Consider the following 57671-nt stretch of genomic DNA (forward strand, 5'->3'; position numbering starts at 1 on the left):
TTTGAAGTTAACTATACTGTTGAAGAAAAAAACGGAAAAATAGTTGTTGTTTGAAAAGCTACATATTTATTTGGACCTAAAAAAAGAAAAGTTGTAAACATTGTAACTTCTAAAATGGAAACTGAAGATGGTTTAATAGTTAAACATGTAGATAGTTTTAATTTTAAAAGATGAGCAAAACAAGCAGTTGGTTTCTCAGGTGCATTATTTGGTAATGCAACTTGATTTAGAAAAAAAGTAAAAGATGGAGCCAAAGGCAAACTAAAAATGTTTATGGATCACGTTAAAAGTCAACAAAACAGATAAAACCTTTATTTAAAGGTTTTTTTATTTTTAAATATTGGCCTGACACCTTTATATTTGGGCTTAATCATTGTATAATCATTAAGATTTTTGACTTAATAAAGAAGGAGTAGTTTTTAATGGCAAGAGATAAAGCGATAATTAAAAAACACGGTAAAACAGCCGATGAAATTATCTCACTAGAATCAGTGTATGAAAAATTAAGTGATTCAGAACTATCAAACAAAACACAAGAATTTAAAGAAAGATTAGAAAAAGGCGAAACTTTAGATGATCTTTTAGTTGAAGCGTTTGCGGTGGTTAGAGAAGCTGCCTATAGAGTTCTTAAAATGAGAGCTTATAGAGTTCAACTTATTGGAGCAATTATTTTACATGAAGGTGATATAGCAGAAATGAGAACTGGTGAAGGTAAAACCTTAACAGGTCTTTTTCCTGCATACTTAAATGCCTTATCTGGTCTTGGTGTTCATGTTGTTACAGTTAACGAATATCTTTCACAAAGGGATAGCGAAATAAACGGACAAGTTTATAATATGCTAGGTTTAACGGTTGGTTTAAATGGTAGAGATCTTTCAAAAGATCAAAAGAGAAATGCATATGCACAAGATATAACATATACAACAAACTCTGAATTAGGTTTTGACTACCTAAGAGATAATATGGTATATCGTTTAGAACAAAAAGTGCAAAGAAAACTTAACTTTGCAATTATCGATGAGGCCGACTCAATTCTTATCGATGAGGCAAGAACTCCACTTATAATTTCTGGAGGAAGCCAAAACAGAATTAATTTATACAAAGCTGCAGATGGTTTTGCAAAAACACTAGATCAAAACACTGATATTGAAATGGATTTAGAATCAAAACAAGTCTATCTTACTGATTCAGGAATTAAAAAAGCTCACTCATTTTTTAGTATAGAAAACTTATTTGATTTTAGAAACACAGAGTTATTTCACTTAATTATGAATGCCTTAAAAGCTTTATTCACATTTAAATTAGAAGTTGAATATACAGTTCAAGATAATGAAATAATTTTAATTGATCAATTTACTGGTAGAACAATGCCTGGTAGAGCTTATAGTGATGGTTTACAACAAGCTTTACAAGCAAAAGAAGGTGTAGAAATAGAAGAAGAAACTACAACTTTAGCTACTATTACTTACCAAAATTTCTACAGACTTTATAATAAACTTTCTGGTATGACAGGAACTGCAAAAACAGAAGAAGAAGAATTCTTGAAAATTTATAATACAAGAGTTATAGTTTGTCCTACAAACAAACCAATTATAAGAGTTGATGAACCGGATTTAACATTTGGAACTACAAATGCCAAACTAAAACATTTAGTTAGAGATTTAGAAGAAGTAATTCAATCTGGAAGACCTGTTCTTATTGGTACAACATCAGTTGAATCATCAGAGCAAGTTTCAAGATATCTTGAAAAAGCTGGTATGAAGTTTGAAATGATTAATGCTAAGAATCACCATAGAGAAGCAGAGATAGTTGAAAAAGCTGGACAAGTTGGATCAATAACATTGGCTACAAACATGGCTGGTCGTGGAACTGACATTAAATTATCACAAGAAGCAAAAGACAATGGTGGATTATTTGTTATGGGTATAGAACGTAACGAAGCAAGACGTATTGATAACCAATTACGTGGTAGAGCTGGAAGACAAGGTGACCCAGGAAGTTCAAGATTTTATATTTCTATGGATGATGAACTTATGGTGCGTTTCTCATCTCCAAAACTAAGACAAATGTTTTTAAAACTTGGAGATGATCACATTAAATCTAAAATGTTTACTAGAGCAATTACTAATGCTCAAAAAAAATTAGAAGGTTTAAACTTTGATCAACGTAAAAATGTTCTTGACTATGACAACATTCTATCTCAACAACGTGAAGCTATTTATGCACAAAGGGATTCTATATTAGAACAAGAAACTTTAAAGGTTGTTCTATCAAGATTCCAATACACAATAGCATACGAAATGGTGGAAAGAAATTCTGAACTTGTTAGAGGTGAAAGAACAATAAATATAAATTCACTTATACAAGAAATTGATGGTAAATTTGTTTTAGAAAATTCTCTTACAGAAAAAGATTTTGTTGGTCTTGAAAAACAAGACATAGCAAAAAAAATATCTGAAAAAATGATGGAACTTTATATTGCTAAAACTAGCGCTGTCCCTCAAGAAGTTATTTCAGAAATGGAAAGAAGAACTATTCTTCAAAGTTTAGATCATCATTGACAAAAACATATTAACTTAACTCAAAAATTAAGAAGTGGTATTTATTTACAACAATACGCACAAAACAATCCACTTCATGAATATGTAGAGGAATCAGCTAAATTATTTAATAAGATGAAAATTATGATTGCTGAAGAAACAATTGTAAAATTAAATGGTTCATTTGTAAGTGAAATGAATTCTAACAAAGAAGAAATTCAATTTACACAACCAGAACCTAAAACAGTTAACATAAGTGATAAAGATATAGATCAAATCTTAGAGGAATGAAAAATACCTAAAGAAAAATTTGCAAGAGTTAATGTTGAAAAAAGATTCAAAGAACTTAAAGATGAGTTCAAAGATAACAAACAAGAAATTGAAAAACTTGATTTCCAATTTGCTGTTCTTGATGGATTAATGAAAAAATTAGATGAAATGTTTGCTCAACAAAGTAAACAAGCATCTGAGTTATCTTTTGAAGCTATTGAAAAAATAGTTTCAAAATTCAAACTTGAAAAAATATTCAATAGAGAACAAGTTAAAGAAGGTTTTGATAACCTTATGAAAGCAGCTAAAAGCGAAGAAGAAAAAACAACTTTATTAATTGAAACTCAAATACTTATGGCATTGGCAACTCAATTTGAAGCTAAACAAAAAGAATTCGCAGTTACTGATGAAGATGGAAATGTAAAAAAAGTTTTCAAAACTAATCCCGATGGTTCTATTTCAGAAGATGATATAGAAGATACAGAACAAGTACAAACAAAGACAAAATTAGGATAGTAAAAATATTTTCTAATTTTAATTAAAAACAAAGAACAAGAATTAATTCTTGTTTTTTTTATAGAACTATGTAAAATATTGCTAGTACATAACATCTCTAGGGGCAAAGTCCTAGATTTTTTAAGTATTATAGTGGAGGTGTTGTATGGAAAATAAAAATATGAAATTCGACTTGGTCACTGAATATAAACCAGGCGGTGATCAGCCACAAGCAATTAACAAATTAATTGATGGTTTAAAAAATGATGTTAAACACCAAGTGCTTATGGGTGCCACAGGAACTGGTAAAACTTTTACTATGGCAAATGTTATAAAAGAAATTAATAAACCAACTTTGGTTTTAGCGCACAACAAAACTCTTGCGATGCAACTTTATATAGAGTTAAAGGAATTATTCCCGAACAATAGAGTTGAATATTATGTTTCAAACTTTGATTTCTATCAACCAGAAGCATATATTCCTTCAAGGGATTTATATATAGATAAAGACGCTAAAAGAAATAATGATTTAGAAATGATGAGATTAAGTGCAATGAATGCACTTATGATAAGAAAAGATACAATAGTTGTTGCTTCTGTTGCTTGTATTTATGCAACTCAAGATCCAAAAGAATATGGAGATGTATTTTTTGAACTACAAGTAGGACAAGTATTGTCAAAAAAAGACTTACTAACTTTTTTAGTTCAAACAGGTTATACAAGAGACGAAACTGATTTGGCTATGGGTTACTTTAGTGCAAAAGGTGATGTAATAAGAATTGCACCAAGTTGAACTGATAAGTATCACATAAGAATATCTATGTTTGGAGATGAAATAGAATCAATTGAAATGATTGATATATTAAACAATACAGTTTTAGAAAAACTAAGAATGTTTACAGTTTATCCAGCAGCAGCTTATGTAACTAACTTTGATAAAATGAAATTAGTTGTCGAAAATATTGGAAAAGAATTAGAGCAAAGAGTTCAATGATTCCAAGATCAAAAAAAATTTATTGAAGCAGACAGACTTTTAAAAAGAACAAAATATGATATGGAAACAATGAGTGAATTTGGAATATGTAGTGGTATAGAAAACTATTCTCCTCATTTAGACTTTAGAGCTCCAGGAATTCCTCCATTTACTTTGATAGATTATTTTGGAGATGACTTTTTAACTATTATAGATGAGTCTCACATGATGATACCTCAACTTAATGCTATGTATAATACTGACAGAAGTAGAAAAGAAACTTTGATTGAACATGGTTTTAGATTACCAAGTGCTATTGATAATAGACCATTGAAGTTTGAAGAGTTTGCAGGCAAATTAAAAAATGTAATTTATACTTCTGCAACACCAGGACCTTACGAATTAGAGTTAACAGATAATAAGGTTGTTGAACAAATTATTAGACCAACAGGTCTTGTTGATCCACAAATTGAAATTCGCTCTACTGTAAATCAAATGAATGACATAGTTGATGAAATAAATAAAGTTGTTGAAAAAGGACAAAAAGTTTTTATCACTGCTATCACAATAAGAATATCAGAAGACATAACAACATATTTACAATCAAGAAATTTAAAAGTAGCATACCTTCACTCTGAATTAAAAACTTTAGAGAGAAATCAAGTGCTAACAGATTTAAGAAGAGGAGTTTATGATGTTATAGTTGGAGTTAACTTGTTAAGAGAAGGTTTAGATATTCCTGAAGTGAGTTTGGTTTGTATCTTAGATGCTGACAAACAAGGTTTCTTAAGAAACACTAGAAGTTTAATACAAACAATAGGTAGAGCTGCAAGAAACTCTGAAGGTAGAGTTATATTTTATGCAGACTCAACTTCTCAAGCAATGAAAGAAGCCATTGAAGAAACTGATAGAAGAAGAAATATACAAGAAGAATACAATAGGGTTCATGGAATAACTCCAAAAACTATTATTAAAAAAATTACTGATGTTATTTCTGATTATAATATTAGAAATAAAGTTGAAGAATTAAAATCATTAAAGAAAAAAGAAAAAGAAAAGAAAAAAGAAGACTTGATTTCTGATTTAAGAAAGCAAATGTTAACTGCAGCCAAAGAACAAAATTATGAGAAGGCAGCTGAACTTAGAGATCTTATTTTAGAATTGCAAGCAGAAAGTTAGAAGGTATTATTATGAATAAAAAAATAATTGTTAAAGGTGCTAGAGAACATAATTTAAAAAATATTGATATTGAAATTCCTAAAGAAAAACTTGTAGTTTTCACTGGACTTTCTGGAAGTGGTAAATCTTCTTTGGCTTTTAATACAATCTATGCAGAAGGAGAGAGAAGATATATAGAATCTCTTTCTTCTTTTTCTAGACAATTTTTAAAATCAGTAGAGAAACCTGATGTAGATGAAATCGAAGGTCTTAGTCCTGCAATTTCTATTGATCAAAAAACAACAAGTCACAATCCAAGATCAACAGTTGGAACTACAACAGAAATACATGATCACCTAAGATTATTATTTGCAAATATTGGAACTCCATTTTGTATAAATGGTCACGGTCCAATTAAAACTTCTTCACTAAAAGAAATAATTGAAACTATAAAAAAAGAAACAAAAGAAGAAGATCAAATATTTATTTTAGCTCCTGTTGTTAGAGATAAAAAAGGAACACACAAAGATTTATTATCTAAATTAAAAAAAGAAAACTTTTTAAGAGTACAAATTAATGGAGAAGTAAAAAGTCTAGAAGAAGAAATTGAATTAGAACAAAACAAAAGACATAATATTGATATAGTTGTTGATAGACTTATTTATAAATTAGAGGATGAAGATTTACAATCAAGAATTTATTCTGCTATTGAAGTTGGTCTTGGTTATTCAAATGGTCTAATAAAAATTCATTATCCAAAAAGAAATGATGAAACAAAATTATTCTCAACCAAATACTCATGTAGTGAATGTGGTTTTTCAATACCAAATCTAGAAGCTAATCTATTTTCATTTAACAAAAAAAATGGAGCATGTGAAACTTGTTCAGGGCTTGGAGTTAACTTAGAAGCTGACCCTGGACTTATAATCCCAGACTCAACACTTTCAATAAGAGAAGGTGGTATTTTATATTATAAAAATATTGTAGACACTACAAATATAGAATGACAAAGATTTAAATTATTATGTGATTATTATTTAATAGACTTAAATGTGCAAATAAATAAATTAAGTGAAAAACAAATTAATGTAATTCTTTATGGGAGTGAAGAACCAATCGAAACTAAAATTACAACTGTTAGTGGAAATGTTTTAAGAGCTTTTGATTATATAGAAGGTATAGCAACCTTGATTGAAAGAAAATATATTGAAACAAAATCTGAAGAGAACAGAAAGTATTACGGAAAATACATGATGTCAAAAGTATGTAAGACTTGTGATGGAAAAAGATTAAATGATATTGCACTTAGTGTAAAAATAAATGGATTATCAATTGCAGACTTTGTAGAAATGACAATTAAAGAAGAATTAACTTTCTTACTAAATTTAAATTTAACAGAGCAACAAGAAAAAATTGCAAGCTTAGTTTTAAATCAATTACTTTCAAGAATAAGTTTTTTAAATGAAGTTGGTTTAAATTATCTAACTCTTTCAAGAAGTGCAACAACTCTTTCTGGAGGAGAAGCACAAAGAATTAGATTGGCAAAACAATTAGGTTCAAAACTTTCTGGAGTGCTTTATGTTTTAGATGAACCTTCAATTGGTTTACATCAAAGAGATAACGACAAACTGATTTCTACTTTAAAAAAATTAAGAGACTTAGGAAATACTTTAATAGTTGTTGAACATGATGAAGATACAATGAAAGCTTCAGATTGAATTGTTGATATTGGTCCTGGTGCTGGAGTTGATGGTGGAAATATTACAGCCCAAGGTACTTACGAAGAAATTTGTAAAAACCCAAACTCACTAACTGGTAAATATTTATCAAAACAATTATCTATACCAACTCCAAAAAAACGTAGAGGTGGTAATGGTTTAAAAATAGAAATCAAAGGCGCTACAGAAAATAATTTAAAAAATATTGATGTAACACTTCCTTTGGGTAAATTTATTTCTGTTACTGGAGTTAGTGGTAGTGGTAAATCAACTTTAGTTGAAGAAGTTATTTATAAAGGTTTAAGAAAAGAATTAAACAAAGAATTAATTCGTCCAGGTAAATATAAATCTATGAAGGGTTGAGAAAATGTAGATAAAATTATTTATGTTTCTCAAGATCCTATTGGAAAAACACCAAGATCAAATCCTGCTACATATACTTCTGTATTTGATGACATAAGAGATCTTTATACTGAAATACCAGAATCAAAAATAAGAGGATACAAAAAAGGAAGATTTAGTTTTAATGTTCCTGGTGGAAGATGTGATGCTTGTTGAGGTGATGGTGTAGTAAGAGTTGATATGCAATTTTTAGGTTATGTAGAAGTTGTTTGTGAAATTTGTGATGGTAAAAGATATAATGAAGAAACTCTACAAATAAAATATAGAGGAAAAAATATTTGAGATGTATTAAGCATGACTGTCCAAGAAGCTCATGATTTCTTTGAAAACATTCCTAAGATAAGAGAAAAACTAGAAACTATTTTAGCTGTAGGTCTTGGTTACATTAAGTTGGGTCAAAATGCTACAACTCTTTCTGGAGGAGAAGCGCAGAGAGTTAAACTTTCAACATTTTTACTAAAAAAACAAACAGGTAAAACTTTATTCTTATTAGATGAACCAACAACCGGTTTACACATTGATGATGTTAAAAGATTAATTGATGTGTTAAACATTTTAGTAGATCAAGGTAATACTGTTTTAACAATTGAACATAATTTAGATTTTATAAAAGTTTCAGATTATGTAATAGACTTAGGTCCTGAAGGTGGAAGTGGAGGAGGAACAATCCTAGCTACTGGTACACCAGAACAAATAATTGAAAACAAAGATAGCTTCACAGCGAAATATTTAAAGGAGTACTTGAATGATTAGTGTAGAGGAAAATTTAATACCGTCTGAAATAATCTTCAAAAAAAATTATAATCTTCAAAAACTATTAAAGGATTTGGGTAATCCACAAAATAAGTTTAAGGTAATAAATGTCGTTGGAACAAACGGTAAGGGTTCAACTTCACAATTTATTTATAGTGGATTAAAAACAAAATTCTCACGAGTAGGATTATTTACATCTCCAGCATTTTTAAATCAAAATGAAAGAATACAATTTAACAACAATGTTATTTCAGATGAAGATTTAAAGAGATTGCTTTCAGAAAATAATGAAGTCATTAAAAAATATCAATTAACATTTTTCGAAATTTGAACACTTTTATCTATACTTTATTTTAATAAGCAAAATGTTGAAGTTGCAGTTATTGAAGCTGGTATAGGTGGGGTTAAAGATTCTACTAATGTTTTTGAAAATCAACTTGCAGTTTGTGTTACATCTTTAGGTTTAGATCACCAAGAAGTTTTAGGATTAAGCATAGAGGAAATAATATTTCAAAAAATTTCTATAGCTAAAAAAGACGTGAGAATATTTATTAGTGCAGACAATTTAAAATATAATAAAACAATAAAAAGAGTTAATAAAAATGAAAAAGTTTATACAAGAATAATTGAAGACCCAGTGTATTATCAAACTTTTAACAAAGGTTTGGCACAAGAAGTTTTGGAATATCTTGGAATACCATTTTATGATTTTCATATATCACCACTAGGGCGATATAGTGTTTTAAGAAAAGAACCTTTATTTATTTTAGATGGTTGTCATAACTATGATGGTGCTTTAAAACTTTGTAAACAAATTAAAAATGAAAAGGAATTAATAATACTATTTGGTTCAAGTGAAGGAAAAGATCAATTGAAAATGCTTCATCTTTTTAAAAAAATGAAAAGAAAAGTATTCATTACAGAGTTTGATCACAAAAAATCTTGAACTATAGATAATGAAAAGTTTTCTGAATTTGAAATAGTAAAAGATTGAAAAGTGTTTTTAGAAAATAATAAAGAAAAAAATATACTGGTGTGTGGAAGTTTATATTTTGTTCCACTTGTATACCAATGATTTAAAGGAGAATAACATGAACTTTTATTTATATACAAATATTGGAGCAGCTATTTTGTTGCTAGGTATTTTATTTGTTGCTTTGGCTCTTGAAAATTTTACATTTAAAAAAATTAGTCTAAAGCACATAACTGTAATTTCATTATTTGCAGCCTGCAGTGCTGTTTTGACTGGTTTGTCATATCAAATACCACCAATATTTGGTAATGTAAGACTTGCTTTTGGGGATTGAATTTTATTCTTGTTAGGTTTATTATTCGGTCCTTTGTGTGGAATAATATCTGCAATATGTACAGATACTTTGATGACATTAACTATGCCTCCAAGTGGAGCATATCATTGTGGTTATATGTTTGGTAAATGTGTTTTAGCATTTTCTGGTTCTCTTGTTTTTCTTGTTAGATCAGAAAAAAGAGTTTTATTAAGGGTTATAATACTTTACACTTTTGCATATGTGTTACAAAGTTTAGTATTAAACCAAATATGAATGATGTCTTGAGCAGGAACCGCTGCATGATTGGATTTTGTAGTAAAATTAATCAAACTTCCAGTTGCTTTACCAATTTATATAGCATTTACATTTATTTCTTATGTGCCAATTAGAAAACTTCTTTCTAATTGAAATAACGAGTTTGTGTGATGCTTTAAAACAGAATACATAGAAAAAAGTCTAGATTATTAAATCTAGTTTTTTTATACCAATATTAGTTATAATAACTAGTGAGGTAAAAAAATATGAGTAAACTTTATGCAAAAAAACTAATAGAAGCTTTCAAATTAGAGATCGTTTCAGGTAAAGATAAATTAGATAACAGAATTGAAGCTTATGGAATAAATAGGGCTGGACTTGAATTAACTGGATATTTTGAAGAGGGAGAAAAGTCTCACAGAATAATAGTTATGTCTACAAAAGAATATTCATACATCATGAATTTTGAAGAAAATGAAAGACGTATAAGATATGAAAAACTATTTTCAAGAAATATCCCTATGATTATACTTACTGATAAATTTGAAGATCAAGTAGCAATAGATGTTGCAATAAAAATGGATTCATTATTGGTTAGAACAAATACTGAATCAACAAGTGACTTTACTCAAAGTGTACTTGAATTTATGGATGATTATTTTGCACCTCTTACAGAAGTTCATGCTTCATGTGTAAATATTTTTGGTAAAGGAGTTCTTCTTATTGGAGAATCTGGAATCGGTAAATCAGAGATAACACTAGACTTAGTAAAAACAAATCACTTGTTTGTGGGTGACGATAGAATTGTTATTACAAAAAAATCAAATGAGCTTTATGGTAAAAGTCATGAGATTTTAAAAAACTTAGTTGAAGTTAGAGGGATTGGTATTGTTGACGTTTCGCAAACAAATGGTTATCAAGTTATTTTAGAAAAAACTAAAATTGATTTAGTTATAGAATTAACTCAATTTAAGAAAAATGGAATAGATGATTCAGAAAGATTAGGACATACATTTGCTGTTTATGACATTCTTGGTGTAGATGTTCCTTATATTAAAATTCCTGTTTCATCAGGAAGAAACATCCCAAACATTATTGAAGCTGCTGTTGCTAAATTAAAAATTAAACAAAGTGGTTTATACCAAGATGAAAGTCAATTATTAAGTGAAAGAGCTTTAAATTTCAACAATGATTAGTCAATTTTTTGATGACAATATATGACAAAACGGTAAAGACATACCTGATTGATTTCAACATGGTAACAGTGAATGATATGATTCTTTAAAAATAATGTACCCAATACTAGTTGGTATAGGTGTTTTTTTGGTTATAGGTTTATCTGCTTTAAAAATTTGAAAAAGACAAATACCTCTTAAGGAATTTGTTAATGCTATATACATATGTTTACCAATTGGTATTATTGGTGCAAGTATATTTGGTAAGCTAGGTTCTTATGGAGATCAATATAAAATATATATGTTATTTTTCTTTTGAAATCCTGGTTTAAGTTTCTTTGGTGGAATGCTTTGTGGTGCAACTGCAGCATTCATTTGATTTTGGTATAAAAGTAAAACTACGAGAGTTTCAATTTATGTTTACGCTGATTGTATAGTACCCAATATTCTATTGGGTCAATCAATTGGTAGATGAGGTAATCTTTTTAATCACGAAATTCTTGGAAGAGAAGTTGATAATGCAAGTATGTGAAAAATCACTTGATTGCCAGATTTTATTTGACATAGATTGTTTTATTTCTATGAACCAGGTACTGCAATTGAAAATCAAGATCCGTTAAAACTACAATTTCATGAACCTTTATTTTTATACGAGTCATTTGCTACCTTGGTATTATTTTTATTAATAACTTTTGTATTTGCAAACATTGGAAAATGAACAAGCAAAAAACCTTGAAAAATTGATCCTATAAATTTCCCATGCAAGTTTAACAAACAATACAAATCAATTGATCAAAATCAATTACCAGATTATAATACTCAAATTCCTGTTAAATATTTAACAGACAAAAACGGCAAGATATATCTTTCTGAAAGTTGGGCATGAAAAAAAGCCTACACTCTATATGAACCAAGTAGAACTTTGGTTGAAGCAGAACAAACTAAAATAAATAATCAAAAAACTCTTGCTTTAAAAGCGAGAGAAAAATATAATAGTTTAGTTGTTAAAGTTAATCAAGAAATTGAATTACAAAAAGTTAAATTAAATAAAGGCAAAATAACAAAGCAAGAATTTAAGTTAGCTAAAAAAGATATTAAAAATAATTACAAAGTAGATTTAAATAAATTAAAAATTGAAAAAAACTCATTAATTTCTTTTTGAAAAAGAGATTCAAAAGGTTTATACGAATTAAATAATCCTAATAATTATAGGGTTGTTCATTGTGGTGTTTTAACTGGAGTTTATATGTGTGGATATACTATAATAAGGTTTATATTAGATCCATTAAGAAATCCATATGAATTAACAATAAAAGAAGCTTCAATTTTAAATTACCTATTTTTATTTGGATTCTTATTGTTAGGTGTTGCAACTTTAGTTTGTGCACAATTTATAGCTCCTAAAAAATGAAGAGAAGAGGGTTGATTATATGAAAAATCATATTAATACAGATTTTGATTTAATTATAGCTGGTGCTGGACCTGCTGGTCTTAGTGCAGCTATTTATGCTGGAAGAGCAGGACTTAGTGTTTTATTGTTAGAAAAAGAAGCTCCCGGTGGGAAAGTAATTAAAACAGGAGAAATTGAAAACTATCCTGGTTTTACAATGATTCAAGGACCAGAACTTGCAATGCATTTTTTTGAACAAGCAACAGCAATGGGTGCTCAATTTGAATATTCAGGTCTTAAAGATTTTGATAAAACAGATATTTTCACAGTGGAATTAGAAAATGGTAAAACTCTTACATCAAAAGCACTAATAATTGCTACAGGAACAAAAGAAAATCTTTTAGGTGTTCCTGGAGAAATAGAGTTATATGGAAAAGGTGTTTCTTATTGTGCCGTATGTGATGGTAGTTTTTATAAAGAAATGCCTGTTGCAGTTGTTGGTGGAGGATATAGTGCAATTGAAGAATCAATCTTTTTAACAAGATTTGTTTCTAAAGTTTACTTAATCCATAGAAGCCAAAAATTTAGAGTTGATCAGAAGACTTTAGAAAAAGCTAGATCAAATGAAAAAATTGAATTTATATTAGATTCAGTTGTTGAAAGTATTCAAGGAGAAGATAAAGTATCTTCTGTTAAAATAAAAAATACTTTAGAGAACTCAGAAAGAGAAATACCTGTAAACGCTGTTTTCCCATTTATCGGATTCTATCCAGTTACAAACTTTGTTAAACAAATTCAAATATTGGATGAAGAAAAACATGTTGTTGGAGATGAAAGAATGAGAACTAAAATTGAAGGTTTATTTGTAGCGGGAGATGTTAGAAATACACCATTTAGACAAATCGCAACAGCAACAGCTGACGGAGCATTAGCCGGACAAAATGCAGTTAATTATATTGAAAGCCTTGATTAAAATATCAAGGTTTTTTACTGCTTGCTATGTTAAAATAAACAAAGTTAAAAAGGTGTTGATTAAAAATGTTACTTAGTTGAGAACAAGGTAATAAGTGAGGCGACCCAGGTCAAGGCTTGTGAAATATTAAGTCTGACTACGGCTTTTTTCATGTATATGCATTTACAATGACGATGGGTGTTATTTTAGCAATTGCTATTTCCGCTTGAAGATTATATAGAAGAGGAATCTCTTTAAATGAACTTTGAATTGCAGCTGCAATAATAGTTCCAGTAGGACTTTTAGGTGCTAGTTTCTTTGGTAAATTAAATGCTGCTGGCCCTGGAGAAAATGCAAACGGAGTTGGGTTCTTTGGTTTATTTGCTTTTTGAGAAGGTGGAATGGCAATTCACGGAGGAGTTTACGCAGGTACCTTAGCTGGAATAGTTATATTCTATTTTTTAGGAAAGAAAACTAAAGTCTCTTTATGGGTATATGCAGATTGCATAATTCCAAACGTACTAATAGGTCAAGGTGTTGGTAGATGGGGTAACTTCTTTAATCATGAAATATTTGGTCAACCTATAGCTGCTTGAAATGATGGTCAAACATCAGCTTTATCTTGATTGCCGTACTTCATAAGAAGAAATATGGTTTTTCAATATAACAACAAAGGTGCTGGAGAAGAATGGATAGATGGACAACTATATCTAATGTCTCCAATATTCCTATATGAATCAATTAGTTTAATAGCGGCTTGAGCGATAATAACGTTTGTGATACCAAATATTGGTAAGTGAATAGGTAAGAAACCTTGAAAAGTAAATCCTAATAAATTCGAATCTAATATGTCTAAATTTAAAATTTGAAGAACAGAAGTTTTTGCAAATCATGATTATAAAGAAATAGAATTATATAAAAGTGAATACAAAAAAATAGATGACAAAAATTATTTAAAAAGAAAATGAAAGCAAGGACAGTTGTTATCTAAATGTAACAACCCCCAAGGTTATACCTTGGTAAGAGCAGGTGTACAAGCTGGTTTATATTTCTTTTTTTGGAACTTAGTTAGATTTATACTTGAAACAGGCAGACCTATTGATCATTTATTCATAATGTATCAAAGAACTTTATCTCTGGTTATCATCGGACTGTCGATGGTAGCCGGATTAATTGTTGCTATATCGGCTCAATGAGTCATACCTTATTTATTTAGAAAAACCGGTTTAATTTATGAACAAGAATATTTCTATCTTAGTGAAGAAGAAATACAAACCATAAAACCTTTTATAAAAAATGAGCCAAGAGAAGATAAAAATAAAATAAAAACAAATCAAAAAATACAAAAAAACAAAATTAAAGAACAAAAAATAAAAGAGAAACTTGAAAAAAAACTAGAAAAGAAATAGGGTGATAGCATGTCTTTTGCAATGGAAGTTAAAGAAGAAATTTTAAACCATACATTTACAGAAGAACAAAAGATAATGCTATTGTCTGGTTTTATAAAATATAATGGGGAGTTAATTTATACTAATAATGGTGCTGCTTTAAGATTAACAAGCAACAGTAATAACGTCATTAGGAATATATTCTCCATTCTAAAAACTATATATGAGGGTAATATAGAAATATCAATTATACAAATTCAAAAACTTAGAAAAAATAAAATATATCAATTAATGTTAACTGATAAGGTAATTGAATTTTTAGAACAACATAATATTTTTGATACGAAAACAAGTAACAAAATAATTGAAATTGACCTAGAAAAGTACGAAAAGAAAATAAGGCAGGAGCTTACAAGAGCTTATGTTTCTGGAATGTTCATAGCTGTTGGGAGTGTTAATTCTCCCGAAACAACTAACTATCATTTAGAATTACAATTTAAAGAAAAAGAATCTGCAATCTATATAACTAAGATTCTTAAAAAATATCATTTTAACTTTAAAACTACAAGCAAAGGAAATAAAACGGTTTGCTATATTAAAAAATCAATTGCCGTTTCAGATTTTTTAAAGTTCATTGATGCATCTATTTCTGTAATGAAATTTGAGAACACCAGAATAAACAGAGATGTAAGTAATAATATAAATAGAATGATTAATATAGATATTTATAATCAACAAAAATCTTCTGCTACAGGATTAAAACAAATTGAAGAAATTAATTTGATCTTAAAGAACAATCTTATTTCGGAACTATCGCCTAAAGCGCAAATGTTATCTGAAATAAGACTTGAAAATCCAGATGCTTCATTCTCTGAATTAGAATATTTAATGAATGAAAAAAACGTAGCAATTACAAAATCTGGAATAAGCAACTTATTTAAAATTATAAGTAAGTTAGCAAATACAATTGGAGACTAAAAAAATGCAAAAAGATATAATTAAAACATTTAGTAAAAACATGAAAAGAATAAGGGTAAATGCACAACTAACACAAGAAGAACTAAGTTTTAGTTCTGAACTTCATAGAAATTATATTTCAGATGCCGAAAGAGGTAAAAGAAATATATCTCTAAAGTCTGTGGAAAAAATAGCAAAGGCTTTAAATGTTGAACCAATTGAATTTTTTAGGGAAATAGAAGAAGATTAAAAAAAACAGAACTGCAAAGTTCTATTTTTTTTAATATAAAACAACTTTAGTTAATTTATCAAAGTCAGGATTGTTTCTGATATTTTTATAACCATCATATAGAATATAAACTTTAAATCCTTTTACTTTTAAACTTTTATAGATTGATAAATGACTTCTTGAGTCTTCATCAATTATAAGAATCTTATTTTTTTTATCGAGCATCTTAAAGTATTTAAAGTTGAATGTAGTAACAGGAATATTTATAGTTCCCTGAAGATGATTCTCTCCATAAGCAAGAGAGTTTCTTATATCAACAACTTGTCATTTTTTACTTTTTAAAATATGAGCAAGTTTTTTACTATTTTTAGTTTTGTATCTTGCTTTAAAAGCATTTGTTCTAAAAATTCTTTCTATAAACTTAAAGACATAATCAAGTCATTGCATTTTTTATCACCACTTTAATTATATATGTAAAAAAAGTATTCTTTATTTTCTTTGACATATAAATGATAAAATAATTTTGTAATAAGAAAGGGTTTAAAAAATGAAAATAACACCAGAACAAGAATTTAACAATATCAATAATTTAGCAAACACAAAACCAAAAAGAAACCCGCTTGGAGCTTTTATTTGATACATTAGTTTCTTTGCAATAATACCTTTGTTTGTTCACATAGCAAATGTAAATAGGTTAAAGAAATTAAATATGAAAGTATCTGAAGCAGAATCAGGAATAGATGTTCAATTAAAGAAAAGAAGAGATACACTTATTAAATTAATTGAATCTGTTCAAGGCAGTATGAAATTTGAAAAAGAATTACTAACAACTTTAACTTCAATGAGAACTGGAGTAAGCATTAAAGACATGGGTAAAAATGCAGCAATGTTAGATAAAATTTCAAAACAAGTAACAATGCAATTAGAAAACTACCCAGAAATAAAATCAGCAGCATTAATTCAAGAGTTGATGAGATCAACTGCCAACATTGAAGATGACATATCTGCTTCAAGAAGAATATATAATTCAAATGCAAGTATCTTTAATCAAAGTATTAATTCATATCCAACAAATTCAGCAGCAGCTCAATTAGGATATGTATTCAAATCATTTTTTGAAATCATAGATTTCGAAAGACAAGATGTAAAAATAGAATTTTAGGTCATAATTAAATGCAAGATCCAAAACTATTTAGTGAAATAAAAGATACTTTTGAAAGTGATATGCAAGCCAATTCAGTTCTTAAAAGAGTTATTGGAAATAGAATGATTTTGATTTTAGATATAATTTTTGGTTTTCTAATAGGAGCTGGAGTAATAGGTGTAACAATATATTCTGCAATTAGTGAAGCAAACACAAAAATATTATTGTCAGCAGTTGGTGGACTATTGGCTTGAATAATGTTTTTTGGTCTTTCTGTAAAAATTTTGCATGACAGAGGTAAAAGGTTAAGTACTAAACTTAATCATATTCTTCACCAAAACGGTAAGATGCAAAAACTTTACGAAAGCTATTTCGTTTCTAAAAATGAATTAAAAGATATTGAAGACTTCAAATTAATTTCTGCTAGCCCAGAAGTTAAAATACAAAAAATTTGAAAATGACATAAAAATTACTTAGCAGAAAAACCATTGCCAGTTGTTAAAGAAAATATTAATAGATTAACCTTTAAATATAAAGGTAGAGAAGCGGTTTATTTAATTAATAACCCAATTCTTTTTGTAGAAAATAGAGATCGATGACATCGTGATGGTGCTATTGGATTTATGATGTCAAATAATAGGTATGGAAGAAAAAGAACTAATACGTTCAAACTTTCAAGTGATGAACTTTTTGTTGTAGATGATAAATTACAAAAAGAGTGTAATAATTTAAAAATTAAGAAAAAAGGAATCCTAAAGGGTGATTATAGATCTGAGTCAGTTGCTTTTAATGAAAAATATTCAACAAACTTAGCTTCAACAGACATTGCTGGAGCACAATTCCTTACTCCTGTAGCTCTAGATAAATTATCAAATCTTGATGACAAAGAGTTTTATAGAATGGGTGTAGGGAAAAATGTTTTCATGGAAAAAGTTGTTCTTAGAAAATATATATTCCCAGTTGGTTTGTTTGACTTTTCAAGATTAAAAAGCAAGAATCAATTAATTGATTTCATGTGTTTTAAAATAGATTTAGAATATGATTTATTAAAAAGATCACTTGAATATGTTTCATTTTTAAAATAAAAAAATATTTCTAAAAGAATGATTACACCAAAATCATTCTTTTTTTGTCTCAAATGTAGTATCATATAGTTATTGAATGGAGGCCTTGTATGATTTTACTTGCCGCAACAGGATCACAAAAAGTGTTAGCAAACCAAATAATTCTAGGTTTTGAAATTCTTGCTTTAGTAGTCGCAATATTAATGATAATTATTGGTCTTGTACAGAACAAAAGTTCACAAACAGGATTAAGTGCTTTAAATGGTGGAAACGATGAACTATTCTCTAACTCAAAAGAAAGAGGAATAGACAAAACAACATCAATATGAATGATGAGTTTAGGAATTACACTATTTGTTATTACGATCGCAATAGGAATAATCACAAACACTGTTCTAAAATAATGGTGTTTTTTTAATAGAAAGAAATGTTATGAAAAATACAATACTATCTCGGGTAAAAGAAAAAGAAAGATTACATTTAAATGATTTAACAAAAAGTATAAAAGCTGATTATGAATCTGTAATGACTACACTAAAAGAACTTCAAGAAGAGCATTTAATAGGTTGAACCAAGGAAAATGTTTTATATTTTGTTGGTGAAAAATATAAAATAGGTTCAGTTAAAATAAATGATAAAGGGTTTGGATTTATAAAAGAATTCAATAGCGAAGATGAAGACTTTTTTGTTCCCCCAAACGGACTTAATGGTTCAATATCTTCTGATGAAGTAATTTTTACAGTACAAAAAGAAAAAGATGATAGATTTAAAGCTATGGTAGAAGATATAGTTTTAAGAACTAAAACATCTCTTGTTGGTGAAATCAGAAAAAGTAGTGATGGAAGATTTTTAGATTTCATTGCCAACGAACCAGGATTTAAAAACTACAGAATAGTTATGATAAATGGTAAAGACTTTCAGTTAAAAGAAGATTTAATATTAAAAGTTAAAATACTAAATGTTAGAGATAGAAAATTATTTGTAAGAATTCAAAAAATTATTGGGGATGCAAACAAGGCTGTTGATAGAATCTTATCAATTGCATATGAATATGAAATTAAGCCAGAGTTTAATAAGTTGACAATTGATAATGCAAACGAAGTTGCAAAACCAATTGATCACAACGATCCAAAAATCAAAAGAAGAATTCCAAACTCATTAGTTAATAAAAATTTAGTAACAATAGATGGAGCAGATTCAAAAGACTTAGATGACGCTGTATATGTTGAAAAAATAGAAAACGGATACAAACTGATAGTTGCTATTGCTGATGTTAGTCACTATGTAACTCCATTTTCTCCATTAGATAATACAGCTTTATTTAGAGGTAACTCTGTTTATCTTGCAAATAAAGTTATACCAATGCTTCCTGAAAAACTTTCAAACGGTGTTTGTAGTTTAAATCCAAATGAAGAAAAACTATGTATGGTAGCTGAAATGGATTTTGATTTAAAAGGAAATGTTATAAATAAAAAAGTTTATGAATCAATAATGATTTCAAAAGCTAGATTAACTTATAAAGAAGTAAATGATTTATATGCAACAGGTGAATCACAAAGACCTAAAGAGATAATTGATATGTTAAATGTTTCTAGAGAACTTCATGAAATCATTGACAAAGCTAGATCTGAAAGAGGAGCAATAGAGTTTGATGTTGCAGAACCTAAAATTATTTTGGATAAAGACTCAAATGTAATTGATATTGCAAAACGCGATAGAGGTATTAGTGAAAAGTTAATTGAAAACTTCATGGTTAGTGCTAACGAGTGTGTTGCAACAGTTATTTTTGAAAAAGAATTACCATTCATTTACAGAAATCATGACGTTCCAAAAGAAGAAAACTTAATTGAATGACATTCAATTTTAAGAGCATTAGGTATAAATGTTAAATTAAACGATTTAGATAAAATTAATCCAAAAACAATAAAAGATGCTTTAGTGCAAATTGAAGATCAAATAAAAGATCCTACAGAAAGAGATGTTATAAATGTAACACTTCTTAAGTTTATGGAAAAAGCTGCATATGAATTAGAGAACATTGGTCATTTTGGTTTGGCAAGTGAATGCTATACTCATTTCACAAGTCCTATTAGAAGATATAGTGACTTAATTGTTCATAGATATTTAAAACAATATTTAGTAGATAAAGATTTAAGAGATTTTAAACTAGATCAAAATGAAAAATTTGTTTTAAAAGCATGTAGTATTATTAATGATACAGAAAAACAAGCTGTTTCAGCCGAAAGAGAAGTTAATAAAGTTTGTATGGCAGAATACATGCAATCAAAAATTGGTCAAGAATTTGAAGGAATAATTGCAGCTGTTTTAAAATTTGGGATATTTGTTCAATTAGATAATTGTGTAGAAGGTTTAATTCACATATCTGAACTAGCTGACTTTACTTTTGATGAAAAAACTAGCATAATGGTAAACAAACAAAATAAAATTTTTAGACTAGGTCAAAAAATAAAAATTAAAGTTAAAAACGCTGATGTTAAAAAAAGAATTATAGACTTCGTGCTTGCATAATGGTGGTGAATAAAAATGGGAGAGCATGTTTTATTAAAAAATAAAAAAGCATATTTCAATTATGAAATCTTAGATACTTGAGAAGCAGGAATAGTTTTAACTGGACCTGAAATCAAATCTATAAGAAATAAAGATGTTTCTATTGAAGAATCTTTTATTTTAATTAGAAAAGGTCAAGTAGAAATTTTGAATATGAATATTAAAAATTATGAATTTGCTAACCATGTAAAACAAGATCCTACTCGAAATAGAGTTCTTTTATTGCACAAAGATGAGATTAAAAAAATACTTAAAAGAGTTCAATTAGAAAGTTTAACAATAGTTCCTTTAAAGTTATATTTAAAAGGTAACTATGCAAAATTGGAAATTGGTTTAGGAAAAGGTAAAAAATTAATCGATAAAAGACAAACAATAAAAGAAAGAGACGTCGAAAGAAGGCTTAATAAAATAAAATAAAAAAATCCTTCAAGGATTTTTTTCATTTTAAATTTTAACAACATTATTACTAAAATAATGTATTAAAACTCTAAGAATTTAAACTTATCTTCAAGCATAAACTAAAATATCAGCTGGTTGACCACAACCACAAACACCACAGTTTTCTTTTTCTTCTTTTAATTCAACATTAGCTTTCAAATAGTGTGAATAACCTTCGTTCAAACTATTTGTAACGTGTTCACCTTTTTCTAAAGCTATTAAAATAGTTTTTCCTTCATCTAAAATAGTGTTTAAATCTTCCAATTCATATTTTGTCATATCTAAAACTTCTACTAAGTTATTTAAATCTTTTGCCATTATTTATTTCCCCCTGTGAGTATTATTGTAATACAGAAAATCCAATACTAACTTTATTTATTAAAATATTGTTTTATAATATAGATATGGGGGTGTCCTGGTTTCGACAGGATACAACTGGCCCATGACTGCAGTGGTTTGGTAGACCTTAATACTTCTAGGTTTGATAAAATGCAAACGAAGAAAAAAATGAATTTGAAATGCCAGCATTTATGATCAATAATGCATCAGCTGGAGTTGCTTTAGCAGCTTAATAAACTCTCGAAGTTTATAGCAGTTCAACGTTATGAAATGTGTTTGTGCTTCATTGATTAACGTATTACCTAGCGCAATAGAACAAATGATTTTAGTGATAAATTTGTTCGAAACACCATCACTAACGCTATAAATTTAAATCTCGTTGACTCTGTTGGTTTATAGTGTAAGTTAGAGACGACTAAACTGTAGACGTCATGGGTTGGAGTATTTTGGACGCGGGTTCGATTCCCGCCATCTCCACCATTTTTTTATGTTTAATTGTTTTATAAGAAAGGAATGTAATTTAAATGAATATTTTATCAATATTAATTGCATGTCTTTCTTATACAACAATAATAGCGATATGCTATACAATATTTTGAGGTCTTACAAGACATTTATTTTCTAAATTGAAAATATACTACGAAATTTTTCTTGGTTTTGTTCTTGGTTTTATTTCAACTTTTTCAATAATACTAATAAGTCTTCTTGGAGGTAAAACAGATAACTTGGGTCTTACTATATTGTTGCCCACATTTTTATACTGAGTTTCAATAATATTTATTTCTCCTATATCAAGCATTGGTATATTAACTTGTAACATTTTAAACCTTGTAGTTTTTTCATCTTTGTTTGGAGAATACTTTGGTAAACCAGATGATGCTTGAACAATAACAATGTTATCTATGGCTTATATAATCCCATTTGTTAACTACCTTATAAATATTTTTTGAAGAAAAATATCGGATTGATCAAATTGATCTATTGCTACAATAATACTTTTGGTTATAGGTTTAACTTGAAACCTAGTTACAATAAAAACACCATTAGGTATAGCCAACTTAACAAACTTGTTATTTTGATTGGGTAGTGGTTACTTGGCATATGCCTATATAGCTGTTATTAACCAAATTTATTTACATGCCTTAAAATTACAAAACATTGTTACATATGACAATCTATATTATTTAAATTTTTCATCTGCTCACGAACAAATTTTGAACAAACTACAAGAAGAAAAAATAAAATATGGAATTTATTTAACCTATTTTATATCTAATTTTGAGAAGTTTGAATCAAAAGTAAGTGGTCACATTAAAGAAGAAGTTGTTAATTCTATTTCAGAAGAAAGTTACAATCTTATAAAAGAAAATTTTGATAACGCTATATTTTTTAAACCAAACTATAAAACTTTTGGTGCTTTTATTCCGTTAGAAATGGATGAAAACTTTAGTGAAAAAGATAATAAATATTTAAAGAAAATAAAAAATATATTTGTTCAAATAAACACAGAGTTTAAAATTGATAATTATAAAGTTTCTGTAAAACTTAAATCTGTATGTTCTTACTATGGTCTACATTCAAACAACTTAGACACTTTGTTAGAATACAACCGACATGTTGCCAATGACTTTTTATTGACTTATCAAGAAAAAAATATTGTGGTTAATCCAATGGAGATAATAAAAGAAAAAAATCAAAATAAAAAAATGCTTTCATTGAATGAGGTTACTAATTTGAACTTGTTTGTGACTTTATTTGAGCCAATATATTCTTCGACACAAAAAGACTTTGTATCTTATTTTTTAAATGGTATGATTGATGGAATTGAAATAGACTCAGATTTATTTTTAGAACAAAATAAATTAATTTCTGATATGGGACTGTCAACGTTATTCTTAAGATATATTTCATTTCAATCACTTAAAAAGTTTTCAAAACAAAAGGAACAAGTGAAGGAAAAAGATTTTTTCATAGATTATGATAGCAACTTTATGGCAAGTGAAGATTTTGACATAGAAGAATTTATTTTAAAATTAAAAAATTTAAAAATAAATTTAGATAAATTAATATTTAATTTTGATTTAAATATAGAAGTTGATAATCAAAAGTTATTAGAAAAAAATATAAATGAATTAAAAAAACATTCAATAAGAACTAGTGTTTCAAATTTTGGATCAATTAAAACAGACTTTTCTTTAATGAGTTGTTATAAACCAGAATTTATATTCATGGAAAAAGAAATTTCTAAAAAAATAAATTTTATAAAAGAAAATGAAAACATTATATTAGAAAGTATTAAAATAGCAAACAAATTAGATGCTAAAATAATAGCAACATCTGTAAACAGTTATATAATTTATAAGCATCTAAGATCTTTAGGAATAGAATTATTTACTGGTGAGTTGATAGGTAGTTCAATTGAACCAAGAGAAATGATATCAGATGAATTAAGATATCTATTAAATAAATAGAAAGGGATAAATAGTATGTTAGAAAAAGAAGAAAGTTTAAATTTGTTAACCGAACAAATTGAAAAACTTGTAATGGAAAATGATATTAAAAAACTAAGAGAACTAGAAGAAGTACATTATCCACAAGATATAGCAGAAGCTTTAGAAGCTTTAGATGAAAAAATAATAATAATAGCTTTAAGATTATTTACAAATGACACAAGTAGTGAAATATTTCCTCACTTAGATACAGACATTCAAGAAGAAATAATAAATAAAATGTCTTCAAAACAAGTTAGTGAGTTATTTTCTGAATTATATACAGATGACATAGTAGATATTTTAGAAGAAATGCCTTCAAACATTGTTAAAAAAATTCTAAGAGCATCTACTCCTGAAGCTAGAGCTCAAATTAATAACATTTTGAAATATAATGATGATACTGCAGGAAGTATTATGAGTGTTGATTACACAAGATTTAAAATAGATTGAACCGTAACTGAGGCTATAGAAAAAATTAGAGAAAGAGATGAAGAGTCTGAAGACCACAATACTTTCTATGTTGTAGATGATTTAAATAACTTAAAAGGAATAGTTGAATTAAAAGATTTGGTATTCTCTAAAGGAAACTCTTTACTTTCAGAAGTTATGGATGAAAGAGTTCTTTATGCCACTACAAAAGAAGATCAAGAAGCTGTTGTAGAAAAATTTAAAAAATATGACATAACAACTCTACCAGTTGTTAACATGCAACAAAAATTAGTTGGTATAGTTACTGTAGATGATGTGCTTGATGTTATTGAAGAAGAAGTAACAGAAGACATTCACAAAATGGCAGGTATTAGTCCCACAGATGATGAATATTTTAAAACAAGCATTTGAAAAATGGTTAGATCAAGAAGTGTATGATTAATGTTTTTAATGGTTTCTGCAACTTTGTCACAAATTATAATTTCTTTATTTATGGAAATATATGGTGTGCACGATAATAAGGAAGTTGTGGATGGAGAAAATATTAACTACATAGTTACAATGTTGTTAACTCCATTGTTAACTGTTATTTCTGGAACTACAGGTAATGCTGGAAGTCAATCTTCAACAATGATAGTCAGGGCTTTATCTCTTAAGGAAGTAGAAACAAAAGATTTTGCTAGGGTTCTGTGAAAAGAATTTAGAGTAGCATCAATAACTGGACTTATATTAATATCAGTTAACTTCGTTAGAATGATTACAATCTATTCTATTCAATTCAATGGTGATTTAAATCAACCAAGACTTTGAAAAACAATAGCGACTTTATCAATATCTATGTATGTTGCTTTAATTATGGCTAAACTAATTGGAGGTACTTTACCAATTATTGCTAAAAAATTAAAATTAGATCCAGCTGTAATGGCGGCGCCACTATTGACAACTCTTGTAGATGCTCTTTCAACTGCAATATTCTTTTCAATAGGTATGATTTTCTTTTTATAAAAGGGGTAAAAAATGAGATTAAGAAATAAAAATTGAACAAAAGATTATATAGATGAAAATTCTAAATATATGATAACTTCTCAAAAGAAAATTAATGCAAGTGAATTATTTGAAATTAAACAGGACACCTTTTTAGAAATAGGTTGTGGCAAAGGTCAATTTATTATTGGTCAATCAATGAAAAATAGAAATAAAAACTTTATTGCTATGGAAAAAGAAACTACTGTAATTGGAGTCGCTTTAAAAAAAGCTTTAAACACAGAAAATATTGAAATGACAAATTTATTATTTCTAAATAGATTTGCTGAAAACCTATTAGATATTTTTGAACCTAACTCTTTAAAGGGAATATTTCTTAATTTCTCAGATCCGTGACCAAAATCAAAACATTACAAAAAAAGATTAACCTATATTGATTTTCTAAATATTTACTGAGATTTACTTCAAGACGAAGGTGTTATTGAAATAAAAACTGATAATGATAAATTGTATGAGTTTAGTTTAGAACAAATTCAAGAATCTAGATTCAAGTTACTTTATCATACAAATGATCTTTATTCTAATGAAGAACTAGTTGAACAAAACATACCAACAGAATACGAACAAAGGTTTCACTCTTTAGGTAAAAACATTAACAAGATAGTTATAAAAAAAGAGGTTTAGTCTTTAGGGCTAACCTCTTTTTTTGGTGGATTTTTAATAAACTCTAAATAAGATTTTTTAAAATCCTCATTTTGAGCTAACAAGTATCTTGTTACTTCAAAAAATAAGTATAAGTATATGTAGTTAATTAAAAATATTATTAAGAAAACTCATCATGTTCCCTTTGCATTTTCTGTTCAAGAAACTTTTGATATTAAAGATCCGCTTGTTAACTCAATAAAGAAAGTACCTATTGAAAAAACAGTTATGAATATTATTACAAATCTATTTCTAATTATTTCCAATGATTTTTCTTTGGTTTCTAAATTTGTAATTACTTCCATATTATAGAAAATTGAAACAGATGTTTTACTCATATTTGTTATTAAACAAGCTAAGTAAACAAGTGCAAAGTTTAATATTATTTGAGAAGTTAAAGTTATTTTTAAATCTGTTTTTAAAGGCAAACTTAACAAAATTATTGAACTTATCACAATAAGAGACAATGTAATAGAACCAAATCAAAGAATTGGTTTTCTTAAATCTTTTTTAATTATTTGGAAATCCATATTTATCACCTTTAATTAGTATAATTGATAATATTATTTTTTATTGACATTAAAGGGTAATTTTTTTTTTTTTTTTATTTAAAAATTGCTAGGAATTTTTAAATAAACTTTTATAATAAAAATGTAAATTAAATTAATAGCTTTTATAAACCAACATAACGGGTTGGAGTTTCTACAATGTACCAATACATTTCTAAAGGCAACGTGGAGGAAACCTTTTTAATAGTGATTAATAAGAGGGTTCCTTTTTTTAAAATATAATAGCAAGAGTTAATTTACGCAATTAAATATAGGAGAAAAAAGAAGTGAAAAAATTACTTTCAGGATTAATGGCAGGAGCGGTTGTTATTTCATCTGCTTCAAGCCTTGTTGCTTGTAGTAAGTTTACTGTAATTTCAGAAATCTACTTAGTAACTGATAGTGGTAAAATCTCTGATAAATCTTTCAATCAATCTAGTTATGAAGCTGGTAATGAGTTTCTACAACAAGTGGTTGCTAAGGTTGATCCTACTTATGCTAATTCAAAAATAGCAAAAATAGAACCAGAGAATGCAAGTACTAAAATACTTAAAAATCAGTACAATAATGCAAAAAATAATGGAGCTAAAACAATTCTTTTACCTGGTTTTCACCACGCAAACCCAGGTGAGGGTGAATATTTAGCTGGACAAATAATGAAAGACGTTGAACAAGGTTCATCTATCATGTTGGATGGTGCAAATTTTAGTGACAATGAAATTGGTTTCAATTTTAGAGGAGATATTTCAGGATTTTATGCTGGAATGGGATCTATAATTTGATCTTTACAACAAAAAGATGTGGAAACAGATGTTTCTTTAGGATCTTTTGGTGGGATTTCAAACCCACAAGCTGTAGATAACTTCATTGTGGGTTATCTAGCTGCAATTGATGTTTTCAATAAATATAAAGAAACTGAAGCTGGGAAATCAACGTTAACAAAAGAAGTTAAAGATGGTGGTTTTGGGTTGGATGAAAAAGCTCTTAATAGAACAGTTAAAAGAACTCAAGACAATTTACCTTTAGATACTGCTGATAGTTTATGATATACACAATCATTTGCACAAGGTGATGCAGTTAATATATCAAAAAACTTAATAAGTTTAAAATCAACTGTAATAATGCCTGTTGCAGGACCCCAAACATTAGATGTATTAGGAGTTTCTAAGACACATGATGGTGGAAATACTGTAAAAGTTATTGGTGTTGATACAAATCAAGCTGATGCATTTCCACAACATAAAGGTATGTTTTTAACTAGTGCAGAAAAAGACTTAAAAAATTCTACAATAGCCGGTCTTGCACATACAAAATATTGAATGGAAAAATACAAAAATAATTTATTGGAAAAACTAAAAGAACACTTGGATGACAAAATAACTTTAACAAGGGAAGTAAAAAATAAAGATGGAGAAGTATCTGAATATAAATCTGTAGATCTTGATGAACCATATTCATGAGAAGGTCAAACTTTATGGGTTGGTGGTAATATGTCATCTGGAGGAAATAATCTTTTGGATGAAGATACTGCTAAAAACATTAAATCAGTTTTTAAACCAGAAACATTAACAGATGCTTCAATTGAGTTATTTGAAAGTATTGCTGCAAAGAATTACGGTAAGACTTTAATTAATAAAGACATAATAGAAGCATACGTAAATACAATAATTAACAAGGGAGGATTCACATACAATGGCTAATTATGCAATTGAAATGGAAAACATTTCTATGATTTTCAATCAAAAAGTTATAGCAAATGAAGATGTAACTTTAAAAGTTGAAAAAGGAGAAATACACTGTCTTGTTGGTGAAAATGGTGCTGGTAAATCAACACTTATGTCTATCCTTTTTGGAATTTATCAACCAACAAAAGGAATCATAAAAATTAATGGTAAGGAAGAGATTATAACTTCTCCAATTAAGGCAACTCAATTAGGGATAGGTATGGTTCACCAACACTTTAAGTTAATTGATATATTACCTGTTTGAAAAAATATTGCTTTAGGTTGTGAGTCAGTAATAGGGTGAGAAATCATAAATAAAAAAGCCGTTATTGAAAAAACAACTGAGATAATGAATAAATATAATTTAGAAGTTGATCTAAATAAAAAAATTCAAAACATATCGGTTGGCCAAAAGCAAAGAGTTGAAATACTAAAAATATTATACAGAGATGTAGATATTTTAGTTTTTGACGAACCAACAGCTGTTCTAACACCTCAAGAAATAGATGGTCTATTAGATGTTATGTTAGAATTCAAAAAAATGGGAAAAACTATAATATTTATTACACATAAATTTGCTGAAATTGAAAAAGTTGCAGATAAGGCAACTGTAATAAGAAAAGGTAAATACATTGGAACTTATGATGTTAAGAAATCTGGTGTTGAAGAAATTTCTAAAGCTATGGTTGGTAGAAATGTTGTTGAAGCAAAAAACAATTCAACAAAACCAGTTGGAGAAACTGTTATAAGATTTGAAGATGTTAATGTTAAAAAACATAACAATAGTAAAATTATGGGATTAAAAGATTTCAACTTAGAAATAAAAGAAGGAGAAATCGTTGCTATAGCTGGTGTTGAGGGTAATGGACAAAACGAAATAGCTGAAGTACTTAGTGGTTTAACAAAACCAGTTAATGGAAAGATATACCACAGAGGAGAAGATATAACTAAATCTTCAATATCAAAAAGATATTTAACTCACAAAATGAGTTTTATACCCGAAGATAGACATGAACACGGTTTGGTTTTAGATTCAAATATTATAAACAACACAACTTTACAAGATATAGGAACTGAAAAATTTAGTAATGGATGATTTGTAAATTTTGCAAAAGTACAAAATCATACTCAAAAAATTATTAAAGATTATGATGTTAGAAATGCTGATGCAGGATTTACTATTACTAGAAACTTATCTGGAGGAAATCAACAAAAAGTTATTATCGGAAGAGAACTTACAAGAGAAAATGATTTCATAATTATTTTCCAACCTACAAGAGGTTTAGATGTTGGTTCAATCGAATTTATTCATGAACAAATATTAAAAGCAAAAGAAGAAGGAAAAGCTATCTTACTGATATCTTATGAACTTTCAGAAGTTTTACAACTAGCAGACAGAGTTGTTGTTGTTAACTCAGGAAGTATAGTTGGAGAACTAGATAAAAAACAAGCAACTAGAGAAAAAGTTGGTCAATTAATGACTTCACAAGCGGAAGGAGTAAATACTAATGTTTAAAATGAAATTTTGAACTGTAAAAGTAAAAACAGAAGCCCTTGTTAAGTCTTCAACTTTTGCAGAAAAATTAAACCTAGTTAAGGCATCTGCGATGTCTATATTGATAGGTTTATTGGTTGGGGTTTTATTTGTTTTCTGTAATGGACAAAACGGATTTGAATTCATATGAATTGCACTTTCAAGATCACTTACAACAAACATAGATAGAACTCTAGTGTACTTCGGTTGTTACACACTTATAGGTCTTGGTTTGGCGCTAGGATTTAAATTAAAAATATTTAATATGGGTGGATCTGGACAAATATTGGCTGGATTAATAATGACTTTTGTTATTACAAACACTCTTGGTCAAAAAGCGAACCCGGATGCTCAAGCTGTTCTGGACTTAAAATTTGCACCGTTAGTTTTCTTGGTAACAATAATATCAGGGATGACAATTTCAACAATAACTGGTGCTCTTAAAGTTTATTTAAATGTGCATGAAGTTGCTTCATCAATTTTATTAAACTGAACTTTATGATATTTATTAAAATGATATATGACAATAAATAATAGTGCTTCTTCAACTCCAGCCCTAAACGAAAACATGGCTATGTTGGGGAACTCAATTTGAGCACTATGTGTTCTTTGTGCACTATTCTGTGTTGTTATAACTTATATTGTTATTCAATACACAACAACTGGTTACAGATTAAAAATAGTTGGTAACTCACCAAGTGCTGCTAAGTACTCAGGTATTAAAAGTCCAAATTATATTTTACTTGTAATGGCAGTTCAAGGAATGTTTATAAGTATGGGTGGATTCTTCTACTATTTCCTAATTCAAGGAAGTGTTGGATTTGGTAAAGATTTAGTTCCGCAAGTTGGATTTGACGGAATACCTGTTGCTTTAGTAGCATTTAACAATGTACTTGGAATTGTACCTGTTGCATTCTTATGAGGAATTCTTAAAGAAGGAGCATCAGTTGCAATAACTACTCCAGGGCTTAATAGTCTAAATGCAGAAGTTGCAGACTTAGTGTTTGGTATTATAATTTACTGTTCAACTTTATATGTATTATTTGTAAAATTCGATTTAATTTTAAAAGTTAAACAAATGATTTATCTTGAAAAAGATATCATAACAAAAGATGAAATATCTTTACGTAAAACTAAAATATCAGAAACAAAAATGTTATTAAAACAAGTTAATGAATTAGAAGAACTTGTAAAAATAAAAGAACAAATCTCAGCACTAAGTTCAGAACAAAAAGAAGAAATTCAAAAACTTTCTGCAGCTTATACTGAAATAAAAACTTTCCACGTTAGAAAACATAAAAAAACAATTGAAGATTTAAAATTAGAAATTAAAGATTTAATTGAAAAAGGTTATGAAACTTATAATCAAAAATCAATTAAAGGATTGAAAATATCTTTCAACAATAAAAAAGCTGGATCAGAATTCTCTACACTAGATTTAATAATCGAAAATATTAGTAGAGTTGGAGACTTCAACAAAGAATGTAATATAAAGATAAAAGAAATTAAAAAACAATTAGCTGAAGAAATTAAAGAAGCTAAATTATCTAAAGATGAATCAGCTTTAATAAAAATTGAGGAATTAAAAATTAAAGCTCAAAATGATATTCAAAAAATTCAAACTGAGTTTAAAGAATTTAAATCTGAAATTGAAAATCAATCAAATGATTTAATTGATAAAACAAATTCTGATGTTAAAGGATACAAGGAAGTTTATGTGGAATGTAAAAAAGAAGCACAAACTTTCTTAAAAGAAGTTAAAACTACATTAAAAAATAATTTAAAAGATAAAGATGAAAATGAAAGTTCAATTATTAAAAAGGACTATTTCGAGAAATTAATGGAGGTAAAAGAAAAATATGACAGAATTCATTAATTCGGTATTTGCAAATACCTCAACTTTCTTCGCTATATTCATGTTGGCTGCGATAGCTGGTATGTTTTCAGAGAGATCTGGAGTTGTAAACCTAGGAATAGAAGGTTTCATGACAATGGGAGCTCTTGGTTATAGTATATTTGGATATGCTGTTCACTCTTCTGGAGCGGACCCAAATGACTGATTACAATTAGTTGGATTAGCTATAGGAGCTGCAATGGGTGGTTTACTATCATTGCTACATGCTTTTACAGCAATTAAACTAAAAGGTGATCAAGTTATATCTGGTACAGCCATTAATATTCTGGCTCAAGGTATAGCTTTAGTATTAGCAACTTCAACTATGACAGGACCAGAAAACTATATAGCAACTGGTTTCCTACCAATAGCTATTGACAGTGGCGTTAACCAAATGTTTACAATTTACTTAATAATGGCAATCATTGTATCATTAGGAATTGGTTTCTACTTTACATTTACAAAAACAGGAACTAGACATATTGCTGCAGGTGAAAATCCTCATGCATTAGATGCTGCTGGAATATCAGTTACAAAATACAGATTATGATGTGTTATCTTATCTGGATCAATAGCTGGATTAGCAGGAGCTATATTCGTTGTTTCAAGACTTCTTGGAAGTTTTGCAGGATCAGTTCAAGGTTATGGATTTATTTCATTAGCTATTATGATTCTTGGTCAATGAAGAGTTGGATTAATATCATTGTTTGCATTTGTGTTTGCATTTGTGTTTGCGCTTGGTACTCAATTACCATTCTTAAAAACAGATAGTGCATGAATGAAAACAAATGCCTCATTGCTAAGAATATTACCATTCGTTACTTCATTGTTGGTTATGATGATATTTGCTAAAAAATCAAAACCACCAAAAGCAAGTGGTATACCTTTTGACAAAACGCAAAGGTAAAAAATTAAGACAAGTTAAAAGAAGTTTCTATGGAAACTTTTTTTTATTTAGTTAAAATATGGTTGTATTAAAAAAGGAGAAAATAATATGTCAAATATACCTACACCACACATTAGTGCAAATAAAGAAGACATTGCAAAGATAGTATTAATGCCAGGAGATCCTTTAAGGGCTAAAAAAATAGCAGAAACATATTTAGAAGATGTAAAACTTGTTAATGAAGTTAGAAATATGTTTATGTATACAGGAACTTACAAAGGAATTAAAATCACTGTAGCTGGAAGTGGAATGGGTTGTCCAAGTATTGGGATTTACTCATATGAATTATTCAAATTTTACGATGTCGATTATATTGTAAGAGTTGGAAGTGCAGGAAGTTATAATGAAAATATCAATGTATATGATATTTTCAATGTAAAAGAGGCTTTCGGAGAAAGTAACTATGCAAAAATCGCTGCCAGCATTGACTCAAATATCATTGATGCAGGTAAAGATTTATTTAATAAAATTGAAGAAGTGGCTAAGAAAAACGATATAAAAACACATACTGGTAGATGTCATTCTTCTGATGTTTTCTATAGATACGAAGACTCAATGGTTTATGCAAAAGAAAATAAATTAGATGTAGTTGAAATGGAATCATATGCATTATTTGCAAATGCAATTGTAACTGGAAAACAATCTGCTTGTTTATTAACTATATCAGATAGTTTTATAACTAGAGAAGTTACCACTGCAGAAGAAAGACAAAATAACTTTATGCAAATGATAGAGTTGGCCTTAGAAACTGCATTAGAATTAAAATAATATAGATTAATAGCACCACTAACATTAAAGTGGTGTTTTTTTTCATTTGGAAAAAAATTCTATTAGGGGGTTTTACTATCTTACAAATTATAGTAAAATGAATATGATTTTGTAAAAGAGGTATTTTAAATGAAAATTTTGGCTATCGAATCAAGTTGTGATGAATTTAGTGTCTCAATAATGAGTGATGGTAAAGTTTTATCAAATGTAATATCTAGTCAAATTAAAGAACACTCAGAATTTGGAGGAGTAGTTCCTGAATTAGCATCTAGATTACATGTTGAAAATTTTCATTGAGTTTTAAGTGAATCACTTAAAGAAGCTCAAATTAAATTAGAAGAAATTGAGGTAATTTCATATACTGCAAACCCAGGTTTGATTGGTAGTTTGATAGTTGGGAAATTAGTAGCTCAAACCTTGGCTTTATATTTAGATAAACCATTAATGGAGATGAATCACATTCAGGGACATATATATGGTGCTAATATAGAAGAAAAGTTTGAATATCCAACTTTAGCATTAGTTGTTAGTGGTGGACATACTCAAATTCAAATTTTAAAACAACCTTTGGATTTCAAAATAATTGGATCTACACAAGATGATGCTGTTGGCGAATGCTATGATAAAGTGGCTAGAGTTTTAGGGTTAAAATATCCTGGAGGACCAAAGATTGACGAATTAGCTAAAAGTGGAAATGAAAATAAATACTTACTTCCAATAAGTAAAAATGATGAAACATATGACTTTTCATTTTCTGGTTTAAAAACAGCTAGTTTAAATCTTATAAACAAATTAAATCAAAACAAAGAAGAAATTAATATTAATGATTTTTGTGCAAGTTTTCAAAAGACTGCAATAGAAACATTAATGATTAAGTTCGAGAGAGCAGTTAAAGAATTTAGTCCAAAAACAATAACTGTTGTTGGTGGCGTGAGTGCTAACTCAAGGATAAGAGAAACATTCCTAGAAATAGGAAAAAAATATCAAATAAATAAAGTTATTGTTCCTAAAATGGAATACTGTACAGATAATGCAGCAATGATTGCTGAATTAACAAATGAATATTTAAGCAAATAAAAAGAAGGAGATTAAAATATGAGATCATTTTTAAGTAAATTGACAACAATAGATGACAAAGATCTAACAATTAAAGAAAAGAAAATAGTTGAATATATAAAAGAACATTTAAAAGAGATAGTTGATACAAACATGAAAATAGAACGTATGGCCCAAGAAGCGGGAACTGGTTATAGCGCTATTTATGGTCTATTAAAAAAATTAAATATTAAAGGTTTTAGGGATTTTGCAATTTCTCTTGCAAACGATGCTGAAAACCAAGAAATAAATGTAGCTAAAAATGACGAAAATGTTGTTTCAGGATACATAAACATAATCAAGCAAAACTATGCTTTAATTGAGAAAAAATATATTTTTGAAACATTAAACATAATCAAATCATCAAAAAGAATATTTTTATGTTACTGAGAAAATCTTTTATCAGGTCCAGCACATGAACTTTCAAACTTTTTTTATAAAAATGGCTTCAATGTTTATCTTTTAGACAGTGATCATGAAACTATAAAAGATAGAATTAAAACTTCTAACAATGATGATGTATTTGTATTCTTTACAAGATATGGGAACTCATCAAGATTGGACAATGCAATTACAGAACTTGGAGAAATGGGTAGAAAAATTATTTATATATCAGGTAAAGTTGCATCAAGTGACATAACAAAATATTTAAATTCAATACATACTTTAATCGTTGATAATCCAGATACAAGTATTTATAAAGGACATATATCACATTCTGTTCCTTTCAACTACTTTAATGACTTATTAATTTACAATTTTTTAAATACTGAAAATTAGTTTATAGAAAAGAGTATTAATTATGAAAAAATCAAAAAGATTAAAAAAGAATACTTTAATAAACCGTGTAAGAAAAGGTTTTAGAACTTTTTATGGAAGTATGGAAACACCTTTTGTAGAATCTCCTATATCTGTTTCTAGAAAAATTAAAAAATTTAACAAATCAAAAGAAGATAAAAAATGAATGAAGGAATTATTAACTACTAATAAAATAGTTAAAAAATTCTATAAAAGACCAGAGTTGGAATTTCATGATATTGAAAATATTGAATCTGTAGACTTTTTATCACGAGATGGTATTAGGTTAGCAGGTCTAGTATACGAACCAAATAAAGACTCAAATAAATGAGTTATAGCTTCTCATTGATTTGCAGGACATAAAACATTGGCCTTGCACCATGCAAAGATTTTTTCAAAAATGGGATACAACATTTTAGTTTATGATTTTAGAGGTCATGGACATTCACAAGACGATACTACAACTATGGGTGGAAAAGAACATATGGACCTAATGGGAGCTGTAGATTGATTAAAAGAAAATAGAACTATAGATCAACTTGCTTTTATGGGTACTAGTATGGGTGCTTTTGTATCTAATTATTGCTCTATGTACTATAAAGAAGAATTAAAACAACTTAACTTTAAATTTGTAATCTCAGATGTAACATATGGAAGTGTTTTTAGTTTATTTATGCACGTAAGAAATATTTATTTAGGATTTTTACCGAAAAAAAGAACTAAAAAATTCATTAATAAAGTTATTGAAAGACAAAATAAACATGAAGACAGTATAAATCTTCATGAAGTAAGTATTTTTCACCTTTTAAGAGAACAAGGAAACAAAGACTTATTCCCAACTTTATTTTTACATTCAACAGATGATAAAGTGACAAGTCCAGCAGATACTTTTGAATTACTTATTAGAAGAAAGTTTGAAGAAGACGAACATTTAGTCTTTAATTTCTCAATGCACACACAAGCCATGAGGTATCACTTCAAAACTTTTAATTACAAGATAGCAGAATTCATTAATAGATATCAAGATGGCAATGAACTTTTTGATGAAATAGTTCGGGAATGAAAGTTATTGAAGTTTGAGAAAAAAGATCAAATATCATTACTTTTAAAATAATTAAAAAGAAAAGAGTTTTAACTCTCTTTTTTGTATAATAATATTGCAAAAGGAAGTATCAAAATGAAAGATATTAGAACATTATATTCAGAATATAAAGATGTTAAGGAAGTTAGTTTAATAGCTAGAGTTAGAAATAATAGACAAGGTAAAGTTGTTAGTTTTTTAGTTATAAATGACGGAACTACAATAAGTGATGTACAAGTTGTTTATAAAAATGACACTAAAGGTTATGAAGAAGCTACACAAGCTAGAGTTAGTTCTATTGTGGAAGTAAAAGGTTTGGTTGTTTTAACACCTGGTAAACAACAAGAATTTGAAATACAAGCACAAGAGATAATTTTATTAGATCAAGCAATAGAAGATTATCCTTTACAAAAAAAAGAACATTCACCTGAATTTCTTAGAGAGATTTCTCACCTAAGAGCAAGAACAAAAACTTTTCAATCAATATTTAAAATAAGATCTGTAGCAGCTTTTGCTATTCATAAGTTTTTTCAAGAAAAAAATTATGTTTATGTAAATACACCAATCATTACTGAAAATGATGCTGAAGGCGCTGGAGAAGCTTTTGTTGTTACAACAAGAGAAGATGGTAAATACGAAGAAGATTTCTTTGGTAAAAAAGCAAGTCTTACTGTTTCTGGACAACTAAATGGTGAGGCTTATGCACAAGCTTTTAAAAACATTTATACATTCGGACCAACTTTTAGAGCAGAAAATTCAAACACTTCTAAGCATGCAGCTGAATTTTGAATGATAGAACCAGAAATGGCATTCTGTGATTTAGAAGGTAACTTAAAAATAATTGAAGATTTAGTTAGATATTCAATTAACTATGTTTTTGAAAATGCAAAAGAAGAATTAGATTTCTGTAATGAAAATCTAGAAGAAGGATTAATTGAAAAACTAAACATAGTTAGAAACTCAAAATTTGCAGTTAATAAATATGAAGATGTAATTAAAACTCTTCAAGAAGCAGTTAAAAATGGTCACCAATTTGAAGAATCAAATATTGAATTTGGTCTTGATTTAGGTACAGAACATGAAAGATACATTTGTGAAGTTGTTAACAAATGTCCTACATTTGTAACAGACTATCCAAAAGAAATAAAAGCTTTCTATATGAAACAAAATGAAGATGGTAAAACTGTAGCGGCAGCAGACTTATTAGTTCCTGGAATCGGTGAACTTGTTGGTGGAAGTCAAAGAGAAGATGATTTTGAAAAAATCATTAATAGATGTAAAGATATGGGAATTGATCCAGAAGAATTGGATTGATATAATGGTCTAAGAAACTATGGTTACTACAAATCAGCTGGTTTTGGTTTAGGTTTTGAAAGACTTATAATGTACATTACAGGTGCATCTAACATAAGGGATGTAATTTCATTCCCTAGAACACCAAGAAACTTGTTATTTTAAAAGCAATTAAATTGCTTTTTTTATTTAAGGATTTTTTTAAAAAGGTATTTTGTATCTATAATTTAGTGTAAAATTAATATGTTAATTAAGGGGGATAATACCATGTTGGTTTCATTTGTTATTACATGACAAGAAATTGAAGAGAACGTTAATGCTACTTTGCAAAGTGTTCTTAATCAAACTGACGATGATTATGAAATAATTTTAATCTCTGACAAAATGTTAGAAGATAACCAAGAATTTGTTATTTTAAGAAACTATTTCTGAGACATCAAAAATATAAAAACAGTTGTAAACAGTTCAATTCAAGGAGCAGCAGTTTGTTGAAACACTGCAATTGACTTAGCTGATGGAAAATACATCAAATTTATCTCTCAAGGTGATACTGTAAGTCCTGATTTTGTTAAAAACTTAAGACAAGAACTAACAAAATATGAAGATGAAACAATTGATTTAATAGAATTCAACGTTCAATTAACGGGTTTATCAGATAAACTTATAGAAACTCATTTAGAAAAAGGTAAAGTTTATAACTTGAATAGAGAATATGCACCATTTTCAAATATTAGTGCAACATTATCTAATAAATTATTTAGAACCCAACTATTAAAAGAGTTTGGATTCAAATTTAGAAGATTTGTAAGATTTGATATGTTATTTACATATAAAGTTTTAGGACAAACAGACACATACTTATTCTTAGATACAAAAGAACCTTTAGAAGAAATGTATTTAGGACAAGTTCAATACTCAGTATTTGACTTAGTAAATCAATGAACTCATATTTTAAATTACTACAGAAGAATTGGAAAATTTAAAGATCTTAAAGATTATTTAAACTATGCTTACTACAAAACGTTAATACATATCTGATTATGAAATATTAGAAAATATGATAATAAATTATTAATTAAAAAAGCAGCTACATTTGCAAGTAGAAAATTTGAAGATAAGAGAGAAGAATTTATGAAAACAAATAAAGCTTTCTTAGAAACAAAAGATACAAGATTCATTGAAATAGTAGATGACTTCTCAGGATACATCAAAGAATTATTAAAACTTGCAAAATAAAAAGGGTGAGTTTGGATGGCACATCAAGAAGAAAAAAACTATATAGAAAACTCTTCTCATAATTTGGTAAAACCACATTTGGGAAGAATTTTTTTTGCTAGACTTTTGGATGTTGTCCTTTGTTCTGTATTACCTTTGGTTTTAGCAATCATTCAACCAATTTCAAATTGACAGACATTTCTTATAAACTTTAGTGTAAGTCAATTAATAATTTTTTCATATTTCGTTTTACTGCCTTATTTTTGAAAAGGTAATACTTTAGGAAAACTAATTCTAAATCTAAGACTAAAAAAAACAAATGATGAGAAGATAAAAATGAGAGATGTATTTTTAAGAGAGTTTTATTTTTTATACATACCATTAATTTTTCAAATATTTGTTCAAATAATTTTGGGAATAATAATATATACGACACCCAAAGATGAACAAAATGAAAGTACAGAATTTATTTTAAAAATTATTAATAATATAGGATACGTCTTTTTAGCTATGTGATTTATCTACATACCCTTAACAATTTACCTACAAAAAGAAAATCTATCTGCAATAGATTTAAAAGTTAAAACTAAAGTTTTTTATTTAGAAAAGGTATTAGTTATAACTAGAATAGAAAAAGAAAAAAAACATATACATTTACAAAATGATAAACCAGGAAAGATCGATGTGAAAGAAATCGAAAAAATAATTGGGGAAGAAAATGAATAAATTTGAAAATACAATAAAAAAAATTGAAGAAATTATTGAAAAAAAATATTTTACAGGAGCTGTTTTAAAAATTTGTAAAAATAAAGAAGAATTATTTTCTTCTAGTTTTGGTATTAATGATTTAGACACAATGTCTAAAATGAATAAAGATTTAATCTTTAGAGCATATTCAATGACTAAAGTTGTTACTGTGGTTTCTTTTTTAATACTAGTACAAGAAAATAAAATTAAATTAACAGATCCTTTATATAAATTTTTTCCCGAGTTTGAAACCATGAAAGTATTGGATAAAGAAAATTTAGAAAACGAAGTACATTGTGATACACCGATATTGATGAATCATTTATTGACAATGACTTCTAGTTTTACTTATTTTGGGAATAAAAATAGAACTCAAAAGGAAGTCACAAAGCTTTTGAGTGACTTTGCAAAAAAAGATAATGATAAATTTATGAACTATGAAACTTTTATGAAGGAACTTTCAAAAATACCATTAGAATTTGAACCGGGAACTGGGTGAAGATATGGTTTATCTTTGGATGTTATTGCCGCAGTTATTGAAAAAGTATCAGGTAAAACTTTTAGAGATTATGTTTTAGAAAAAGTATTTACACCTTTAGAAATGTTAGACAGTGATTTTTATTTAAAAGATAAAAATCGTGAAGCTAAAGTTTATGAATGAAGTTTAATTGATGATGAAGTTAATTTAAAAAAAATTGAAGAATTTAATTTTTTTATACAAGAAATTCATAAAGTACCTACTATGCCTATGGGTGGGGCAGGACTATTCACATCAGTTGATGACTATACTAAATTTTTAAACTTCTTACTTGATGGTAGAGATGGTAATGGAAATATAATTTTAAAGGAAGAATTATTATTCGAAATGAAAAGTGATCAATTAAAAGAATTAAGAAAAAATTTTATATGAACAGTGAATAAAGATTACAGTTATGGTTATGGTGTAAGGGTAAGGATGGAAAATGATAATTACCCTTTAACCGAATTAGGTGAATTTGGATGAGATGGTTTACTTGGTTCTACAGGATTGGTTGACCCTAAAAACAAAATTACCATGTGTTTGATGTTGAGTTCTAAACCTGGACACAATAAACTAATTGAGTCAGAATTTTTTGATTCTCTTTATAAAGATTTAAATAATTTAAAAAAGTAAAGAAAAAATTGATATTATAGAAAAGTTATAGGAGTTATTTATATGATAGAAAATTTATTAAAAGAGTTAAATGATGAACAACTTGATTCTGTAATTACTACAGATGTTCCTTTGAGAATTATTGCAGGAGCTGGAAGTGGTAAAACAAGAGTTATAACAACTAAAGTTGCTTATCTAATTGAAAAAGAAAAAATATTCCCTTCTAAAATTTTGGCAGTAACATTTACAAATAAAGCTGCTCAAGAAATGAGAGATAGGGTTAAAAAAATAATTCCAGACTTAGACAGATATCCTACCATAACTACATTTCACTCTTTTTGTGTAAGAGTTCTTAGAGAAGATTGTGAATACATTGGTATATCAAAAGACTTTACAATCATTGATACTTCAGATCAAACAAAAATTATAAGAGACATTTGTAAAAACTTAGATATAAGTAGTGATAAAAATAAACCAGAGAAAAAAATATTATCTAGAATAAGTAACTGAAAAAGTAAACAACTTTCATGAGAAGAAGCTTATGAAGAAACTTTTAATGTCGCTGAAAAAAAATGAGCAAAAGCTTATAGAGATTATGAACAATATTTAAACGAAAAAAATTATTTAGACTTTGACGACTTAATTTTAAAAGTACATAAGTTGTTTAATGAAAATATTGATGTAAGAGAAAAATGAAAAAATAGATTTGATTACATAATGGTTGATGAGTTCCAAGATACTAACTATACTCAATTCGATTTAGTAAAGTGACTAACTGGAACAAGAAATAATCTTACAGTTGTTGGAGATCCTGACCAAACAATTTATTCATGAAGAGGAGCTAAGGTTAATATTATTCTTAACTTTAAAAATGAATTCAAAAACTCAAGAACAGTTATGCTTACAGAAAATTATAGATCTACAAAACCAATTTTAGATATTGCAAATGATTTTATAGACAATAATAAAAATAGAGAAAAAAAAGATATCTTCACTCAAAAAAAAGAAGGTGAGATAGTTCATGTTAAGGAAGTTGCTTCTAGAAACTTTGAAGCTAAGTTTGTTTCTAAAAAAATAAAAGAATTAATAGAAGAAAAAAATTATAAATATTCTGACATTTATGTTTTATATAGAACAAACGCTTGATCTCAAGAATTCGAAAAGGAATTTCAAAATCAAAAAATACCATTTCACTTAATAGGTGGATTTAAATTTAGAGATAGAAAAGTTATTAAAGATGTAACTGCTCTTTTAAGAGCTGTTGTATTTAAAGATGATTTGGCTATGGATAGAATATTTAGTTTCACTCCAAAAGTTGGAGCGGTAACAGCGGCTAAATTAAAACAAGCAGCATATGAATTTGATGTTAATTTATTTGATTTTTTAACAAACCATAAAGAAGAAGTTTACTCTATTTCTAAAAACCTAAATGATTTAATAAATTGTTTAATTAAAGGAAGAAAATTATTTGAAGAAAATAAAAGTCTTCTTGAATTAACAGAGGTTATGGTTAAAGAATCTGGTTATAGAGATAGATTGGATTTAAAAGATAAGGAAGACGTTGAATCAATCCAAAACTTAGAAGCTTATTATGATCAAATGGAAAAATATGATGAAGCTTATAATGAAACTGAAAATGAATTAAATAGAGCAGTTACTTTCTTACAAGAAGAAGCTTTATCAAGTGATGAAGAAAATCAAGTTGAGATTAATAAAGTAACTTTACTTACAATTCACTCTGCTAAGGGGCTTGAAAATAAAGTTGTATTTATAGTAGGTTTAAATAAAGATGTATTCCCATCAAAAATGAGTTTCCTATCTATGGAAAGTCTTGAAGAAGAAAGAAGGGCCTTCTATGTTGCCATTACAAGAGCACAAGAAATGCTTTATATTTCTTATGTTTCTGGAGAATATTCATATATATCAAGTGGTGAATTAGGACCATCAAGATTTATTCAAGAACTAAATCCAGAGCTATATGAGATTGAGAAAAGCATATATTTCCACTCAAATACAGAAACTTCAAGTGGTTATAGAGGAAAAGCTAACTTAGAGTCTAAACCTACAAAACTAGATGCTGGTGTTCTTAAGGGGGATAAAATTAAGCATATGATATTTGGAAAAGGTAATGTTATTAAAATTATTGAAAAACATATATCTGTAGCTTTTGACGATCCAAAACAAGGTGTTAAGATGATACCCATAAACTCAAGCTCTTGAGAAAAAGTGGAATAAATTTAACTTAAAATAACAAGAAATTGAAAAATTTTTCTTGTATATGATTCTTTTTTCTATAAAATAATAAGTGTTAAGGAGGATAATATATGACTTCATTCACAGCTACTGTAATTGATCCAGTTGGTTTACACGCTAGACCTGCATCAGTTTTAACTAAAGAAGCTTCAAAATTCGCATCAGAAATTAAAATCAAATGTGGAGATAAAGAAGGTAACTTAAAATCAATTATGAACGTTATGGCACTTGCTGTTAAAACAGGTGCTGAAATTACAATTGAAGCAAATGGCGAAGACGAAAACGAAGCTATTGAGGCAATTGAAAAAGCAATGAAAGATAACTCAATTATCTAATATTAATAAGACCAATTTGGTCTTTTTTTATTCCTGAATAGAAAATTTTCTAATCTCAAAAAACCCTTATTTTAAAGGGTTTTTTACACGTTAAAACATACTCAAATTTATTTTTTTTTATAAAAAGAGTGGTTTTTTTCTTTTTTTTAGTTATAACAATATAGAACTAAAACACGCAATTCAAAAAAGAGAACGGTAATTTGGTGAAACTCCAAAACTGTACCAGCACCTGTAATAAGGAAATGAATTTAATTCATTAGAATTTGAGTCAGATACCTAATCTTTATATATAAATCTTTTACTGGCTATAAAAGAGAGTATTTACAAAATAATATTTTAGCCGCGATACAAACATCGTGTTTTTGTTTCACTAAAAAATGTATTTTTATACATAATGTATTTGTGAAATGATATTTGTACAATTATCATTTTTAACAACCCAAAATTTAGGTATTAATTATAATTCTAGGCGCCTTTAAGGCGCAAGATCTATTTAAGAAAATAAATAGAAAATAGAAAAAGGAAAGGCAATAAACTTATGGCAAAGAAAAAAAATCAATATTATTATGATTCTCTTTCTCCAATAGAATTTGCAATGAACAAATTCAATGGAAGAATGAGATCAGTTAACTGAAATGTTATGAATGACGATAAAGATTTAGAAGTTTGAAACAGAGCTACACAAAACTTCTGATTACCTGAGAAAGTACCAGTTTCAAATGACTTAGTATCATGAAAAACATTAACTCCTGAATGACAAGAGTTAATCACTAGAACTTTTACTGGACTAACATTGTTAGATACTATCCAAGCAACTGTTGGAGACGTAGCTCAAGTTCCTAACTCACTTACAGATCATGAACAAGTTATATATACTAACTTTGCATTCATGGTAGCTGTTCACGCTAGATCTTATGGGACAATATTCTCTACATTATGTTCAAGTGAACAAATAGAAGAAGCTCATGAATGAGTTATAAACTGTGACAGTTTACAAGAAAGAGCAAAGGCTTTAATTCCTTACTATGTAGGTAATGATCCTTTAAAATCAAAAGTTGCAGCAGCACTTATGCCAGGTTTCTTGTTATATGGTGGTTTCTACTTACCATTTTACTTATCAGCTAGGGGTAAATTACCAAACACATCTGACATAATAAGATTAATTTTAAGAGATAAAGTTATCCACAACTACTACAGTGGTTATAAATACCAAAGAAAAGTTGAAAAACTATCTCCTGAAAAACAAGCAGAAATGAAAAAATTCGTATTTGATTTATTATACGAATTAATAGATTTAGAAAACAAATTCCTATACGAACTATATGATGGTTTTGGAATAGCAGAAGATGCTGTAAGATTCAGTTTATATAATGCTGGTAAATTCTTACAAAACTTAGGTTATGAATCACCATTTACAGAAGAGGAAACAAGAATTGAGCCAGAAATATTCACTCAATTATCAGCTAGAGCTGATGAAAATCACGATTTCTTCTCAGGAAATGGTTCATCATACGTTATGGGTGTAACTGAAGAAACATCAGACGAAGACTGAGAATTCTAATAAATGCACGATGACGTTATTAAGATATCTGAAAAAGATGTCATAAGACCAAAAGGAAAAGTATTTGTTGTATACTTTTCATCAATTTCAAACAACACCCATAGATTTATGGAAAAATTAGACGTAAATGACGCTAGAATTCCTTATGAATTAGACGAAGAATTAATTGTAGATAAGGAATATGTTTTAATTACTCCAACGTATGCTGGAGGGGGCGGAGACACAAAAGGGGCTGTACCAGCTCAAGTTGTAAAATTTTTAAATAACGAAACTAATAGGAATTTGTGTAGAGGAGTCATTGCATCTGGTAACACCAACTTTGGAGATACCTTTGCAATAGCGGGACCAATAATTTCAAAGAAATTAGGAGTGCCGCTACTTTACCAATTTGAACTTTTAGGTACTAAAAATGACGTTGATACAATAAGGGAAATCTTAGAAGATTTTTGAAAGGAAAAATAAAATGAACAAAGATAACGTTAAGAATTTATCTGGTACTAATGAATCTGATGAATATATCAAATTAAATGCTAGAGCAAAATTATTTGTTCCTGGGCAAGACAACTTTAAATTAGATATTCAAGCAGCTGAGTTATACATGAAAGAACACATTGAACCAAACATGATGAAATTTGGATCAACAAAAGAAAGAATTGATTATTTAGTTACAAATCAATACTATGATGATGAAGTAATCGCTAAATATTCAATGGAAGAAATCGATGAGTTAACAAAATATGCTTACTCATTTGAATTTAAATTCCCAAGTTTCATGGGAGCATTAAAATTCTTTAATGCATATGGATTAAAAACTTTTGATGGAAAACAATACCTAGAAAACTACGAAGATAGAGTAGTTTCAAATGCAATGTTTTTAGCTGGAGGAAACTTTGAAAAAGCTAAAAACATATTAAGACAAATTATCTTAGGTAGATTCCAACCTGCAACTCCAACATTTTTAAATGCTGGTAAAAAACAAAGAGGAGAATATGTTTCTTGTTATTTATTAAGAGTAGAAGACAACATGGAATCAATTGCTAGAGCAGTTACAACATCACTACAATTATCAAAACGTGGTGGAGGGGTTGCTTTATGTTTAACTAACTTAAGAGAGTTTGGTGCACCAATTAAAAATATTGAAAACCAAGCAACTGGAGTAATTCCGGTAATGAAAATCTTAGAAGATTCATTCTCATATGCAAATCAATTAGGTCAAAGACAAGGTGCTGGAGCTGTTTACTTAAATGTTCACCACCCTGACATTATGTCTTTCTTAGATACAAAAAGAGAAAATGCTGATGAAAAAATCAGAATTAAATCATTATCATTAGGAGTTGTGGTTCCAGATATTACTTTCGAATTAGCAAAAGAAAACAAAGATATGGCATTATTTAGTCCTTATGATGTTGCTAAAGTTTATGGAAAACCTTTCTCAGATATCTCAGTAACTGAAGAATATGAAAACATGGTTAACAATCCAAAAATTAAAAAAACATACATTAATGCAAGAAAATTATTCCAAGCAATAGCTGAATTACATTTCGAAAGTGGTTACCCATACTTATTATTCGACGATACTGTAAACAACAGTAATGCACACCCAGTAGCAGGAAGAATTGTTATGAGTAACTTATGTAGTGAAATTGTTCAAGTTTCAACACCAAGTGAATTTAACACTGACCTATCTTTCTCAAAAACAGGTGAAGATATTTGTTGTAACTTAGGAAGTATGAATATTGCAAAAACAATGGAAAGTGGAGAAGAGTTCTCAGAAGTTATCTATAACTCAATTCTTGCTTTAGATCACGTTTCAAGAAACAGTGATTTATCAAGTGCTCCATCAATTGAAAATGGAAATAAAAATAACCATGCTGTTGGTTTAGGAGCAATGAACTTACACGGTTTCTTAGCTACAAACCACATCTACTATAATTCACCAGAAGCTGTAGACTTTACAAATATGTTCTTCTACACAATGGCATACCATGCATTTAAAGCATCAAATAAATTAGCTAAAGAATTTGGTTCATTTGCTGGATTTAAAATTTCTAAATTTGCTGATGGTTCATACTTTGAAAAATACACAAAATGTGAAGAAAACAAATGAACACCAGAATCAGATACAGTTAAAGAATTATTTGAAAAAAATAAAGTTTCAATTCCAACTCAAAAAGATTGAATTGAATTAGCAGAAGAAATCAAAAAAACTGGATTAGCAAACTCACACTTGATGGCAGTTGCTCCAACAGGATCAATTAGTTACTTATCATCATGTACACCAAGTTTACAACCAGTAGTTGCACCAGTTGAAGTTAGAAAAGAAGGAAAACTTGGAAGAGTTTATGTTCCTGCTTACAAAATTGACTTTGACAACATGGGATACTACTCACTTGGAGCATATGAGGTTGGACCAGATCCAATTATCGATATAGTAGCTGCAGCTCAACAACACGTTGACCAAGCTATTTCATTAACATTATTTATGACAGACCAAGCAACAACAAGAGACTTAAACAAAGCATATATTAGAGCATTCAAAAAAGGATGTGCATCAATATACTACGTAAGAGTTCGTCAAGAAGTTCTTGAAGATAGTGAAAACTACGAATGTGACGCTTGTGTAATCTAAAAAAATAAAAGCCCTAAAAAGCTTTTATTTTTTTATTTTATTGAAAAAAAAAAAAAAAACTTTATAGGGTATAATTTTAATTAGAGGGAAAAAATATGATTGAGATAAAAAATATATCCAGAAAATTAGGGAATTTTGGATTAGACAATGTTAGTTTTAACATTAGAAAGGGCTCAGTAGTTGCGTTCGTTGGGGATAACGGAGCTGGTAAAACAACAACTATTAAAGCGCTTTTTGGTGAACTTAAATTGGATAGTGGAGAAATATTAATTGATGGACAAGACTTATTTAAAAATAATAACTTGTCTAAAGTTGCTTTCTTTCCAGATTCAAACAATGTACCCCTAGACATAAAAATACATGAATATTTACAATATATTTGTGCAGCAAATAACATGGACAAAGACAGAACAGATTTAAGTATTGATAATGTATACAGATTATTAGAACTTAGACCTTATAAAGATAAAAAAATTAAAGAGCTTTCATCGGGATGAAAAAAGAAAGCTATCATGGCAAGCGTGTTAGTAAGATCACCTGAATACATAATTTTTGACGAACCAACAGCTAATGTTGATGTTGAATCTAAAATGTATTTCATGGATATTTTCAAATTACTTTCAAAAGTGGGTATAACAATACTTATAACAAGTCACATTATTGAAGAACTTCAAGAACTTGCAAATTATTTGGTTTTAATTAAAAAAGGACAAATAGTTTATGCAAATGATTTTGATAAAACAAAAGAACATATTATGGATGTTTATAAAAAACATATGAATGAACTTATTAAAGACTTACACATACTAAGAGATTTATATAATAAAAAGGATAAAAAGTAATGGAAAAAGATTTAAAAAAATAAGTGAACAAAAAACTCAGACAAACTTTAATAAAGAAGTTAAAAATTTTTTTCTACTTTATAGAATAAATTTAAAATTAAGTCTTAAAGATACTGGTTCAATAATAAGTGGAATTGTATTCACAATAATAGTTTCAATGTTTTTTGTTTTAGAATTCACAAATATAATCGTATCAGGATCATCAGCTGAATATGGAACATATAAAGTACTTGTTTATACCTTAGGATCTTCTTCGTTAATATTTCACATTTTACTTAATTCACTTTACTTGTTCAAAAAACAAGTTAAAGACGGAATTGCGTCAATTGAACTTAGAGCTGGTTTTAAAACATGAAAATCTTATTTAATTAGAGTTTTAATAATTTTTTCAACAGCATTGGTTTATATTGGGATTACCTTGGGTGTTTCAATAATACTTAATGCAACAAGTATAAAAGATATTAAATTATTCTTTAATTTACAATATTCACAAGTGTTCTTTTTAGCATTTTTAGCATTTTTTTCTACTTTAATAATGACTGTTGCAATGATTTTATTTAAAACTTCAATGGCTACAATGTTTGCAATGGTTTATATGATAACTATTGCTTTAGCTCCTATAACAGCTTCATTTAGTTATTTGATGAAAGAAATTGAAGATAACAATTATAAAACAAACATAAGAATAATATCGGGTGCTAATTTTTACAATCAATTCAAAAGTAATGAAAATTTATTTAATGATAAGGGTGAAAATGATGAATCTATAACAAATTCAGCAATTAATGATTACGTTGAAAAAGCACTTACACCTATAGCTAATGAGAAAGAAGGCAATTATAGCGCTTATAATAAATCAGGAAATGAGATTGAAGGTTTTTCATTAAGACATAATGTTAAATATAATAATCTTCAAACTTCTAAAAACATTGAAAATTCAAAATCTAGTACAATTCTTACAAGAAATTTAGGTTTAGGTCAAGTTTATTATAACTACAATGTTTTTGGTGAAGAAAAATACGCTAATAAAGATTATCTTCTAGAAGGAACTCCTATTTGAAACGTATTAGAACCTATTAATGAATATGTATATGACAATAGATATAAACTAAATGCAACAAATAAGGGAGAGATTTCTTCAATCTTTGTTAAGCAACCAAAATATAGTTGATGGTCTAAGGTTGATAGTAAAAACATTAACATAAATAACTTTGTTAATGAAATCTCTAGTGGATTACCTGAACAAAGAGAGTTGTTAAAATTAATTGAGAAATTTTACAACTCTTATAAAAACATATTTCCAACTTTTGATAAAAGAGGGAGCTCTTGAGGTTGAGATGAACAAAAAAGTGCAGCTTATAATGATATATTAGATAGTGCTTTATTGGATTCAACTAGAGATCCAATCTCCTCTTATTATGGAGATTTAAATTTCTATTCATGAGAAGAATTTTACACAAATAATAATTCTAATTCGTATTATTCTTCTTCATTTAATTTTAATCAGGTAAGTGATGGTGAAAAGGGCCAAAGAAAAGAATTATATAAAAATAAAGTTTGATCTGAACAAAATAATGAAGTTATAAATAAAAATAACGAAATGGCCCAAGTTTATAACGATTTTCCTGAACTAACAATAATAAATCAACTAATAATAAGTTTATGAAGAATGGCTATGGATTTTGATATATTTAGAACTGGTGAACTAGATTCATCACTATATGAATACTACAACACAACTGTTGCATCAAATTCTTTAAAAACAGATGTTTTTAGACACTTTGCAGCTATGTCTACAGGATTGTTCTCGGATGCATTATACAATGATTTATTTAATGTTTCTAATGCAACTTTCTATCAAGGTCAATTTTATACAATTAAAAATATCTTTGATTTTGAAAATTTTAGTTATACAAATAAAGCAAAGAATGTTGCAATGCAACCAGCTTATCAAAATATAAAAATAAAAACAAAAAAACAATTTTTAATACCACTAGCATACTTTGTTTATATTGTTCTAATATCTCCTTTAGGATATGTTGGTTACATTATATTTAACAAAAAAGCTAAATTATAGAAAGGAGCTTTAAAAATGATTGAAATAAAGAATATAACTAGAGATTTAGGTGGTTTTGTTATAAACCAAGTAAGTTTTAAAATTAAAAAGGGATCTGTGGTTGCTTTTGTTGGCGACAATGGTGCTGGAAAAACAACAACTATTAAAGCTCTTTTTGGAGAACTTAAATTAGAGCAAGGCGAAATCTTAATCGATGGAGAAAGCGTGTTTGAAGAAGAAAACCTTCAAAGGATTGCCTTTTTCCCAGATTCAAACAGTGTACCTTTAAACATGAAAGTTAAAGATTATGTTTCTTATGTTTGTGCTGTTAACGGAATGTCAAAAGAAGAAGCACAAGACGCAGCAAATAAAATATTTGCAATGCTTTCATTAGAACCTTATATTAATAAAAAAATAAAAAGCTTAAGTGCTGGATGAAAAAAAAGAGCTATTATGGCAAGTGTTCTTGTTAGAACTCCCGAATATATAGTTTTTGACGAACCAACTGCTAATGTCGATGTTGAAGCTAAGTTGTCTTTTATGAATATTCTTCATGAGCTATCTAAAATCGGAGTAACAATTTTAATCACAAGTCATATTCTTGAAGAATTGCAAGAAGTGGCTAACTATGTAGTGTTTATCCGTGAAGGCGAAATTGTTATGGAAAAAGATTTTGATAACAAAAAAGAATCCATTGCAGAACTGTATAAAGCTGTTATGGCAGAAAAAGATAACAAAGAAAAGCTTTTAAAAGAGATTTATAACCCAAACGAAAGGGTGGTGGTTTAAATGTCAGAAGTAACACTAAATTTGAAAAAAATAAAAAAACAAAAATCATCTAAAAACAAAAGTTTAGATAATAAATTTAATGGATTCAAAACTCTATATTTAATAAATTTAAAAAGATTAATTAGAAATAAAGCAATTATTGCAATGGCTATTTTATCTCTATTGGTAACATTAACGATGTCTACAATAGTTTCTAAATCAATGAAAAATCCTGAAGATGCTTCCTCTCTTGGAATAATAATAGTTTCTGTTCAATTTATATGTGAGGTATTTTTCTTTATTGTATTCATGATAATACTGTCTTCTGAATTGATAAAAAAACAATTGTTAGAAGGTATTCAAAATATTGAAATAAGATCAGGAATGAGTCGTTCAAAATCTTTTCTATTAAGATTTTATGTATTTATTACATTTACAATGGCTTTAGCGCTTGCTAATGCAGTTTTAAAAATAGCTTTATCTACTGAAGTTGTATTTCAATTTAATGCACTTTCTCTAGTTATCCTAAGCACAAGTTTATTCTTTTTCTTTATTGGAATTGTATGAACACCAGTAGTTTTTTTAATCACAATTATATGTTCTATAGCTTGAAGTGTTATGTTAAATATATTTATAACAATGATTTTAGTAATGTCTGGAATGTTTTCTTCTATGGACGCGCTTTTGGATAACTACAAAATGGATAACTACAAAATGGTTCAAAAAACAAATTTAAAATTAAGTATAGGAAATTCATTTTATCAAACTTTAAAAAATGAGAGTGATGATTCTATTAAAGCTTTATTTAATGATGATGATGGTGAAGGAAACTCGTTGATTTCAAAAAATTTAAATAAAAACCTAATTGATGCAAAATTAAATGAAGAAAATAAATATAAATTTAAGTCAACTTCAATATATTATTTGGAAAATATAATTAATAATGGTGGTTCTTCTAATTCACAAGAATTCATCGAAATTAAAAAATCTTTTGAAGCATCTCTTTATGGTGGGATATTCAACGTTAATTATAAGAATGATAAAACAAGTGATATTTATAAACCTTTATTAAATACAAGTATTTACAATGTTTTAAATGAAATATTTGAGACTGTTGAAGCAGGAATGAAAACAGATGATAATAAACCTCCTCTATCTTTACCTGGTTATAATGGTGGTTATATGCATGAATATGGTTATGACAGTAAATTTCACAACATTTCTCCATTATTAAATTGAATCATCAAACAACCCGACACTAAAAAATATAAAAAATTATTAAACTGGGTTGATAGTTTTTACTCAAAATATAAATTTGTAATACCTTCAAATAAATATACTTATGATAAAAATAAACCATTTATTTTTAAGTCTAATTTCAGTGATAATAATTACTTTTTAAATGAAGATGAAAATAAAGAAATTCAAAAAGTTTATAAAAGATATCCAGAGCTAATGATAATTAATGAGATCATAGCTGAATCTTGAATTGCTTCTATGGTTTCAAGAGCTGAATTGGGGTATTCTGGATATAATCCTGGATATGGAAAAGAATTTAAAGATGCAAACCAAACTTATGCACAATACCAAGAATGAACAAACCAATCAATTATGAAAAATAATTTAAACATTTTTCAACATTTTTCAACAATTCATTCACAATTATTGGGTTCAAACGAAGTAAAAGATATTTTATTTAAGGATTCTTTATTTGGTTATACAGGTTTAACAACTGGTTATAAAAATATTGAAGATTTATCTGTTGTTGATGCAAGAGAATTTAAAGACGATCAACCATTAACACCTGTGTTTGAAAAAGTTCAATTACAAAAAAAGAGTGGATTTTTAGTTTCTGTTGCTATGATAATATATTTATTAATTGGAACAGCTGGTATGTATTTAATTTACTTACTATGATCTAGAAAATCAAAAATATAGAAACACCAAAAGGTGTTTTTTTATTTATTTGTATAACTACATTTAAAAGTTAAGTTGTTTAATATATAATTTATATTACTAGGAGAAAATTTATATGGAAAATAACTTTTTTGTCAGATATGAAAAAGACGAATATTTAGTTAATTTAACAGAAGCTACTGACTTTAAAAAAAGTAAGGGCTTCTTTGGTCTTTGATTTTTTTATTGAAAAAAATATAAAGTTAAAGCTATAGCTATTATTCTTTTAATAGCATTGGCTTCGGCTATCTCTGTTTTTAACATTTTAGTTACTAGACAAGTAACTGCTATTCTTGTGGCAGAAACAATGTTAAGTACTTTTAAAGACCCAAATATGTTAGTTGATATAGTTAATCAATTATTAATTGATAGTGAGACCGCTAAATTAACTCAAGAACAAATTGACGCTCTTACTAAATTTTTAACAGAACATACAATATCTGATGCGGTAATCGAAATAGTTCTTCAAAAACATTACTTTGACTACATAGTGGTTGAAGAAGGAATAGCTAAAACTGCATTTCTATGATTTACTGTAAGTAAAATGCAATGGGTTGGAGTTTTACTTGGAAGTATTACAGCAATCATTATAATAATTTATGTTGCATACTGTTTATGTGGAGATATTGGTGAAGATGCCAATACTGACTTAAAAAATAAAGTTGTAAAATCTTTATTGCATAAAAACATTGAATTCTACAACAATAATTCACAAGGTAAAATTACAGAAACAATTGTTAAAGATGTAAAAAACATAGCAAATCAATTAAAAGTTGCTCCACTTATTATAGTTTTCATTATTTGTACAACTTTAGGTTCTATTGCGATGTTGGTTTATATAGACGTAATTATAGCGTTGCTAATGTTTGCTTTAATTTTCTTCGTTTTAATATTAGCTGTTCTTGCAGTTCTTTGTATTTCAAAACCAATGAAAAAAAGTATGGAAGCAAGATCAAAACACGATTCTGAAATTACAGAAAAAATTGCAGCAATTAGACTTGTTAAATCAAGTGGTAGCTGAGAAAGAGAAGTAAAAGAAAACAACATAGAAACAGATAAAAATAACAGAACAAACAAAAAATTAAATCTTGGTATTTCTGTTATTCCTGGAATCATTGTTGGGGCAATGGGGTGTTTAACTCTATCTTCAATGATATTTGGTATATTTGTTTATGGAGATAATACTCAAAAATTAATAACAGTTTTCTCATCATTTACAGCTGGAACTTTTGTTATGGTTACTCCAATTTTCCAATTAAATACAATCTTACAAAGTATTAGTGAAACAAATAAATCTTCACAAAACATTGGAGATATAATAAATGATGAAAATGATGTAATTGAAAAAGAAAACACAGTTTCAATTGAAAACAATCAAATAAATTCTATTGAATTTAAAAATGTTACATTTTCTTACCCATCAGCACCAGATGCTCCTGTTGTTAAAGATTTAAATTTAACTTTAGAACAAGGAAAATCTTATGCTTTTGTTGGTCCATCAGGAAGTGGTAAATCTACTGTAACTAGATTGATTATGAGATTCTATGAAGAATTTGAAGGTCAAATAAGCATTAATGGTAAAACAGAAATTAGAGATATTGATTTAAAAAACTGAATGGATAGCATTGGTTATGTTGATCAAGAACCTCAAATTCTTTCTGCAACAGTTAAAGAAAACTTAAGATATATAAAAATGGATGCAACAGATGACGAAATCATTGAAGCATGTAAAAAAGCAAAAATTCACGATCTAATTATGGACTTACCAAATGGTTATGATACTTTCTTACAAGAAAGAGGAAAACAACTAAGTGGTGGTCAAAAACAAAGAGTAGTTATTGCTAGAATGTTCTTAAAAAATCCAAGTTTAATTATTTTAGACGAAGCTACAAGTGCTTTAGATAACTTAGTTGAAAAAGAAATATCTGCAGAGCTAGATAAATTAATTGTTGGTAAAACTACAATAGCTATCGCTCACAGATTAAGTACTATTAAAAATTACGACAAAATATTTGTTTTAGATACAAACAAACAAATAGCCCAAACAGGTACTTTTGATGAATTAATCAAAAAACCAGGTCTGTTTAAAGAACTTTATGAAGTAGGTAAGGAGGAAAAATAGATATGAAAAAAATTACTAAAATATTTAATCCTTCAAATAACTGAAAGACAACATTTTATCTTTTTATAGTAGTTTCTATTTTAACTTTCTTTTTAGCTGCTTTCATGGGCTATCAATTCACAAATGAAGACGGATCTGAGACTTATAAATTATTTTCTTGATCTCAAAATACAAAAAATTTAAGTGAAATTCACGAAATATTTAAATATAGACCAGAAATAGTTGCTGGGGAAAAACCTATAATTCCAATTTATGAAACTAGTCATATTTATGCATTAATTTCAAATTATAACTTATTAGCATTAATATTGTGATTCATAATACCTATAGCTTTTACATTAAACCACTTTAGATTAATTCATTTAGTTTGTAAAACAAGAAGAACAGCCAATGCATCAATTGTATTAATGTCATCATTTGTTTTATTGATACTTGTAATTAACTATTGAATTGGTTATTTTGGTTGAATTAATATACTTAATGAAAATCAATATCCTTTAAATGGAAAATTCAAAGAATGAGGTTATAACTGAAGAACTGTTCTTCAACAAACTATCTTGATAGTTGGAATTGCAATGATGGTTGCTATGTCTTCGTATAATGTTTTTGTTGAAACAAAAACTAAATATGTAAGTATTTCTAAAAAAAATCAAACAGCAGACTAAATGCTGTTTTTTTATACCTAATTTTTTAACTTTTGAAACTTATAATTGTGTATAATATATTTGTTTAACAGGAGGTTATATTAATGACTAACAAATTATCAGGAATTGGAGCAAGTAATGGTATATCAATAGCAAAAGTGTACATACTTGATGAACAACCAATCATTATTTCAAAAGAAAAAACAACTAACGTTGAAAGTGAACTTTCAATTATTACTTCTTCAATTGAAAAAGCTAAATCTGATTTAGAAAGCTTACAAGCAATTGCAAAAGAAAAATTAGGAGAAGAAAAAGCTGCTATTTTTGAAGCTCATGCATCAATTTTAGAAGATCCAGCTATGGCTGAAGAATTTACTGCCTTAGTAAAAGACCAAAGTTATAATGCTGCACAAGCAATCAAAGAGGTTGCCGACAAATACATTGCTATGTTTGAAGCAATGGATGATGATTATTTTAAAGAAAGAGCTGCAGATATAAAAGACGTAACTGAAAGATTAATTAGATACGTTTTAAATATGCCAGTTGCTGATTTAGCAACAATAGCTGAAGAAGTTATTATTGTTGCAGAAGACTTAACACCCTCACAAACTGCTCAATTAAATCCAAAATTTGTAAAAGGATTTGCATGTAATATTGGAGGAAGAACTAGTCATGCTGCTATTATGGCAAGAAGTTTAGAAATCCCTGCAGTTTTAGGATTAAAAACAATCTTACACGATGTTAAAGAAGGAGATGTTTTAGCATTAAATGGTGAAACAGGAGATGTTGAAATAAACCCATCTAATAAAGCTGAGTGAAAAAAATTAGCAGAAAACTTTGCAAAAGAAAAAGAAGAATTACAAAAACTTAAAGATCAACCAACTTTAACAAAAGATGGTTTTGATGGTTTTGTTTTAGAAGGTAATATTGGAAGTCCAAAAGACGTTGCTGCTGTTTTAGAAAATGGTGGAGAAGCTGTTGGGTTATTCAGAAGTGAATTCCTATATATGGACAATGATCACTTCCCAACAGAAGAAGAACAATTCGTTTCATACAAAAAAGTTGTAGAAGAAATGAATGGAAAACTTACTGTTATTAGAACTTTAGATATTGGTGGGGATAAAAAATTATCATATTTCTCATTCCCAGAAGAAATGAACCCATTCTTAGGTTATCGTGCTATTAGATTTACTTTAGATAGAAAAGATATCTTTAGAGATCAAATTAGAGCTTTATTAAGAGCTAGTGCATTTGGACCTGTTGGAATTATGTTCCCAATGATAGCAACTGTAGACGAATTCTTGGCTGCAAAACAATTTACATTAGATTGTAAAGCAGAATTAGAAAAAGAAGGTCACAAAATTGGTGATGACTTAGAAATTGGTATGATGGTAGAAATACCTGCAGCTGCAGTTAATGCAGAAAACTTTGCAAAACATGCAGATTTCTTCTCAGTAGGAACTAATGACTTAATTCAATATACAATGGCTGCAGATAGAATGAGTGAAAATGTAACTTATCTATACCAACCATATAACCCATCAATTTTAAGATTATTAAAAATGACAATAGATGGAGCACACAAACACGGTAAATGAGCTGGAATGTGTGGAGAAATGGCTGGAG

At 27.9% G+C, this 57671-nt stretch carries 47 protein-coding genes, 1 other RNA gene and 1 riboswitch (2 of these 49 cut by a window edge); of the genes, 45 read left to right on the top strand and 3 right to left on the bottom strand.

The features are described 5' to 3' along the window. The 12 genes from AACL10_RS00295 to AACL10_RS00350 form a co-directional block, all read left to right on the top strand. A protein-coding gene (locus tag AACL10_RS00295) for a nuclear transport factor 2 family protein (protein WP_338985208.1) crosses the window boundary here: on the top strand, nt 1-306 show its 3' portion. 180 nt of this gene lie to the left of the window's left edge; 306 of the gene's 486 nt are visible here — the last part of the coding sequence; its start codon lies off the left edge, out of view; it ends in the stop codon at nt 304-306. A 116-nt stretch (nt 307-422) separates the two neighbouring features. Beyond that, entirely contained in the window at nt 423-3326 is a 2904-nt protein-coding gene (gene secA, locus AACL10_RS00300) for a preprotein translocase subunit SecA (RefSeq protein WP_338985209.1), read from the top strand. A gap of 145 nt (nt 3327-3471) precedes the next feature. Then, complete coding sequence (uvrB, locus tag AACL10_RS00305) at nt 3472-5457, top strand: excinuclease ABC subunit UvrB (RefSeq protein ID WP_338985210.1); 1986 nt, start codon at nt 3472-3474, stop codon at nt 5455-5457. Nucleotides 5458-5465: 8 nt separating this feature from the next. Continuing rightward, the gene (uvrA, locus tag AACL10_RS00310; RefSeq protein WP_422398153.1) at nt 5466-8309 is read left to right on the top strand and encodes an excinuclease ABC subunit UvrA; all 2844 of its coding nucleotides are present in this window, start codon (nt 5466-5468) and stop codon (nt 8307-8309) included. Next, complete coding sequence (locus AACL10_RS00315; RefSeq protein ID WP_338985214.1) at nt 8302-9399, top strand: bifunctional folylpolyglutamate synthase/dihydrofolate synthase; 1098 nt, start codon at nt 8302-8304, stop codon at nt 9397-9399. The genes uvrA and AACL10_RS00315 overlap by 8 nt, the downstream gene beginning before the upstream one ends. A 1-nt stretch (nt 9400) precedes the next feature. Then, nucleotides 9401-10066 (top strand): folate family ECF transporter S component, encoded by a 666-nt coding sequence (locus tag AACL10_RS00320; RefSeq protein WP_338985216.1) that lies wholly within the window; start codon nt 9401-9403, stop codon nt 10064-10066. 53 nt (nt 10067-10119) lie between these two features. Beyond that, nucleotides 10120-11049, top strand: coding sequence for an HPr(Ser) kinase/phosphatase (hprK, locus tag AACL10_RS00325; protein ID WP_338985218.1), 930 nt, complete (start codon nt 10120-10122; stop codon nt 11047-11049). Further along, on the top strand, nt 11042-12475 hold the full coding sequence (locus tag AACL10_RS00330; protein ID WP_338985220.1) for a prolipoprotein diacylglyceryl transferase: 1434 nt from the start codon (nt 11042-11044) through the stop codon (nt 12473-12475). The genes hprK and AACL10_RS00330 overlap by 8 nt, the downstream gene beginning before the upstream one ends. After that, the gene (trxB, locus tag AACL10_RS00335) at nt 12459-13391 is read left to right on the top strand and encodes a thioredoxin-disulfide reductase (protein WP_338985222.1); all 933 of its coding nucleotides are present in this window, start codon (nt 12459-12461) and stop codon (nt 13389-13391) included. The genes AACL10_RS00330 and trxB overlap by 17 nt, the downstream gene beginning before the upstream one ends. A 65-nt stretch (nt 13392-13456) precedes the next feature. After that, entirely contained in the window at nt 13457-14779 is a 1323-nt protein-coding gene (locus tag AACL10_RS00340; protein ID WP_338985223.1) for a prolipoprotein diacylglyceryl transferase, read from the top strand. 9 nt (nt 14780-14788) lie between these two features. Continuing rightward, a complete protein-coding gene (whiA, locus tag AACL10_RS00345) occupies nt 14789-15736 on the top strand; it encodes a DNA-binding protein WhiA (protein ID WP_338985225.1) in 948 nt (315 codons plus the stop codon). Between the two features lie 4 nt (nt 15737-15740). Further along, complete coding sequence (locus tag AACL10_RS00350; protein ID WP_338985227.1) at nt 15741-15965, top strand: helix-turn-helix transcriptional regulator; 225 nt, start codon at nt 15741-15743, stop codon at nt 15963-15965. Nucleotides 15966-15995: 30 nt separating this feature from the next. Here AACL10_RS00350 and AACL10_RS00355 read toward each other — a convergent pair whose 3' ends face one another. Then, on the bottom strand, nt 15996-16391 hold the full coding sequence (locus AACL10_RS00355) for a rhodanese-like domain-containing protein (RefSeq protein ID WP_338985229.1): 396 nt from the start codon (nt 16389-16391) through the stop codon (nt 15996-15998). 100 nt (nt 16392-16491) lie between these two features. Here AACL10_RS00355 and AACL10_RS00360 point away from each other — a divergent pair, with 100 nt between their 5' ends. From AACL10_RS00360 to smpB, 5 genes are all read left to right on the top strand, one after another. Then, complete coding sequence (locus tag AACL10_RS00360; RefSeq protein WP_338985231.1) at nt 16492-17106, top strand: LemA family protein; 615 nt, start codon at nt 16492-16494, stop codon at nt 17104-17106. 11 nt (nt 17107-17117) lie between these two features. Beyond that, nucleotides 17118-18173, top strand: a complete 1056-nt coding sequence (locus AACL10_RS00365; RefSeq protein WP_338985233.1) for a hypothetical protein — start codon at nt 17118-17120, stop codon at nt 18171-18173. Nucleotides 18174-18262: 89 nt separating this feature from the next. Next, nucleotides 18263-18556: a preprotein translocase subunit SecG gene (gene secG, locus AACL10_RS00370; RefSeq protein ID WP_338985235.1), complete on the top strand. Its 294-nt coding sequence runs from the start codon at nt 18263-18265 to the stop codon at nt 18554-18556. 28 nt (nt 18557-18584) lie between these two features. Continuing rightward, entirely contained in the window at nt 18585-20681 is a 2097-nt protein-coding gene (rnr, locus tag AACL10_RS00375; protein WP_338985237.1) for a ribonuclease R, read from the top strand. Between the two features lie 15 nt (nt 20682-20696). Beyond that, nucleotides 20697-21137 carry an SsrA-binding protein SmpB gene (gene smpB, locus AACL10_RS00380; RefSeq protein WP_338985239.1) on the top strand — a complete coding sequence of 147 codons (441 nt, stop codon included), beginning with the start codon at nt 20697-20699 and terminating at the stop codon, nt 21135-21137. Between the two features lie 84 nt (nt 21138-21221). Here the strand turns inward: smpB and AACL10_RS00385 are convergent, their stop codons facing one another. Beyond that, entirely contained in the window at nt 21222-21476 is a 255-nt protein-coding gene (locus AACL10_RS00385) for a hypothetical protein (RefSeq protein ID WP_338985241.1), read from the bottom strand. Between the two features lie 88 nt (nt 21477-21564). Here AACL10_RS00385 and ssrA point away from each other — a divergent pair. The 4 genes from ssrA to trmB all read left to right on the top strand — a co-directional run bounded on the left by ssrA (nt 21565) and on the right by trmB (nt 26086). Beyond that, nucleotides 21565-21977, top strand: a transfer-messenger RNA (tmRNA) gene (gene ssrA, locus AACL10_RS00390). A gap of 44 nt (nt 21978-22021) precedes the next feature. After that, nucleotides 22022-23968, top strand: a complete 1947-nt coding sequence (locus tag AACL10_RS00395; RefSeq protein ID WP_338985243.1) for an EAL domain-containing protein — start codon at nt 22022-22024, stop codon at nt 23966-23968. A 15-nt stretch (nt 23969-23983) separates the two neighbouring features. After that, a complete protein-coding gene (gene mgtE / locus AACL10_RS00400) occupies nt 23984-25423 on the top strand; it encodes a magnesium transporter (RefSeq protein ID WP_338985245.1) in 1440 nt (479 codons plus the stop codon). Nucleotides 25424-25435: 12 nt separating this feature from the next. Beyond that, nucleotides 25436-26086 (top strand): tRNA (guanosine(46)-N7)-methyltransferase TrmB, encoded by a 651-nt coding sequence (gene trmB / locus AACL10_RS00405; RefSeq protein ID WP_338985247.1) that lies wholly within the window; start codon nt 25436-25438, stop codon nt 26084-26086. Here trmB and AACL10_RS00410 read toward each other — a convergent pair. Next, nucleotides 26083-26634, bottom strand: coding sequence for a hypothetical protein (locus AACL10_RS00410; protein WP_338985249.1), 552 nt, complete (start codon nt 26632-26634; stop codon nt 26083-26085). The two genes, trmB and AACL10_RS00410, sit on opposite strands and share 4 nt — an antisense overlap. A 121-nt stretch (nt 26635-26755) precedes the next feature. Beyond that, nucleotides 26756-26850, top strand: a riboswitch (purine riboswitch). Between the two features lie 89 nt (nt 26851-26939). On the opposite strand from AACL10_RS00410, the gene AACL10_RS00415 reads away from it, so the two are divergent. From AACL10_RS00415 to ptsP, 24 genes are all read left to right on the top strand, one after another. Further along, nucleotides 26940-28352: a hypothetical protein gene (locus AACL10_RS00415; RefSeq protein WP_338985251.1), complete on the top strand. Its 1413-nt coding sequence runs from the start codon at nt 26940-26942 to the stop codon at nt 28350-28352. Continuing rightward, nucleotides 28345-29892 carry an ABC transporter ATP-binding protein gene (locus AACL10_RS00420; RefSeq protein ID WP_338985253.1) on the top strand — a complete coding sequence of 516 codons (1548 nt, stop codon included), beginning with the start codon at nt 28345-28347 and terminating at the stop codon, nt 29890-29892. Before AACL10_RS00415 ends, AACL10_RS00420 begins: the two co-directional genes overlap by 8 nt. Further along, nucleotides 29885-31786 (top strand): ABC transporter permease, encoded by a 1902-nt coding sequence (locus AACL10_RS00425; protein WP_338985255.1) that lies wholly within the window; start codon nt 29885-29887, stop codon nt 31784-31786. The genes AACL10_RS00420 and AACL10_RS00425 overlap by 8 nt, the downstream gene beginning before the upstream one ends. Further along, complete coding sequence (locus AACL10_RS00430; protein ID WP_338985256.1) at nt 31770-32711, top strand: ABC transporter permease; 942 nt, start codon at nt 31770-31772, stop codon at nt 32709-32711. Before AACL10_RS00425 ends, AACL10_RS00430 begins: the two co-directional genes overlap by 17 nt. 87 nt (nt 32712-32798) lie before the next feature. After that, a complete protein-coding gene (gene deoD, locus AACL10_RS00435) occupies nt 32799-33518 on the top strand; it encodes a purine-nucleoside phosphorylase (RefSeq protein WP_338985257.1) in 720 nt (239 codons plus the stop codon). 129 nt (nt 33519-33647) lie between these two features. Next, entirely contained in the window at nt 33648-34595 is a 948-nt protein-coding gene (gene tsaD / locus AACL10_RS00440; RefSeq protein ID WP_338985258.1) for a tRNA (adenosine(37)-N6)-threonylcarbamoyltransferase complex transferase subunit TsaD, read from the top strand. An 18-nt stretch (nt 34596-34613) separates the two neighbouring features. After that, nucleotides 34614-35393, top strand: a complete 780-nt coding sequence (locus AACL10_RS00445; RefSeq protein WP_338985260.1) for a hypothetical protein — start codon at nt 34614-34616, stop codon at nt 35391-35393. Nucleotides 35394-35415: 22 nt separating this feature from the next. Continuing rightward, nucleotides 35416-36525 carry an alpha/beta hydrolase gene (locus tag AACL10_RS00450; protein ID WP_338985262.1) on the top strand — a complete coding sequence of 370 codons (1110 nt, stop codon included), beginning with the start codon at nt 35416-35418 and terminating at the stop codon, nt 36523-36525. 63 nt (nt 36526-36588) lie between these two features. Continuing rightward, the gene (gene asnS / locus AACL10_RS00455; protein ID WP_338985264.1) at nt 36589-37950 is read left to right on the top strand and encodes an asparagine--tRNA ligase; all 1362 of its coding nucleotides are present in this window, start codon (nt 36589-36591) and stop codon (nt 37948-37950) included. A gap of 102 nt (nt 37951-38052) precedes the next feature. Beyond that, a complete protein-coding gene (locus AACL10_RS00460; RefSeq protein WP_338985266.1) occupies nt 38053-39021 on the top strand; it encodes a glycosyltransferase family 2 protein in 969 nt (322 codons plus the stop codon). A 15-nt stretch (nt 39022-39036) separates the two neighbouring features. Then, nucleotides 39037-39726: an RDD family protein gene (locus AACL10_RS00465; RefSeq protein WP_338985267.1), complete on the top strand. Its 690-nt coding sequence runs from the start codon at nt 39037-39039 to the stop codon at nt 39724-39726. After that, nucleotides 39719-40900, top strand: coding sequence for a serine hydrolase domain-containing protein (locus AACL10_RS00470; RefSeq protein ID WP_338985269.1), 1182 nt, complete (start codon nt 39719-39721; stop codon nt 40898-40900). Before AACL10_RS00465 ends, AACL10_RS00470 begins: the two co-directional genes overlap by 8 nt. A gap of 42 nt (nt 40901-40942) precedes the next feature. Then, nucleotides 40943-43114 carry an ATP-dependent helicase gene (locus tag AACL10_RS00475; protein ID WP_338985271.1) on the top strand — a complete coding sequence of 724 codons (2172 nt, stop codon included), beginning with the start codon at nt 40943-40945 and terminating at the stop codon, nt 43112-43114. Between the two features lie 89 nt (nt 43115-43203). Next, nucleotides 43204-43467: an HPr family phosphocarrier protein gene (locus tag AACL10_RS00480; RefSeq protein ID WP_020836037.1), complete on the top strand. Its 264-nt coding sequence runs from the start codon at nt 43204-43206 to the stop codon at nt 43465-43467. Nucleotides 43468-44005: 538 nt separating this feature from the next. Next, on the top strand, nt 44006-45028 hold the full coding sequence (gene nrdF, locus AACL10_RS00485) for a class 1b ribonucleoside-diphosphate reductase subunit beta (protein ID WP_338985275.1): 1023 nt from the start codon (nt 44006-44008) through the stop codon (nt 45026-45028). A gap of 3 nt (nt 45029-45031) precedes the next feature. Further along, complete coding sequence (nrdI, locus tag AACL10_RS00490) at nt 45032-45490, top strand: class Ib ribonucleoside-diphosphate reductase assembly flavoprotein NrdI (protein WP_338985277.1); 459 nt, start codon at nt 45032-45034, stop codon at nt 45488-45490. Nucleotide 45491: 1 nt separating this feature from the next. Then, a complete protein-coding gene (gene nrdE, locus AACL10_RS00495) occupies nt 45492-47657 on the top strand; it encodes a class 1b ribonucleoside-diphosphate reductase subunit alpha (protein WP_338985279.1) in 2166 nt (721 codons plus the stop codon). Nucleotides 47658-47752: 95 nt separating this feature from the next. After that, on the top strand, nt 47753-48499 hold the full coding sequence (locus tag AACL10_RS00500; protein WP_338985280.1) for an ABC transporter ATP-binding protein: 747 nt from the start codon (nt 47753-47755) through the stop codon (nt 48497-48499). A gap of 157 nt (nt 48500-48656) precedes the next feature. After that, nucleotides 48657-50576: a hypothetical protein gene (locus AACL10_RS00505; RefSeq protein WP_338985282.1), complete on the top strand. Its 1920-nt coding sequence runs from the start codon at nt 48657-48659 to the stop codon at nt 50574-50576. Between the two features lie 15 nt (nt 50577-50591). Next, a complete protein-coding gene (locus AACL10_RS00510) occupies nt 50592-51344 on the top strand; it encodes an ABC transporter ATP-binding protein (RefSeq protein ID WP_338985284.1) in 753 nt (250 codons plus the stop codon). Continuing rightward, nucleotides 51345-53261, top strand: coding sequence for a hypothetical protein (locus AACL10_RS00515; RefSeq protein WP_338985286.1), 1917 nt, complete (start codon nt 51345-51347; stop codon nt 53259-53261). It begins immediately after the preceding gene. Between the two features lie 94 nt (nt 53262-53355). Then, nucleotides 53356-55401, top strand: coding sequence for an ABC transporter ATP-binding protein/permease (locus AACL10_RS00520; RefSeq protein ID WP_338985288.1), 2046 nt, complete (start codon nt 53356-53358; stop codon nt 55399-55401). Between the two features lie 2 nt (nt 55402-55403). Further along, nucleotides 55404-56066: a hypothetical protein gene (locus tag AACL10_RS00525; RefSeq protein WP_338985289.1), complete on the top strand. Its 663-nt coding sequence runs from the start codon at nt 55404-55406 to the stop codon at nt 56064-56066. 83 nt (nt 56067-56149) lie between these two features. After that, a protein-coding gene (ptsP, locus tag AACL10_RS00530; RefSeq protein WP_338985290.1) for a phosphoenolpyruvate--protein phosphotransferase crosses the window boundary here: on the top strand, nt 56150-57671 show its 5' portion. Its footprint extends 197 nt past the window's final position; only the first 1522 of its 1719 coding nucleotides appear in the window; it begins with the start codon at nt 56150-56152; its stop codon lies off the right edge, out of view.

Origin of the sequence: Spiroplasma endosymbiont of Diplazon laetatorius (genome assembly GCF_964019625.1) — a bacterium.
Classification (GTDB): Bacteria; Bacillota_I; Bacilli_A; order Mycoplasmatales; family Mycoplasmataceae; genus Spiroplasma_A.